Consider the following 55133-nt stretch of genomic DNA (forward strand, 5'->3'; position numbering starts at 1 on the left):
GCAGCAGCGCACCCACCAGGACCAGCACCGATGAGGTGAACGCCCAGTCCGAATACCGGGCCAAGCCGATGTCGATCTGCTCGGAATTCATGTGACTCTCTCTCCTGCGGGCTGCGCCGACGTCGCATCGGGAAGGAGGCGCTGTGTCAGCCGCTCGAACTCATCACCCCAGCCGGAGTTGTCGGTACGCGCCAGCCCGCCCAGCTCGACGGTTACCGTACCCGGACGTGCGGGGCTGATCCGAATCCAGACGCGGCGCCGGCGCACCACCAGCGACACGAGCAGGCCGGCCATCATGGTCAGCGCGAACACCAGCACCCACACCTGGGCCGGGTCGTGGGACACCTGCACGTTGATGAACGGCACGGCGCCGTCGAACCGCACCACGGTGCCGTCGTCGAGGCGCGTCGACTCCCCCGCCCCGAGGTTGACCCGGGCCTTCTTGGTCAGCCGGCCCTGTTCGATCAGCCGCGGGTCGAGCGTGAACAGCGACTGCGGCCGGCCGGTGTCCAGGCCGGTGTCGCCGCGGTAGATGTCGACGGCGACGGCGGGGTCGTTGAGCGCGGGGAAGCTCGACGACAGCAGCGTGCCGTGCAGCTGTTCGGTCGGCGCGAACAGGCCCTGGATGGCGAGCTGGTTGTCGCGGCGTTCGTCGGCGTCGGGATAGGTGCCGCCGGGTGGATCGAACCGGTGCACGCCCGACGACAGCAGCGTCATCTGGTCGTCCGGGCGCCACTGCAGCGTCTGGGTGCGCGTCTGCCCGTCGGGAAAGGTCACGGTGAAGGTCGGTGCGTAACCGTGGCCCTGCAGATAGATCCGGTCGCCGCCGACCCGCAGAGGATGGTTGACCTTCAGGTGGTAGGGCCGCCAGGTACCGGAATCGAGGTCGGTGCCCGCTTGGTACTCGATATCGGCGGCGAACGACGTCGCCTGCCCCGTCAGCAGATAATCGGCTTGGAAGTCGTTGACCCGCAGGCAGATCGGATGCAGAGATGTGCCGTCGACGGTGTTGCCCGCGCGGAACGAGTCGAACGCCGCGGGTGACGCCGAGCAGAATCCCGGTCCGCCGTCGGCTATCACGATGACGTTGCCCTCGTAGCCGAACAACTTGCCGGCCGCCACCGCCACGAGCAGGCCGAGCAGCGAGAAGTGGAAGACGATATTGCCGAACTCCCGCAGATAGCCCTTCTCCGCGGAGATCTCGGTGATGTCGTCGTCGCGGCGAGTAGCCGTGCGCCACCCGCGCAGCCGCTCGGTGACCGTCGCCGCGAGCGCTTCGGGCTGGGCCGCCGTCTCGATGCGGTGGTGTTTGGGCAGCCGGCTCAGATTCCGCGGCGCCGCCACGGGGGTCGCCCGCATGCTGCGGAAGTGTTCGAGCAGCCGCGGGGTCAGGCAGCCGACGAGCGAGATGAACAGCAGGACATAGATCGCGGTGAACCAGAAGCTGGAGAACACGTCGAAGGCCTGCAGGCGGTCCAGCCACGGCCCGATCGTCGGATGTTCGGCGATGTACTGGTCGACCTTGGACTCGTTGAGGCTGCGCTGGGGCAGCAGCGCGCCGGGGATCGCCGCGAGCGCCAGCAGGAACAGCAGCACCAGCGCGGTACCCATCGACGTCAGCGTCCGCCAGGTGTTGCGTAACAGCGCGATTGCTTTCTGCGCGATCCCGCTCATATCGGCAACGTCACGTCGGACACGAACGCGTCGCGCACCCAGGACACGAAGTCGTTCCACACACCGGTCACCAGCGCGGTACCGACCAGGATCAGCAGTACGCCGCCGACGATCTGGATGGTGCGGGTGTGCCGTCGCAGCCACGCCAGCCCCTGCACGGCGCGCGCCGACCCGAACGCCAACAGCACGAACGGGAGGCCCAGGCCCAGGCAGTAGGCGATGACGAGCGCGACGCCGCGGGCGACGTTGCTGCCGTCGATCGCCGAGGCCACCGCGATTACCCCGGTCAGCGTCGGCCCGAGGCACGGCGTCCACCCGAGCGCGAACACCGCGCCCAGCAGCGGGGCGCCGCCGAGCGTGGAGATCTGCCGCGGGGTGAACCGCGCCTCGCGCTGCAGGGCGGGGATCAACCCGACGAACACCAGCCCCATCACGATCGTCACCACGCCGCCGATGCGCTGCAGCAGAAGCTGATTGGTGATCAGCGACGTGGTCATGCCGAGTACCGCGACCGTGCCCAGCACGAACACGACCGTGAACCCGGCGACGAACAAGGCGGCGGCGCCCGCCACCCGCAGCCGCGTCGTCTTCGCCGAGACCGACGTTTTGGCGGATTCTGGCCGCAATTTTCCGCCAGAACGTCGGTTTCGGCCAGCCAGGACGGGGGTGTCCTCCGCGTCGACCCCGACGACCGCGGCCAGATACGACAGGTAGCCCGGCACCAGCGGCACCACGCATGGCGAGGCGAATGACACCAGTCCGGCCAGCGCGCTGACCAGCAACGCCAGCAGCACCGGGCCACCCGCGATCAACTGATCGATCTGGTCGAGGCTCACGTCCTCGGCTCCGCTTCGCGCGCAAGGCGTTCCACGACCGGCTGCAGATCCTCGGCGAGAAGTTCGCGCAGGAACACCGCGGCGACCCGGTGCTGCCGGTCCAGCACCACCGTCGACGGGATGACCGTCGTCGGGTACCGGCCGCCGAATGCGATCATGGTCCGCATCGCCGGGTCGTAGATCGAGGGGAAGGTGATTTTCCGGTCGACGATGAAGTCGACCGCGGCGTCACGATTGTTGTCCCGGACGTCGATGCCGAGGAATGCCACACCGAGGTGACGCGTGTTGTCGTAAACCCGCTGCAGCTGGGTGATTTCGGTACGGCACGGTCCGCACCACTGCCCCCACACGTTGAGCACCACTACCTTGCCCGCGAAGTCGTCGAGGGAAATGGTCTTCGCCGGGTCCATCAGGTCGGGACCGCTCAGCGGGCCGGGGCGGCCGCGCTCCTGCGGCGGGTCGTAGAAAATGTCGGTCTGCCCGCCGGGCGCGACGAACTCGAAAGTGCCGCCCTGAGCGACCGCGTCGTCGCCGGTGGAGCAGCCGGCGAGCGCGACGACCGCCGCGCACGCCAGAAGCAACCGCAGCTTCACTGCCCGGCCAACTCCGCGTAGCTCCAGCCGACGTAGGTGTCGCCGTGAAAGTAGAACGAGGTGAGCGAAGCCAGGTTGCACAGCCGGCGGGTCGGAAAGTGGTGCAGCGCATGACCGGTCATCGACCGGCGCAATGTCTCGACGGGAAGTTGGTGGCTCACGCACACCGCCTCGTGGCCCGCCGCCTTGGCCCTGGCGCGATGCACCGCGGCGGTCATCCGCTCGGCGATCTCGCGGTACGGCTCCCCCCAGGACGGTGTTCGCGGATTACGCAGGTGCCACCAGTTGCGGGGGTCGCGCAGCGCGCCGTCGCCCGGCGAGACCCGTTGCCCCTGGAAGATATTCAGTGACTCGATCAACCCGTCGTCGGTGTCGACCGACAGGCCCAGGCCCGCCGCGATGGGACCCGCGGTCTCTTGTGCCCGCTCCAACGGCGAGGCCACCACATAGACGATGTCGCGCGACGACAGCCAGTCCGCGACCGCCTGCGCCTGCGCCCGGCCCCGCTCGGAGAGGTGATAGTCCGGCAGGCGGCCGTACAGGATCTTGTCGGGGTTGTGCACCTCGCCGTGCCGCATCACGTGCACCACGGTCTTCACGACCTCGGTGCTCGTCATGCCGGTTGCTCGGCTTCCGCCGCGGCACGCGTGGCGCCTGGCAGGGCGGCGGCGATGCGGTCGAACGCGTCGTCGTCCAAAGCTGTTGAGACAAACCAGGTCTCAAAAGCACTCGGTGGCGGGTACACGCCGGCGTCGAGCAATGCGTGGAAGAACGCCGGGAAGCGCCATGTCTCAGACGCTCGCGCCGACGCGAAATCGGTCACCGACTCGTCGGTGAAGAACACACTGAACATGTTGCCGGCGCGGGGAATCCGGTGCGCCACGCCGGCTTCGGTCAACGCCCGGCCCAGCAGCTCGGTCAAGCGGTCGGCGTTGGCGTCGAGTTGGGCGTAGGTGGCATCGTCCGCGGCGCGCAGCGTAGCAAGGCCCGCCGCCATCGCGACCGGGTTTCCCGACAGCGTGCCCGCCTGATACACCGGCCCCAACGGGGCCAGCCGATCCATCACCTCGGCCCGGCCGCCGAACGCGGCGGCCGGCAATCCACCGCTCATCACCTTGCCGAAGGTGAACAGGTCGGCGTCGACGGGATCGATGCCGTACCAGCCCGACCGGCTGACCCGGAACCCCGTCATGACCTCGTCGACGATCAGCAGCGCGCCATGTTCGGCGGTGATCCGGCGCAGCGCGGCGTTGAAGCCGGGCAGCGGCGGGACGGTACCCATGTTGCCGGGGCTGGCCTCGGTGATCACGCAGGCGATTTCGTCGCCGAACCGGCCGAAGATCTCCTCCACCGCAGCGACGTTGTTGTACGGCAGCACGATCGTGTCGGCGGCCGCGGCGCCGGTCACCCCGGGTGACGACGGCAGCCCGAGCGTGGCGACGCCGGAGCCCGCGTCGGCCAACAGCGCGTCGCTGTGGCCGTGGTAGCAGCCGGAGAACTTCACGATCTTGGCCCGGCCCGTGTAGCCGCGGGCCAACCGGATCGCGCTCATCGTGGACTCGGTGCCGGAGTTCACCAGCCGTAACCGTTCGACCGGCGCGACCCGGCCGACGATTTCTGCGGCCAGTTCCGACTCCGAGGGGGTGGGGGCGCCGAACGAGAGGCCGTCGGACACCACCCGCTGCACCGCCGCGACCACGTCAGGATGCGCATGGCCGAGGATCATCGGCCCCCATGAGCAGACCAGGTCGACGTAGCGGTTGCCGTCGGCGTCGGTCAGCCAGCAGCCGCTGGCCGAGGTGATGAACCGCGGGGTGCCACCCACCGAGGTGAATGCCCGCACCGGCGAGTTGACGCCGCCGGGGATGAGGGCGCACGCGTCGGCGAAGAGTTTCGCGGAGACGTCGGTGCTCGACATGGCCACCAGTGTCCCAGCAGGCTCGAAACCGTCAACTACAGGGTGTAGTGGCTCAACCGGGAGTCAGCGCGAACGTGGGGTGATCGGCATCGGAGGGCAGCTGCTTCCAGTAGGCCTCGACGACGTTGCCCGCCAGCGGCCGGTAGGCGGCGATGATCGGCCCGCGCTGGCCCACCGGCACCTCCGTGGCCACGTACGTCACGTCGCCGAGCTTGACGTGCGGATCGGCGCGGACGTTCTTCACCCACTCGGCCTCGCCTCGGGTGGACACCAGATACTTGACGCCGTCGACCTCGGGGACCACCACCGGGATCTGTTGCGGCTGCTTGCTGACGCGCTTGGTCACCGTCAGGGTCTGGCTGTTGCCGACTCCGGTCGCCATCGCGAACTTGTTGAAGATTTTGCGCACGAACCACGGAGGCTTGAGGTAGGCCATGGCCTCGAGTTTGATGGTCGACATGCAGCTACCGCAATGGCTGGCCCGATTCAACCGGCACGTCACCAATCCGATCCAGCGGCTGTGGGCGGGTTGGGCGCCGACGTTCGGCATCCTCGAACACGTCGGCCGCAAATCGGGCAAGCCGTATCGCACCCCGTTGACGGTCTTCTCCACCGACGACGGCGTGGCCATCCTGCTGACGTACGGGCCCGACCGCGACTGGCTGAAGAACGTCACCGCCGCGGACGGCGCGCGGATGAAGCGCTACGGCAGGACCGTCGAGCTGCGCGATCCCCGTGTGATGCCCAAAGCCGAGGCGGCACCGTCGGTGACGGGTTTGTGGCGGCCGATCTTCGCCCGCTTGCCGTTCGAACAAGCCGTGCTGCTGACGCGGGTGTAGCTGCTCGACTACGTCGACGTCTCGTCCGACAATTCGAACTCGCTCAGGATCTCGTCGATGAAGCCGCCGGCTTCGAGCGCGGCGGATTCGACGTCGCCCGCCGCGATCGCCTCGACCAGGCGGCTGTGATCCATCACGGCCGTGGCAGGTTCGTCGGCTGCGGTCGCGACACTGGCCATCACCACCTCGGTGAGGCCGCGGTACAGCTCGATCAGCACGACGTTGTGCGAACTGCGCACCACCGCGACATGGAATTCGGTGTCCGCGCGGGCGAAGGCCTCGGGATCGTCGGACGGGGCGATCTGGTCCCGACGTTTCAGCAGTGCCCGTAGGTCGTCGAGGTCCGCAGAGGTTCGGGCCCGGGCGGCCAGACGGGCACCCTCCACTTCAAGGCAGGGCCTCACCTGCAGCACTTCCCGCAACTCGGTTCCGCAGAGTCGACGCAGAGCACCCGATACCTCGCTGGTCGCCCGGACGTACGTGCCGTCACCTTGGCGGACCTCCAACAAGCCGCTGTGCGCCAACGCCCGTACCGCCTCCCGCACGGTGTTGCGCCCGACGCCGAGCGCTGCTGCGAGCTCCGGCTCGGTGGGAATGCGGGAGTTCACCGGCCATGCGCCCGACGCCACGGATGCTCGCAGCTGCTCAATGGCCTGGTCGACCAGACCGGTCCTGCGGGTCGTAGCGAGCGTCACACATTCTCCGTTTCATCCGATCATAGGATGTATGAGACTCTACTAGATGTGACTTCCAGCGGCCTCGGCAACGCCGTCGACATCGTCAGGCGGGACGCCGACGCCGTCGACCGCCTCGAGTCAGACCGGACGCCGCTGTTGGCCGGGCGGTTCCTGCTCGTCGTCGCGGTTGTGCTCACCGCACTCAATTTGCGGCCCGCGATCACCAGCATCGGACCGTTGCTGGGACCGATGCGCACATCGCTGGACGCGTCGGCCACCTGGGCAGGCGTGCTGACCACGCTGCCGGGGCTGTGCTTCGCGGGTGCTGGGCTGGCCGCGCCGGCGCTGGCCCGACGGTTCGGCTTGGGGCCGGGAATCGCGGGGGCCCTGGTGACGCTGATCGTCGGGCTCGTCGTCCGGCCGCTGGACGGGCCGTTCGTGGTGATCGGCGGAACACTCGTCGCCACGGCGGGCATCGCCCTCATCAACGTGCTGATCCCGGTGGTGATCAAGGACGCGTTCCCCGCCCAGATCGGCGTGATGACGGGTATCTACACCGCCGCGCTTCAAGGCGGCGGCGCGCTGGGGGCGGCGGTCGCGCCGATGCTCGAGCAGGTGCTTGGCGGGTGGCGGCAGGCGCTGGGCGGCTGGGCGTTGCTCGCCGCGCTGGCGTTGGCCGCCTGGCTGCTCGGGGGCAGGGATCTCGGTAGGGCCGACATCGGCGCCGCCGTCGAACCACGAGATCGCCCCATGATGCGCAGCGGGTTGGCCTGGATGGTGACGTTGTTCTTCGGTTGTCAGGCCTGCCTGGCGTACATCGCGATGGGATGGCTGCCCGAAGTTCTGATCGACAGTGGCCTGACGTCGACGCATGCCGGCCTGCTCAGCGGGCTGGTCTCACTCATCGGGGTGCCGATCGCGCTGTTCGGCTCGCCGCTGGCGGCGCGGTCGAGGAGTCAGGCCCCGTGGGTCCTTGCCCTGGGCGTGACGGGAATGACCGGCGTAGTGGGCCTGATGCTCGCACCGGCCGCGGCGCCCCTGTTGTGGAGTGCGCTGTTCGGAATTGGGTTGGGGGCCTTCTCACTTGCGTTGACCATCATCGCGCTACGAGCACGAAACTCCGCAGATACCGCCCGGCTGTCCGGCATGGCGCAGGGCATCGGCTATCTGCTGGCCGGGATCGGTCCCTTTCTGTTCGGCCTACTACATGACGCGACGGGCGGCTGGACCGTGCCGTGGGCGTTGGTGCTGGCCGTCTACGTCATCCAGATCGGTGCCGGGATGGTGGCGGGCCGCAACCGCTACGTCTGAGAAGACGCGTGCTTTGCCCGCGGCCGCACACGGGCCCGGTCCTCCTTTTTGACCCAATTGCACGGCGACTGGTCTTTATTTTTTTCTCGGGTATGGTCGCGCATTGATGCGGGCCAGTGAAAGGAGAAGTTGTGGCTGGAAAGTCTCAAAGTAAGGAACTCAAAAAGCCTACGATGACTCTCAAGGAACGCCGCGCGGCCAAGCGGGAAAAGACCACCGAGGAGACCATCCCACGCCGCAAGCGGGCAAGCCGCTAATAAAACCGAGCGCGCCGCTGCGTCTGCAGTATCGCGTTTTAGCGATCCGGCCGCGACATTCGCATTTTCGCGTTCCGCAATTTGCACGACACCTCTTCAACAAACTGCCGAAGAAAACGGCGCATGCGCGAAATTGTGGAAAGGCGAAAAGCCAGGGTACGGGTCGAGTGATCAACCATTAAAAGGTGTGGGATTTGAAGGATGAAACAGTGTGTTCTGAAGACAATCAGAAGTTGGCGTGCGGATGACCGCGACGAGCGTTGACCACTCAGACAAGGGGGCGGGGTTGCGGGGCGTGCCCGCAGTGGTGGCGAAGGCGGAGTCTACGAAGACCGGCTGGCCTTCGGGTGCCGCGGGTACGAAGCGAGTGCTGGTACGACTGCTGGACGACCTGGCTGATGTGTCACCGCCGACGCATCGAAGCACTGCATATCGCAACGGCTACACGGCGGGCATTCGATTCGCACGTATCTGTGTACTGGATGAGATCGCCTTGGCGTCAGGGACTCTCGTGAAATCATCGCAGACCCGCGGGCGTCGGCCAGATCGGGAACGCGTACGTGCCGGTGTGGCCCTCAGCACGATAGCCGCGCGACTGTCGCGGGATGCCGTGCCGGACGCCGACGACGGCGCTGCGGGCCGCCAGGACGCCATTTCGCTTGCGTTGCAGCTGGTTTCCGAGTGCGAGCGACAAATAGGTCAGGAGACCGGCGGCGTCTAGGTGAGCGCTTCCCACGAGTAGTGAGGTTGTGTTGGCGGTTCAGGGATCCGGCGAAGCGCCGGTGACAATTTTCGGCCGGCTTCCGGGCCTTGCGGAAGCGATTGGTGCGGCATGCCGAAGCCACGGCTTTGTGGTGCGTCACGGCCGTCCACCGTGCGAACGGGCGTCGAGTTCTCGCTGGGCTGGCGCTGTTCCCGGCTATGCCTCGGAGACGGACACCGACGACCAGTCTCTCGAGTCAGCGATCCTCATCCTCGATGCAGGCGCCGTCGAATCGTTGTTCGGCGAAGGCCATTCCCGCCCAACGCGCAGACGCCTGAGGGCGTGCGAGAACGACTGCTGCCAGTTGGGGCTCGCGGCGGTCGCCACCCGGGGCGCACGCCAAGTCCTGGTGATCTGCGACGTGCGTCGGTTGTCGTTCGGCCAGAGAATGCGCGCCCGCCGGTGGGTTCGAAATCTCGCGCACCGGATCGGCTACGAAAGCTCCATCAACGGACTCGGTGAGCTTGCCACGGCGTTGGCCGAGATCGGCACCGACGAGGACGTGCCTCTCGTCGCGTCTGCCGCGGTCGATTGGCACCGTCGGGGACAACCCAGTAGCACCGCAAGACCGGACCGCCTGCCCATCTCCGCTGCCGACCGACACGCCTCGACTGCACTGCGCGACGTCAGTCGCGCGGCCGCACACGGGCCCGGATCGGCCCCTTCGCGACGGTGGTGAACGGCACCTCGCACTCGAACGTGCCATCGACCGAGCGGATCTCCATCGCGCGCACGATCGTGGCCAACGCCAGCGTCGTCTCCAGTCGAGCGAAATGCTCGCCGATGCACGGTCGGCCGCCGCCGAGGAAAGGCAGAAACTGCCACCGGCCGCGGTTCTTGACGTTTTCGGCACTGAACCGGTCGGGGTCGAACTTCATCGGGTCGGGCCACAGCGTCGGATCATGGTGCAGCCCATAAAGTCCCACGGCCACCAGCGTCCCAGCTTCGACGCGGTAGCCATCGACGACGATGTCGCGGGTCGCCAGTCGGGCCACGCCCGCTGCGGGAGGGCACAACCGCAGCGCCTCGTGCAGCACCTGCACGGTGTAGCCGAGCCGGGGCACATCCTCGGGCGTCAGCTGCCGATCGCCGATGGCGGCGGCTTCCGTGGCGACGCGAGCCTGGATGTCGGGATGGTGTCCGAGTACCCACAGCGAGTAGGTCAGCGCGGTCGACGTGGTGTCGTGCCCGGCGAGCATGAAGATCAGCAGGTCGTTCGAGATGTCGTCATCGGAGATCGGCGAGCCGGTCTGCGGATCCCTCGCCGCCATCAACGCCCGCACGAGCGGGGCGTCGCGCGTCGGGTCGGTGCGACATGCGTGCACCATCTCGTCGGTGATCTCCTTCATCTCGGCGACTGCCCTGCGGGTCCGCCGGCGCGCCGGCGTCGGCAGCCAGCGGGGCGCGCGCACCGGCCGCAGCGCACGGTCCGCGGTGTAGGACGACGCGACGTGCATGCACCGGGCGATGGTGTCGGCGCGCTCGTTGAGGTCGACGCCGAGCACCGATCGGCCCAACGACTGCATGGCCACCCGGCGGCACTCGACGTCGAGGTCGACATCACCGCCGTCACGCCAGCGGTCGACGAAAGCTTGTGCCGCTCCTGACATCTGGCCGCCGAAGTTGCGGACGTTGTACTTGGTGAACACCGGCTGCAGCGCACGTTTGCGCGGGCGCCACAGATCGTTCGGCAGTACGAACAGGCTGTCGCCAGCCATGTTGCGGACTTCGTCGTGATAGATGCATCGCTCCGATGAGGCATCAGAGCGTCCCAGCACGTCGCGCATGCCGTTCGGTGACATCACCGCCACGATCGGCGGATACAACCTCTTGGGCCCGAACTGGATGCGCGTGACCGGACCGCCGGCGTCGCGAATCACTTCCTGTCCGGTATCGAGCCGACGCACCAGTTTCAGCAGCTGCCACAGCGGCAGCGGATTCTTCGGCACCAGCGGCAACGCCCGGACGTCGAGCGTGCTCATGTCGCCGACCAGGTCAGTGGTGCGCCTTCGCCTTTCGTCATCACGGTGCCGGGCATGACGCGGATGCGGTAGGGACTCAGCCGCAGCGCCGCGAACGCATCGGAGGTCGGCCCCTCCTGCCACATCGGGATGATCCTCGGGTCGTAGCCGACGGGCTCGGGACCGTTCGCGAACTTGTCCCACACCGCGGTCCGCGTCTCGTCGTCGATGTACCACTCGACCAGGCACTCGGCGCTGCAGGTGTCGTGGTTGGTGGTCCAGTAGCTCACCGAGACCTCGGGGTGCACGGCGAGATGGTTCTTCTTGATGGGAGTCGGCACGGTGGCGATCCAGCCGAGCAGGTCGGTGCCGTCCCACTCCCATATCGGGTGCAGTATGCGCGTGCGGGGCCGACCGTTGGCGTCGACGGTGGCCACCGAGGCCCACACGATCGAATGCGCCATCTCGACGAAGACGGGCGCGATCTGTTCGAGAGGGGTCACGGTTGCCTAGCGTAGGCACATACCGCTAGCCGCCGAGTAGGTCGAGCAGCTGAACTCCGACGCGCGCCGCTATCGGTTACCGGTGCCCTCGGAGCCTTGGCCGCTCGAAGATTCCTCGCTGAATTTCGGGTTGCCCTCGTCATCGATCCAGTCGTTGACGGCGGTACCCGCTACCGCGCCGCCGCTGCCCGGCATCTTGGTGGTCGGCCGGTCCTCCTCGTACGCCTTGTGCATCTCTTTGGCTTTGTCGCGATGCTCGTCGGTGACGTCGGGCTTCTCCGTCGGCGGCGGCGTTTCCTGCTCGCTGGTGACCTGGTGGTGTTCGTCGGTTTCCGGTTCGGCTTTTCGCTGCTCCTCGGTGAGCCGTTCGTCGTCCTGTTGCTTGTCGTCGGTGCTCATGGGATAGATCTGCCCGAACGTGTGATCCACCAAACAGAGAGGGGCTAAGCAGTCGGCACGGTGCGTAGCGCCGCCGGCAAACTGGGGAGGAAGTGCTGGCGGGCGAAGGCTCGGATCTCGTCGGCGGACTCCAACGGCTGCGAGCTCGGCAGCAGTAGCACCATCGCCGCGTACCGCAAGATGCTGTCGGCCAGTTCCTCGATTGCCTGCTCGCCGATCCGCTCGGCGAACCCGGCTCCGAAGATGATCCGCAACGCCGCGGCCATCCGGGCGATCGCGGCCTCGTAGTGTGTGCGGGCGAGTTCGAGCAGCAGTGCCGGCTCATCGGTCAGCATCCGGTACAGCACTCGGTGCCGGCGGAACTTCAGGATCGAGAGGGTGAAGGCCTCGACGTAGTGATTCGACTGGGGCCCAACTCGTTTGACCTCGTCGGCGATGTCGGCGAACAGCGCGATGTTCTCGCGCTCGATCACCGCGGCGACGAGTTCGTCGCGGTTGGCGAATCGCCGGTAGATGGTGGTCCGGCTGACTCCGGCGCGACGGGCGACATCGTCGAGCGCGACCCGGCGCACGCCGTGCCGCTCGAACTCGATGACGGCGGCGTCGAGGATGGCTTCCGTCGCGGGCGACGAATGAGGCCCCGTCGCGGGCGACGAATCAGGCCCCGTCGCGGGGTCAGGCCCTGGCATAGCCCTTTTGCGCATAGCTGTTGTAGCGCACGGACATTGGCAGACGGTCCCACACCCAGTTGACCGGCCGCGACCGCCACACCGCCGCGAAGCGCTGGTAGCGCCGCTCCTGGCGGTCACTCCAGGGCAGTTCGAGCAGTGCGCGGGCGCGTGGCGGGAGGCCGCCGGTGGTCAGGAACGCCGCCAAGGGGTTGAACACCGGCGCGATCAGCCGCCACGCCCATCGGGGAACGCCTTTGGGGCAGGGGAAACCCCTTGTCACGTAGCCGACTCCGTACCGTGCGGTCTGGTGAGCGACGACGATCTCGTCGAGCATGCGGTCCCAGTAGCGCTCGAATTCGTCGTAGGTGGCAGGCATCGGCCGGTCGCTCACGCCATAGCGGCGGTACCACGTCTTCGACTCGAGGTAGATCTGTTCCTTCTCCTCGCGGCTCAACCGCTTGACGAAGGTGTCGGCGAAGTACAGCACCTGATCGACGAATGTCGCGTGTGCCCAGAAGTAGGTGTCCGGATCCAACGCGTGATAGCGCTTACCGTCCGGCATGTCACCCTTGATCTCGGTGTGGAAGTCGCGCACCCGGCTGCCGGGATGGTCGTCGTCGGAGCCGTAGACCGTGTTGAAGATCGGCGGCAGCGACCGTTTCACCCGGGCCGCGGTGTCGTCGAAGAACACCGAATGGTCGAGCACGCCCTGGCCGAGCTCGGCGAGCATGTTCTGCAGCACCGCAGGCCGCGGACCGATCAGGTACATCCGGTTGTCCCCGAAGTAGCGCCACACCAGCGACTGCGGCCCCAGCGGCAGCGCGTCATCGATGCGGTCGTTCTTTTCCACCAACTCGGTCATACGGCACAGTGTTACAAATTCTGCACTTTGTACCAAGCGGGTGTGAGCGGCCTCTCACTTCCGGCGAGCGAACCTCACCGAGAGAGAAGCCATGGTTGCAAATCGGCCGCGGCGGCGACCAGGAATGCTATTTCGGCGCCGATGTGCGGCGGCGACGGAGGTGTGCCACCGCCAGCACGGCCAGCACGCCCGCGACGGTCGCCAACACCAGCGCCAGCCCGAGCAGCGGCGCGCTGTACTCCACCGACGTCGTTTGGGGCTCGCCTTCGAGCACCGGCGCCACCACGACCGTGGTGGCGGCCGCCAACCAGCTCAGCACGCTGCCGACCGCTGCGGCGACGGCCAGCAGCAGGGCCAGCGTTGCCCGGACGGTCATGCCGGTGGGATGCGCTCTTCGATCAGCTGGGTCAACGCCTGCCGCAGCCGCTGCGGCTTGCGTGCCCACGCCTGCGCGGTGCGGTCATTGGTCATCTTCAGCCCGATGCCGGTGCGGCCACGCGGAACGCCGGTGAGCTCGCCGAGCGCCCGTGCCGCCTGCCACTTCGGCGTCTCGCTGCCGGTCGCTTCGGGGTAGATCCGCACGATCTCGTCGGTGCGGATGCGTTCGGTGCCCTGCCGCAGGAACTCCGGCGTCAACTCGACCGAGGTGTGCACGCGCGCGGCCTTGACCTGAATCCCGAGGAAGCCGCTGACGAGCACGAGGAATATCCCGGGCATCAGCAACTGGAAGCCGTAGCCTGCGGAGGCCTGGATCAACCCCATGGCAATCGCCGCCGCCGGCCCTGCCGACACCCACCACCAGCTGGCTCCCTGCTCGTAGAACAGCACCTGGGGCGGAGCCCCGTTGTCGGTCACGTCGCTTCCCCTTGCTTCGCCGCACCCGGCCGGGTGACGAGGATAGCGCCCGCGATCAACGGCAGGATCGCAAGCAGTGTCACGATGTGCACGATGCCCCGTGCCGAAAGCAGCACGACGAGCACGACAATCGTCAACGAGAGCGCGACGCCCGCCCTGCGGAACCGCGGGTCACCGGTGCGGATCCGACCGGCGAGGAAGGCCATGCCGGCGCCGGCGGCGACCGTGAGCATCCCCGCACCGCGGAACAGCGGCGGCAGATCCACCGAAGCGGCGATCAACCCGCCGACCATCAACATCACCGAGGCGACGACCCAGCACCAGAAGGCTGCGGTGACGACGCGGGTTCGCGGCGCAGGAGCGGTCATGGTCGGGCCAGCCTAACCCGTCACCGAGTGAAGTAATCGGTGGCGTCTTTGCGGTGCAATAGATATGCGCCGCCGAGTATCAGCACCGACCCGAGGATGGCGGTGACGGCGTAGGCGACCGCGGCGGCGGCCGGACGATCGGCGTTGAACAGGCTGCTCGCCACATAGACGACCACCGCCAAGCCGGCGCCGGTCAAGACTGTGCGGGCCCACCGGTAGCCGTGCCGCATCAGGATCTGGAAGGTCAGCACGACGGCCGCGAGGATCACCACGAACGTCACCGAGACCACCAGGACCGGGATCGGTAGGGCCCGAGCGCGATCGGTGACCAGTAGGTCGACGACATGCCCGACGACCATCAGCGCAAGTGCGGCCACCCAGAGCCAGAAGCCGGTGTCGACGTCCTCCGGTCGGGCGCCGGGCGTGACGGGCTGATCCGGGCTCACGCCAGCCAACCGGCGACGTCGGCCGCCCAGTAGGTCACCACGATGTCGGCGCCGGCCCGCCGGATGCCCGTCAGGGTCTCCAGCGCGACCGTCTGCAGATCGATCCAACCGTTGGCGGCCGCGGCGCTGATCATCGAATACTCGCCGGACACCTGATAAGCGGCCACCGGCACGGGCGAGAGGTCCGCGGCCGCACGCACGATATCGAGGTAGCCCATCGCGGGCTTGACCATCACGATGTCGGCGCCCTCGTCGATGTCGAGTTCGACCTCGTGCAGCGCCTCCCGGGCGTTGCCCGGATTCTGTTGATAGGTACGGCGATCCCCGCGCAGGCTCGACCCCACCGCGTCCCGGAACGGGCCGTAGAAACCGGAAGCGAACTTCGCGGCGTAGGCCAGGATCACCGTGTCGGTGTGCCCTGCGGCGTCCAGGCCGTCCCGGATCGCGGCGACCTGTCCGTCCATCATGCCGCTCGGCCCGACGACGTGTGCTCCCGAATCAGCTTGTGCCACAGCGAGTTCCACGTATCGCCTGTTGGTCAGGTCATTATCAACCCGGCCCGCGGCGTCGAGCACTCCGCAGTGGCCGTGGTCGGTGAATTCGTCGAGGCAGGTGTCGGCCATCAGCACCGTGTCGTCGCCGAGGTCCTTGGCAAGATCGCGCAGCGCGACGTTGAGGATGCCGTCCTCGGCCACCCCCACGGACCCGGTGGGATCCTTGTCCTCGTCGCGCGGCACGCCGAACAGCATCACACCGCCCACGCCCGCCGCGACGGCGTCGGCGGCGGCGCGACGCAGCGAGTCGCGCGTGTGCTGCACGACGCCGGGCATGGAGTGAATTTCGCGCGGTTCCGAGATACCGTCGGCGACGAACATCGGCAGCACCAGTTGTCGCGGCTCCAAAGTGGTTTCGGCGACGAGTCGCCGAATCGCCGGCGTGGCACGCAGTCTGCGAGGCCGATGCCTAGGAAAGGCCACTACTGGCTCCTCGCGGTCAGCGACGCCGGCTCTTCTTACGCGGCGGCGGCAGTGCACCCTCGGCGCGCAACCGGGCGGCGTGTTCGGCGAGCGCCTCCACCAGCGGGCCGACGGCGGCGACTTCGGGCTGCACATCCACCCGCAGGCCGAATTCGGCTGCGGTCTCGGCGGTTTTGGGCCCGATGCACGCGACGATGGTCCGCGCGTGCGGTTTGCCCGCGATGCCGACCAGGTTGCGAACCGTCGAGCTCGAGGTGAAGCAGACCGCGTCGAAGCCACCGGTCTTGATCATTTCGCGGGTGTGCGCGGGTGGCGGTGCCGCGCGAACCGTGCGGTACGCCGTGACATCCTCGATCTCCCAACCACGTTCGCGCAGGCCCTCGGCCAGCGTCTCGGTGGCGATGTCGGCACGCGGCAGCAGCACGCGGTTAACCGGATCGAAAACGTCGTCATACGGCGGGAATTCGTCGAGCAAGCCGAGCGACGACTGCTCACCGGCGGGCACCAGTTCGGGGTTGATGCCGAACGCCCGCACCCGGTCGGCGGTGGCCTGGCCGACGCAGGCGATCTTCACCCCCGAGAAGGCCCGCGCGTCGAGACCGAACTCGTTGAACTTCTCCCACACCGCGCGGACCGCATTGGTGGAGGTGAACACCACCCACTGGAATCGGCCGTCGACCAGACCCTTGACCGCACGCTCCATCTGCGCGGGGCTGCGCGGCGGTTCCACCGCGATGGTGGGCACCTCGATGGGAAGCGCCCCGTGACCCTCCAGCTTGTCGCTCATCTCGCCGGCCTGGTCCTTGGTGCGCGGCACCAGCACGGTCCAGCCGTACAGTGCGCGGCTCTCCCACCAGTTCAGCTTGGCGCGGTTGGCCACCGTCTTGCCGATGGTCACGACCAGCGGACCGGCCAACGGGCCGGCCGGCTCGATGCCCGCCGGCTTGTCCAGCACCGCCTTGTCGAGCAGCCCGGCCAACGTCGTCTCGACCGAACGCTGCTGGCACGTCGTGCCGCCGGCCGTCACCACCACCGGCGTGGTGGAGGTCAGCCCGTACTCGATCAGCGTGCGCGCCGCATCGGCCAGGTGGGTCGCCGTGGCGTGCAGGATCAGCGGCCCCGGAGCGGCGGCCAACGCCGCCCAGTCGACGTGCGGGTCGCGGACGTCGGCCACGGTGTGGGCCGATCCCAGCGGCAGGCCCGCGTACGTGGGCACCGCGGTGGTGTCCGGTAGGCCCGGCACGATCTCGAAGTTCAGATGCGACTTCGCCAGCGCCGACACCTCGCTGATCACCGCGTCCACCGACAGTGGATCCCCGGCGACCAGCCGCACCACGTCGACGCCCGTGCGGGCCTCGGCGATCAGGGTCTTGGCCACCTCGGCCGGATCGCCGACGGCCGATCGAATGTCGGGTCCGCCCGGGATGGTCGACGCGTCGTTGCCCGCGGTGTCGCCGTCGGCCTGCGCTTCCGTCGCGGGCTCGGGGCCCGACGGGGGCGGCAGCTCGCTACCCACCAGGGCCAGCACCGCCTCCGGCACGTCGGGATCGGTGAACACCAGGGCGGCGTTGCCGAGCACGGTGCGGGCCCGCGTCGTCAGCAGTCCGGGGTCACCGGGACCCGAACCGACGAACGTGATGCGGCCCGGCTTCGGCTTGCGCCCCCGCCCGCTGGTCTGGCCTGTCATCTCAGTCACTCATCTCTCTGCTCTTCGCTCAACGCTCATCGCAGCTCAACTGCTTCAGTTGGCGTCCGCCATGAGCTCGCGCGCCCCGAGGTCGAACAGCTCCTCGGCCACCGAGAGCCCCAACTCCCGGGCCCGGTCGGGAGTGCCGACACCGGACGCGCGGATCACGTCGGATCCGTTCAGCGCCGCCACGCAGCCGCGTAGCGACACCTCTTCGAAGACGTTGCCGTCCTCATCGATGGACTCGACCACCTCCGCGATCGCGCCCACCGGTGCGGAACAACCCGCCTCCAGTCGGGCGAGCAGGGCCCGTTCAGCGGTGACTGCCGCGCGCGTGTCGGCGTCGTCCAACTCCGCCAGCAGCGCGGCAAGCTCGGTGTCGTCTGCGCGGCACTCGACCGCGAGCGCACCTTGAGCCGGCGCTGGCAACATCTGCACCGGCTCGAGCGTCTCGGTGACATCGGCCAGTCGCCCGATGCGAGCCAGTCCCGCCCGTGCGACTACGATGCCGTCGAGATCACCGTTGCTAACCCTGTTCAACCTGGTATCCAGGTTGCCTCTTAGGGGGCGGATTTCCAAACCGAGACCCAGTGCTCTAAGCTGCGCGGCCCGTCGCGGGCTCGACGTGCCGACCACCGAACCCGCAGGCAACTCGCCGAGCACCATGCCGTCACGGGCGACCAGCGCATCCCGCGGGTCTTCGCGCGGAGGAACTGCGGCGATGACGAAGCGCGGGTCATGCGCGGTCGGTAGATCTTTGTAGGAGTGCACCGCGGCGTCCACCCGGCCGTCGTGGATGGCCTCCCGCAGGGCGGCGGTGAACACCCCGACGCCGATGTCGGCGATGGGGCCCTGGTTGCGGTCGCCCTCGGTGGAGATGGTGACCAGTTCTGCGGCGTGCCCGTTGGCGATGAGCGCATCTCTGATCGCGCCGGCCTGGGTCATCGCCAGCAGACTGGCCCGGGTGCCTATCCGAATTGCGGTCAAGCGCTACTCGGCCTTGTCGAGATCTGGTGCGATCAAAGGCATTTCGGGTCCAGCGACGGCATCGACGGCCTGCTGGTCGAGCTCGAACAGCTCGCGCAGGGCTTCGGCGTAGCTGTCGCCGCCGGGCGCGCTGGCCAGCTGTTTGACCCGCACCGTCGGGGCGTGCAGAAGTTTGTCGACCACCCGGCGCACGGTCTTGGCGACCTCGTCGCGGTGGGTCGCGTCCAGCCCCGGCAGCCGGTTGTCCAGCCGGAGCAGTTCGGCCTCGACCACGTCGGCGGCGCGCTGGCGCAACGCGGTGACGGTCGGGGTGACCTCGGCCATTCGCTGGCCGGCCAGATAGTTGGCGACCTCGGCGGCGACGATTGCGCGGGCGGCTTCGGCGTCGGAGGCGGCGGCGCGGGCCGACGGCTCACGTTGGATGCGCTCCATGTCGACGACGTAGACGCCGGGCAGCCCCGCCACCGCGGGATCGACGTCGCGTGGCATGCCGAGATCGCAGATCACCAGCTGCTTGAGTTCTTGCCCGTGCGCCAGGCCACGGTGCACGTCGGCCAGGGAGACCACGGGCCGCACCGCGCCGGTGCAGCTGATGACCACGTCGGCGTCGGTGAGCAGCGGCGGCAGATGGTCGAACGGGAAGGCATGGGCCTCGACGCCCAGGTCGCGGATGTTCGCGGCGAGCCGCTTGGCCCTCGGCAGGCTCCGGTTCACGATGTGGATGCGATCGAGGCCGGCGCGTGTCAGGTGCTTGGCGGCCAGCGAGCCCATCGCGCCCGCGCCGATCACCACCGCGGTGCGGCCCGCCAGCGAGCCGAGCTTGTTCTCGGCCATGCCGAGCGCCACCGACACCACCGAGGCGCCGGCGGCGTCGATCCCGGTCTCCGTGTGCACCCGCTTGCCGACCGACAACGCCCGCTGCGACAGTTCGTGCAGCGTGCGGCCCACGGTGTGGTTGGCTTCGGCGGTCGCATAGGCGCGCCGCACCTGGCCGAGCACCTGCTGTTCTCCGATGACGGCGGAGTCCAGCCCGGACGCGACGGCGAACAGGTGCTCGACGGCGGCTTCGGCGTATCGCACGTAGGCGTATTTGGTGAGGTCGCCCAGGCCCATACCGGAGTGCTCGGAGAGCACCTGGCCGATGACCGACAACCCGCCGTGGAACGCCTCGACGACGGCGTAGACCTCGACCCGGTTGCAGGTGGACAGCACCATCGCCTCGGTGACGAGGGAGGACTGCAGCACCTTGTCGACGATCTTTGCCTGATCGGATTCATCGGTGCTCAGTTGTTCGAGCACCGACACCGGCGCGCTGCGGTGCGAAACCCCGAAAAGCAGCACGCTCACGGCTTAATCACCACGTCATCCACGGTAGCCGGTGAACAGTTAGGCGACCAAATTCGCGCGGGGAAGCCGCAGTCACTGCGCCAGGTCGGCACGCAGCCGGGGCTCGTCGACCTCCCAGTAACTGTGCTCGGCGCCGTCGAGCAGCACCACCGGCAAACGATCACCGAACTCCGCGCGCAGCGCGGGCTCGCCGGCCGCGGCTGCCGCGTCGACGTCGGTGATGACCAGCGCGAAGCCCAGTTCGTCGGCGAGCCCGGCGAGCTGGTCGGCGACCCGTCGGCAGATCGTGCAGCCGTCACGCGTCAGCAACTCCACCTGCCGGTCCACTCGACAAGTATCGCGCCAACGTGACTTAGGGTTGATTGCGTGTCCGAGTCCGGTCGCGTCGAAGGCGAGCAGTTGGCGGGACCAGCCTCTGCCGCCAATCAGCAGCGCGCCGGTGAGGCGAGCGCCGAGCAGGCCGTCACCGGTCTGGTTCTCGAGGCGCCCACGACCCCGTCGCCGCCGCCGCCCGACCTGACCGCGGCGGCGTTCTTCGACGTCGACAACACGCTGGTGCAGGGCTCATCGCTGATTCACTTCGCCCGCGGGCTGGCCGCCCGCAAGTACTTCACCTACGGCGACGTCGCGAAGTTCCTCTACGCGCAGGCCAAGTTCCAGCTGACCGGCCGCGAGAACAGCGACGACGTCGCCGCCGGGCGTCGCAAGGCGCTGGCGTTCATCGAGGGCAGGTCGACGGCCGAGCTGATGGCCGTCGGCGAGGAGATCTACGACGAGATCATCGCCGACAAGATCTGGCCGGGCACCCGTGCGCTGGCGCAGATGCATCTCGACGCCGGCCAGCAGGTGTGGCTCGTCACCGCGACGCCGTACGAACTGGCCGCGACGATCGCCAAGCGGCTGGGCCTGACCGGGGCGTTGGGCACCGTCGCGGAGTCCGTCGACGGGGTGTTCACCGGACGCCTGGTCGGCGACATCCTGCACGGCACCGGCAAGGCCCATGCGGTGCGATCGCTGGCCATCCGCGAAGGGCTCAACCTGCGTCGTTGCACGGCCTACTCGGACAGCTTCAACGACGTGCCGATGCTGTCGCTGGTCGGCACCGCGGTGGCGATCAACCCCGACGCGGACCTGCGCGATGTCGCCCGTGAGCGAGGCTGGGAAATCCGCGATTTCCGCACCGCCCGCAAGGCCGCGCGCATCGGCGTGCCTTCGGCGCTCGCCCTGGGCGCGGCGGGTGGGGCGTTGGCGGCCGTCGTGTCCCGTCGCCAGGACGGCCGCTGACGACCCGCTGATAGGCTCGCGCCGCTGACTCCGACCAGAAGAGACCGTGTATGGCTATCGCTGAGAACATCATCGGCACTCACTACCGCTACCCCGATTACTTCGAGGTCGACCGGGAGAAGATCCGAGAGTTCGCCCGCGCGGTCAAAGACGAGCACCCGGCCCACTTCAGCGAAGAGGCCGCCAAGGAATGCGGTTATGACTCGTTGATTGCGCCGTTGACGTTCCTCGCGGTCGCCGGTCGCCGTGTCCAGCTCGAGATCTTCAACCAGTTCGACGTGCCGATCAACATGGAGCGGGTGCTGCACCGCGACCAGAAGATCACCTTCCACCGCCCGATCGTGGCCGGCGACAAACTGTTCTTCGACTCCTACCTCGACTCGGTGACCGAATCACACGGGGCGGTCGTCACCGAAGTTCGCGGCGAGGTCACCGACGCCGACGGGAACCCGGTCCTGACGAGCATCGTCACCGTGATGGGCGAGGCGCAGTCCGACACCGAGGCCGACGAGGTGAGCGAGCGCATCGCCGCCGCCCGCGATCAGGCGATCGCGAAAATGATTGCCAAGCAAAGCACTTCGAACGGCTAGCAACTTTCGTCGCGGAGCAACGCTCAGCCGAGGAACATGTTGCGGCGCTGCGCGAGCAGTTGGTACAGCGTCTGCTGGATGGTCTCGCGCACCTGGTCGGTGAGCTCGAACGTGATCATCGGGTCGTCGGCGGCCGTCTCGTCGTACTCGGCCGTCTCGATCGGCTCGCCGAACTGGATGTGCCACTTCGACGGCAGCGGGACCATCCCCGCGGCGCCCGCGAGCGGGAAGAACGGCGTGATCGGGAAGTACGGCAGGCCCAACAGCCGGGCCAGCAGCTTGACGTCGCCGATCATCGGATAGATCTCCTCGGAGCCGACGATCGAGCACGGCACGATGGGCGCCTTGGTGCGCAGCGCGGCCGAGACGAAGCCCCCGCGACCGAAGCGCTGCAGCTTGTAGCGGTCCTTGAAGTGCTTGCCCAGGCCCTTGTAGCCCTCCGGGAAAACCGCGGTCAGCTCGCCGGCGGCCAGCAGGCGGTGCGCATCGGCGGTGCAGGCCATCGTGTGGCCGGCCTTGCGCGCGGCCTGACCGACCATCGGCAGGTCGAAGACCATGTCGGCGGCCAGCAGGCGCAGGTCCCGGTGCGCCGGGTGGTGGTCGTGCACCGCCACCGAGGCCATCAACCCGTCGAACGGCAGGACCCCGGCGTGGTTGGCGACCACCAGCGCGGCACCGGTCTCGGGCAGATGCTCGACACCGCTGACCTCGACGCGGAACCACGACTTGAAGAACACTCTCAGCAAAGGCAAAAAGATTGCGTTGTTGAGATGTGCGTCGAATCCGAATTCGTCGACGAGGTAATCGCCCATCATCCGCTTGCGGACGAATTCGGCGACTGCGGCTATCCGCTTGGCGAGTTCGGTGGGCGTCTCGTCGGCGGTCGGGGCACCGGCGGCGCCTGCCCTGCGGTCGTCGATCTCACGGACGACGGCGGCGATGTCCTCGGCGGAGGCGCGGCCGAGCGGATCCGAGGCCTGCGAGGGATGTCGGCGGGAGCCCTGCGTGCGCGCGGCGTTGCGCCGTTGTGCCGCCGCACGGCCCGAATTCGCGTGCAGCGGAATGACTTTCGCCTTGGACTCGCCCGCCACTGTCGTTACCTTCTCCCCACCCGATCAGTTGATGAGCCTAGCGCCCCCACCGTTGCGCCGCAGCAACGGCGCGGCTCTCCATTGAGCGTACCCACCGCGGGTCGACGATCGGAGTCAATCCGCGGCCCCGGACGTAATCGTCGAAGGCTTCCACGGTGGTCCACTTGGGGTTGTAGCCGAGTTCGTTTCGCATTCGCGATGTGTCCATGACTCGGCCATAACTCAGGTAGTCCAATTGCTCGCGATCGAGTTCAGTGTAGCGAGTCGCGCGCCTCAGCGAATCCACCGCCCACAGCGCCGATCGAGGCACGGGAAGCGGGATCCGGCCGGCCCGCCGGATCGCCTGGCTCATCATGATGATGCCGGACGCCCCGATGTTGTAGGTGCCCGACTTGCCCGCCATCGTCGCCCGTTCGAGCGCCCCGAGCGCGTCCTGCTCGTGCAGCAGCTGCAACCGGGCGTCGTGCCCGACGACGGTCGGCACCAGCGGACCTGCGAGGTAGCGCGACAGCGCGGTGTCCATCGCCGGACCGATCATGTTGGCCAGCCGCAGGATGGTGACCGCGATGTCAGGCCGGCGCCGCCCCAGCCCACGCGCGTAACCCTCGATGTCGATGCTGTCGCGGGCGAAACCTTCCCCCGGCGGGCGTCGAGCGCTGGTGTCCTCGGTGAACAGCACCGGGTCGCGTGCGCTCGAGCCGTACACCTCCGACGTGGACTTGAGCACGACGCGCTGCACCGACGGCGCCTTCTGACAGGCCGCGAACAGCTGGATCGCGCCCATCACGTTGAGCTCCTTGAGCGCCGCGCGCCCACCGGAGCGCGGCGCATAGGACGCCGCGGCCGCGTGCACCACGGTGTCGACGTCGCCGTTGCGAATGACCTTCGCGATGAACGGGTTCCGGATGTCGGCGCGGACGAACTCTGCGCGGCCCATCCGCCGCAGCAGGTCCTTGCTCGGCGCGATCGCGTCGACGGCGATCACGTGATTGATCAACGGGTTCTGCGCCAGCCGGGCCGTCAGATATCCGCCGAGGAACCGGCACGCCCCGGTGACCAGGACGATCTTGGGATAGTGCACGGCGTCGCGCGAGTCAGACCCGTTGGCGTGCCCAGTGGAACGACCCTCGGAGTCCATGACCGGTCAGCCTAACGACCGCGCGCGGAGATTACTTGCCGAGTTTTCTGCGCTGGACCCGGGTGCGACGAAGCAGCTTGCGGTGCTTCTTCTTCGACATGCGCTTGCGCCGCTTCTTGATGACTGAACCCATGAACTCCGCTACCTGTGACTACTTGCCGAACAAGCATTGTTGACTGACCCGGCCACTTTACCGGGCTGCGCAGGCAACCGCGAAACGCGCCTGACCGCGGGTGCGGGCACGCGCGCGGAAATCAGCCTGCGTCGAAGTACGAGCTCTCCAGCATGTCGTGAACAGCCTTGGCGTGCACGCGGAACGAACGGCCGACGCGGACGGCGGGCAGTTCCCCGTTGTGGACCAGCCGGTAGACCGTCATCTTGCTGACCCGCATCAGGCTCGCCACTTCGGCGACGGTGAGAAATTGAGCTCGTGGCTGTTGACCGTCGGATCCGGCGTCCCGAGCCGACTTTCCACTGGCCGAATCCCGCGCGGATGGCCCGTTCATAGACGTCATCGCAACCCAATCATTCAGGCACGGGCAGTCCCAGCGGCTTCCCCACCGCTGGCACCGACCCGTGCTTACACCAGGAGAATAGCGTGGCAGATGGTGTTACTGCGACGGGTGTGGGTAATTAAACGAATTACTCCGATGTAATTCCGAGCTGCTCAGAGCGCCTTTTCGCGGCCTCGACCGCTTCGGCGACCGCCGCCCGCAAACCACTGCGTTCGAGTTCCCGCAGACCAGCCGCGGTGGTTCCCCCGGGCGAGGTAACGGTCGCGCGCAGTTGCGCGGGCGTGGTGTCCATCGCGATTCCCGACGACGGCCCCGCCGCTCCGCCGGCCGAGGCGGCCCGGTCGAGGCGGTCCAGCAGCATCGCAGCCGATCCCGCCATCGTGTGCGCGACCAGGTCGGTGGCCACCGCGCGGGACAATCCCGCGGCGACGCCCGCGTCGATGAGCGCCTCGACCATCAGGAAGAAGTAGGCCGGCCCGGAACCCGAGAGCGCGGTTACCGCGTCGAGTTGGGACTCGGGCACTGTCAGCACTCCACCGACCGCGTCGAAGATTCCCGAGACCTCCTTCATCTGCTCCGCGGTGGCGAACCGGCCGGCCGAGAGCGCACTGACTCCCCCGCCGACGACGATCGGGGCGTTGGGCATGACGCGGATCACCGGCGCCCCGGCCGGCAGCTTGTTCTCGTAGTAGGCGGTGGTGACGCCGGCGGCGACCGTCACGAAAACCTGTTCGGTCGTATCGCTTTCGGCATGGGACGCCGCATCGACGATCTCCTCGACGAGCCCCTCCACGTCGGCGGGCTTGACGGCCACGATGACGTAGCCGGCGTTGTCCACCGCGTTGGACACCGTCGTCACCAACACCGAATACGTCTCGGCGAGGTGTTTCGCCCGGGCCGGATCCTTCTCCGCCACCACCAGGTCCTTGACCTGTCGCCCGGCGCGCAGCAGCCCGGACAGGAGTGCCTCACCGATACTTCCCCCGCCGACGATCGCGATTCTGGCCATGCCGGAAAGCATTGCAGACGAGCGGGCAGGGACGCGTTCGGCCACCCGCAGCCGAACGCTCAGCCGAGTTGTTCGACACGCTTTAGGGCTGCGGCACCATCGCGAGTTGTCGGCTCTGCACCACGATTCGGCCCTCACAGTCGACGACGATGTGGTCCTCGTCGAACCAGTCCTGGCCGATCTCCACCGTCGTGCAGAGCACCCGCAGCCAGCCGTCGGCGGGCAGGGTGCGCAGATACGCGGTCAACTGGACCGTCGGCGCCCAGCCGAACCGGTTCACACCGAAGGTCACCGGCGCCGACACGTCGCCGCACAGCAGCGCGAACAGCACATCCGGAGCAACGCCCTTGGGCCGCACCCAGTACTCGATGACCGGTGGTCCGCCGTCAGATCGCGGCTGCATCGTGGTCAACGAGGGCCGGATGTCGCAGCCGTGTGCGAGGTGCACGATGTCCGCCATCGGATGTCCTTCACCGATCGGCTCCAGACCGGGCGGCGGCTCGGGTTGCATCAGCGGAATCACGGGATTGACCGACAGCAGCGGCGCCACGTGATGCTCCGGGTCGCCGAGCGTGATCGAGGCCCGCACGGCCGTTCGCTCGCCCTGGTTGAGTTCGACGTCGATCAGGCTGATGCGACGTCCGCGCTTGCGGACCGTGGTGACGAGTTGCATCGGGCCGGGGTCCGGCGCCCACAGGAAGTTTCCGGACACCGCGATCGGCTGAACGTCCCCTCCTGCGTGCTCCGTTCGCGCCGCATTTGCGCACAGCGCCAGCATCGCGCCGCCGTGCACCTTCGGCCCGATCGTCCAATGTTCGTTCAGCTCACCGTGATACACGCCGTCACCGGCGTCGGTGAGCGCCATGGCGTCGGTGAACAGGGTGGAGCCGGTCATCTGGTGGTCCTTCGCGAGCTGAGGTCAGCGCAACAGGTGCGCGCGGGCGAACTGCAACGACTCCACCAGCAACGCCTCGCGTTCGGCGGCGGTCCGTGCGCCCGACGTGGTCACCTCAAGGATCACATGCCCGGTGAAGTCGCTCGCGGCCAGCATCTCGCAGACCTCCACCGTCGGCTGCGTGCCGCGGCCCGGCACCAGATGTTCGTCGGTCGAGGCGCCGCTGCCGTCGCACAAGTGCAGGTGCACCAGCCCGTCTCCCATCCGACGGGCCATCTCGATCGCATCGGAGCCCGCGGTCGCGGTGTGCGACAGGTCCAGCGTGTAGTGGGCGTGGTTGCCGTCGAGCGGATCGTAGGACGGTGCGAAGGCCGAGATGCCCGGCCCCGGCCTGCCGCCACGTTTGCGCATCCGCTCGATCGAGGTCTGGCCCGCGCCGAAGAACCGGTCGGCCCGAAACGGGAACATGTTCTCGACGGCGACCAGCACGTCGCTGGACGCCTCGAGCTCGGCAACCTGCTCAGCGAAGCCTTCGGCGTAGCGGCGCTGCCACCGGAACGGCGGATGTACGACGACGGTCTGGGCGCCCAACTGCTCTGCCGCGCGCACACTGCGTTCGAGTTTCGGGATCGGGTTGGCACCCCACACACGCTGCGAGATGAGCAGGCACGGCGCATGCACCGACAGCACGGGCATGTTGTATTTCTCGGACAGCCCCGCGACGGCTTCCACATCCTGGCTGACCGTTTCGGCCCACACCATCAGCTCGACGCCGTCGTAGCCCAGCCGGGCCGCGTACTCGAAGGCCGCCTCGGTTCTCAGCGGGTAGACCGAGGCCGTCGACAGACCGACCTTGATGGCTGGGCGCACGAGTTATTGGGCGCCTCAGCCCGCCTGCATCAGTGCCAGCGGTCCGAACGTGACCATCGCCCCGACTGCGACGGCGATCAGCGTGCTGCCGATGTCCTCGGTCTTACGCACCACACGCACTCCGACCACCAGGCCGAGAATCACCAACACGCCGAGCACCAGCGCGATGATGCTGTTCCACTTCCACAGCTGATCGAACGCGATGAACAGGCCCGCCCCGAAAGCGACCGCGATCACGCACTGGGCGACGACCCACGCGCCGCGCAGGAACGCCGACATCGGTCCCGAGGGCGCGACGTCGGCATCGTCCTCGAGGTCGATGTCCTCCGGACCCAGGTCGTTGTCGCGCCGAACTTCCTCGTCGGCGACGCCCGGACCGCCGAACAGCGCACTGTCGCTATCCCGGGAACGCAGGTACGACGGCAGGTCCTCGCGGTCGTCGCCCTCCGGTTCGACGAGGTCGACGGCGGCTTCGGCGGCGTCCTCCTCGTCGGCCTTGGGATCGGACCAGTCGAGCGGATCCGGGCTCATCTGCTCGGCGCCCACTCCGGTGTCGGTTCCCGCTCCCGCCCCGCTGCGCCCGCCCAGACCGAACCGGCGCCGAGCGAAGTGCGAGCGGCGCGGCGGGGCGAAGAAGTCCAGGTCTTCGTCGGTTTCGCGTTGCTCGACGTGGGTCTGGTAGTCGGCGACCGCGTCGGCGTACTCGTCCTGCTCGTCGGCGGTCTCCGCTTCGGTCTCGACGTCGTCGGCGGCTGGCTGCACCTCGTCGACGTGGTCAACGGCGCCGTTGCTGGCCGCGGCCTCGGCGGCGGGTTCGGGATCGGCGGCCTCGAGGGGTTCGGGCTCGGCTTCGACTGCTTCGGCTTCGGCGGCTGCGACGACTTCTTCCTCGGCCTCGGCTGGGGCGTCGACCACCGCGGCGGCCGACCGCCCGGTCGCGGGTGCGTCGTCGTCATCGCGGACGATCGGGATTTCGCCGGTCAGTTCGGCGACGGTGATCGAGTCGGTGTCCCCGCGGCGACGGCGGCGCCGACCGCCGATAGGCGGCGCACCGATCGTGCCGTTGCGCGCCAGCAACTCCGCGACCGAGATGGGTCGCGTGTTGCTGTGGTCGTCTTCTGGTCCTGTCATGGTGTATTGCCTTCGGCCTTCGTCACCTATCGTCCAGCATTGCGCAAAAACGTCTGTACTGAGGCCGGATTGTCAGCGCCGCCGACGGTCGTGGGATCGTCGGCACCGACGAGGCCGCTGCCGTCGGCTTCGCTGTCGAGTCTCCGCAGAATCAGCCCTTCCCGCAACGCCCAGGGGCAGATGTCCACGGTCTCGACGGCCAGGGCGTTCATGCTCGCCTCAGCGACCAACGCGCCGGCCACGATCTGTGGCGCCCGTTCGGCACTCACCCCTTCCAATTCCGCTCGGTCGGCCGCGGTCATCCTAGAGATGAATGCTATGAGCTGCCTTAACCCGGTGGCCGTCAGCGTCCGTTTGACCCGCGGACCCGCTCCGGACGGCGCCGCGCCCGTCAACCGGGCCAGCGAGCGGAACGTCTTCGACGTCGCAACAGCCAGGTCCGGGGTGCCGGCTTTGAGCAGCTCGGCACCGGCGTCGGCCACTTCGGTGGCCAGCCAGTCGCGCAGCATCGCGACCCGCCGGCGGCCCGGGGGGTCGTCGGGCAGCCATTCGCGGGTGAGCCGGCCCGCGCCGAGCGGGAGCGACAGCGCCACCTCCGGCTCCTCGTCGACGCCGTTGGACAGCTCGAGCGACCCGCCGCCGATGTCGATGTTGATGATGCGTCCGGCGCTCCACCCGTACCAGCGCCGCACGGCCAGAAACGTCAACCTCGACTCGTCGACACCGGCGAGCACGCGCAGCGACACCCCCGTCTCGGCGAGCACCCGGGCGAGCAACTCCTCGGAGTTCTTGGCGTCGCGCACCGCCGAGGTGGCGAACGCCATCAGCTCCGAGCAACCGGAACTGGTGGCGATCTTGGCGAACTCGTCGATGGTGCCGATCAGTTTGTCCGCGCCCTTGCGGGTCAGCTTGCCGGAGCTGTCGATCGCCTCGGCGAGCCGCAGCGAGGCCTTGGTGGAACTCATCGGTGTCGGATGGCCGCCACGCCGTGCGTCCACCACCAAGAGGTGAACGGTATTGCTGCCCACGTCGAGCACGCCTAATCGCACACCTTCAACTTAATCGGTCTACCGTTGATTACCGTGAGCGCATCGCATCCTGGCGAGGTCGAACTCGATTTCGCCCGTGAGTGGGTCGAGTTCTACGACCCGGACAATCCCGAGCATCTGATCGCTGCCGATCTGACGTGGCTGTGCTCCCGCTGGACGTGTGTGTTCGGCACACCGGCCTGCCAGGGCACGGTCGAGGGTCGTCCGGATGACGGCTGCTGTTCGCACGGCGCGTTCCTGTCCGACAAGGACGACATCGCCCGCCTGGACGACGCGGTCAAGACGCTGACCGACGAGGACTGGCAGTTCCGTGAGAAGGGGCTCGGCAAGAAGGGCTACCTGGAGATGGACGAGTACGACGACAAGCCCAACCTGCGTACCCGAAAGTACAAGGGCGCCTGCATCTTCCTCAACCGGCCCGGCTTTGCCGGTGGCATCGGCTGCGCACTGCACAGCAAGGCGCTCAAGCTGGGTGTCGAACCGTTGACGATGAAGCCCGACGTGTGCTGGCAGCTGCCGATCCGGCGCACGCAGGAGTGGGTGGAGCGGCCCGACGGGACGGAAGTCCTCAAGACCTGGATCACCGAGTACGACCGTCGCGGCTGGGGCGAAGGCGGTGAGGATCTGCACTGGTACTGCACCGGCGATCCGAACGCGCACGTCGGCAGCAAGCAGGTGTGGGAGTCCTACGGGCCCGAGCTGACCGAGCTGCTGGGCGAGAAGGCGTATGCGGAGCTCGCGGCGATGTGCAAGCGGCGCAGCGGTTTAGGGCTGATCGCCGTGCACCCCGCCACCCGCCTGGCCGGATGAACCTGTTCCTGTTCCGGCTGATCCCGCCGCGAGCGGATTTCGCCCAGACCATGACACCCGCCGAGCAGCAGGCCATGGCGGCGCATCAGGAGTACTGGCAGCAACTGCTGGCCGACGGTCGCGTCGTCGTCTACGGCCCGGTCGCCGACCCCGAAGGTGTCTGGGGGATGGGCGTGCTACGCGCCACCGATCGCGCCGAGGTGCTCGCGATCGCCGAGCGCGACCCGTCGGTCACCGCCGGTGTCAACACATTCGACGTGTTCGAGATCATGGGCGGCACGACGGGTTGACGGGTGATTTCAGCCCTCGAGCTTGTAACCGAGGCCGCGGACGGTAACCAGGTGCACCGGGTTCGCAGGATCCGCCTCGATCTTCGACCGAAGCCGCTTGACGTGCACGTCAAGGGTTTTGGTGTCGCCCACATAGTCGGCGCCCCACACCCGGTCGATCAGCTGGCCGCGGGTCAGCACCCGGCCGCTGTTGCGCATCAGATACTCTAGCAGATCGAACTCCTTGAGCGGCAACGTGATCGGCTCACCGTTCACCGACACCACGTGGCGCTCGACGTCCATCCGGACGGGTCCGGCCTCCAGCACGCTGTCGCTGAGTCCGACGTCGTCGTTGTCGGCGCCGCGCCGCAGCACCGCACGGATACGAGCGATCAGCTCACGCGCCGAGTACGGCTTGGTGACATAGTCGTCGGCGCCGAGTTCCAGCCCGACCACCTTGTCGATCTCGCTGTCGCGAGCGGTCACCATGATCACCGGAACGCTTGAGCGCGAACGCAATTGCTTGCACACGTCCGTCCCGCTCATCCCGGGCAGCATCAAGTCGAGCAGCACGATGTCGGCGCCGGCGCGTTCGAACTCGGCGAGGGCGGTCGGCCCGTCGGTGACGACGGTGGCCTCGAACCCCTCCTTGCGAAGCAGAAAGGCCAGGGGATCGGCCAAGGACTCCTCGTCCTCCACGATCAGCACACTGGTCATTGGTCTCGCTGGTCCTCTCGTTCGTCCGATTCATGATCGGGGTAGGCCGGAATCGACAGCGTGAACGTCGATCCCGTACCCGGCTGACTCCACAGCCGGATGCTTCCGTTGTGGTTGGCCGCGACGTGCTTGACGATCGCCAACCCCAACCCGGTGCCGCCGGTGGCCCGGGAGCGCGCCTTGTCGACGCGGAAGAACCGCTCGAACACCCGCTCCTGGTCCTCGCGGGCGATGCCGATACCGCGGTCGGTGACCGCGATCTCGATGTCGGCTCCGCGCCGCCTGCGGCTGATCGAGACCGACGACCCGTGCGGCGAGTAGGCGATCGCGTTGGACACCAGGTTCGCGATCGCGGTCACCAGCAGCGACTGGTCGCCCAGTGCGCGGAAACCGGTCGGTGCGTCGGTGGTGATCCTGATGTCGGCGTTGTCGGCGGGCACCTTGTGCCGGGACAACGCCTCGGCTACCACGGTGTCGACGTCGACGGCGTCGAGGACCGGCAGGGCCTCGGCACCCTGCAGCCGGGACAGCTCGATCAACTCGCCGACCATGTTGGCCAGCCGGTTGGACTCGGCCACCATCTTCTCGGCGAACCGACGCACGGTGGCGGGGTCGTCGGCCGACGCGAGCAGCGCCTCGGCCAGCACGCCCATCGCACCGACCGGGGTCTTGAGTTCGTGGCTGACGTTGGCCACGAAGTCGCGGCGGGTGGCTTCCATCCGGGCGTGCTCGGACTGGTCGTCGACGTAGACGACCGCGAACCGGCGATCCTGTTCGGTCAGCAACCGGACGTGGCCACGCACCGAGAGCCCGGACCGGCCGGGGTTGACCCGCTTGTGCGCCGCGAGGTCGACTTCGGTGGGTTCGCCGGTGGTCAGCGTGCGCTCGGCGGCGCGCCAGGCCCGCTCGTCGAGCAGCCGGTCGGAGACCAGGCCCAGCTCACGGGCCCGGTCGTTGGCGTACACGACGTCACGGAAGTGGTCGACCACCACGATTCCCGTGGGTGACCGCGACGCGATGTGGGAGAGCATCTGCGAGACGGTGATGCCGGCCTGCGCGCTGGCCCGACGCTGCCGATGTTCCCTCAGGCGGGGCGCCAACCCCGCTCCAAGTGCCACACCGGTCACCAGAGCGAGCAGTGCGACCACCGCTGCGAGCAGCAGTGCCGAAACGACACTCACGCGGAAATCGTACGCATCCGGTGAACGTCATCCCAGCAGCGTGCGGCCGAATCGGGACAAGTCACACAAGGAAAGAAGGAAATTCGGGCCCCGGCCTTCCCCTGTTAACCCGTTGTTCGCCGTCGTCGCCCTATTTCGCGCCTTGGGATGCGACGGCGGCGGCGCCCGCGGCCGCGGCTTCGGGATCCAGGTACGTGCCGCCGATGACGGTCGGCTTGAGATCGGAGTCCAGGTCGTACCGCAGCGGGATGCCGGTCGGGATGTTGAGCCCGACGACGTCCTCGTCGGACATGCCGTCGAGGTACTTGACCAGCGCACGCAGCGAGTTGCCGTGCGCGGCGATCAGCACGGTCTTACCCGCGCGCAGGTCCGGTTCGATGGTCTCGGTGTAGTACGGCACGAACCGCTCGACCACGTCCTTGAGGCACTCGGTGCGCGGCGGACCGCCGGGCACGTCGGCGTAGCGCGGGTCGCCGTCCTGGCTGTAGGTGCTGCCGGGCTCGATCGGCGGCGGCGGGGTGTCGTAGCTGCGTCGCCACGCCATGAACTGCTCCTCGCCGAACTTCTCCTTGGTCTCGGCCTTGTTCAGCCCTTGCAGCGCGCCGTAATGCCGCTCGTTGAGCCGCCAGTCGCGGTGCACCGGAATCCAGTGCCGATCGGCCTTGTCCAAGGCCAGGTTGGCGGTGGTGATCGCGCGGCGCAGCAACGAGGTGTAGAGCACGTCGGGTTGGCGGTCGAGCTCCTTGATCAACTCGCCTGCCCGCACTGCTTCGGCGCGACCCTTCTCCGTCAGATCGACGTCGACCCACCCGGTGAACAGGTTCTTCTCGTTCCAGTCGCTCTCGCCGTGGCGAAGCAGGATCAGCGTGCAGTCACCCATGCCGGAATCTTCTCACGACGGACGGATCGACCTCTGCCCGTACCGAAACCGACGAAAAGGCGGTATCCGGTCGGAAAAACCCGCCAAAACGTAGGTTTGGGCGAGGATGAGGGCGAAGAGTCAGTCGTCGTCTTCGATCAGGTGGGCGAACGCCTGCAGGTTCTTCAACGACTCGCCGCGCGACACCCGCCACTCCCATTCTTTCTGGATAGACGATCGAAAGCCCAACTCCAGCAACGTGTTGAAGTCATTGTCGACGGCTTCGAGCACCTGGCCGAGCACGCGGTCGACCTCCTCGGAAGTGACCGATTCCAACGACATCCGGCCGACGAGATAGATGTCGCCGACGTTGTCGAGTGTGTAGGCCACCCCGTAGAGCCGGCGGTTGCGCTTGAGCAGGAACCGGTACACGCCCTCGTGGTTCTCGTCGGGTTTGCGGCAGACGAACGCCTCGATCCGCACCGAATGTTCGCCGATGGACAGGATCGTGTTGGTCTTCAACCGTCGCTCGCCGGGCAGTTCGACGATGATGCCGGGCAACCCGCCGTGCGCGCCTTCGTGCCGCGTGCAGACCAGGCCGTTCTCCTTGCACGCTTCCTCGATGACCTTCGCCGCGTCGGTGCTCATGCCCGCACCCCCCGGCGGCGGCTGAACCGCCGTCCGGTGCGGCGCGCGCCGCCGTCGCGTGACCGCTGCCGCGCCCGGTAATCGCCGATCGCACGCCCGTAGCTGGCCAGCAGCGCATCGACGGTGCGTGACCACGAGAACGTGGCGGCGTGGGCGATCGCGGCGGGCCTCATGGCGTCGGCCCGTTGCAGCAGATCGCCGATGGCGTGCGCCCAGTCGCCGTCGTCGTGGCCGTCGACCAGGGTCCCGGTGACGCCGTCGCGCACCGCGACCGGCAGCCCACCGACCGCCGCGGCCACCACCGGCGTGCCGCACGCCTGCGCTTCTACGGCGACCAGTCCAAAGGACTCCGAATAGCTGGGCACCGCCACCAGATCCGCGGCGCGGTACACGTTGACCAGCTGTTCGCGCGACTGCGGCGGCAGGAATGTCACCCGATCCGAAATACCCAGATCGTCGGCCAGCCGAACCAGCCCGTCGGGCGCCTGCAGTCCGCTGCCGGATGGCCCGCCCGCGATCACCACGCGCACGCCCGGCAGCTTGGCGACGGCGCGCAATGCGACGTCGGGCGCCTTCAGCGGCTGGATGCGGCCCACGAATGCGACGATCGGTTCGTCGGCGGCCAGTCCCAGCGCGGCGCGCGCGGCTTTCCGATCCCCCGGCGTGAACACCTCCAGATCGACGCCAGGGTGTACGACGTCGATCCGTGCCGGGTCCGCATTGTGCAGCGAAATCAGTTCCTGGGCTTCATGTTCGGTGTTGACGATCAATCGGTCCGCTTCGTCGACGACCTGCTGCTCACCGACCGCGCGCAGCGGCGGTTCGGGCGAGTCGCCGTCGGCCAGCGCGGCGTTCTTGACCGCGGCCAGTGTGTGCGCGGTGTGCACCAGCGGGACGGCCCAGCGGTCGCGGGCCAGCCAGCCGACCTGACCGGACAACCAATAGTGCGAGTGCACGATGTCGTAGTAGCCGGGTTCGTGCGTCGCCTCGGCGCGCAGCACCCCCGCGGTGAAGGCGCACAACTGCGTGGGCAGGTCGTACTTGTCCAGCCCCTCGAACGGCCCGGCCACCACGTTGCGCACCAGCACACCGGGCGCCACCCGCACGGTCGGCGGGTCAGACGACGAGGTCGCGCGGGTGAAGATCTCGACCGCCACACCGCGGCGAGCCATCTGCAGCGCACTCTGCAGCACGTAGACGTTCATGCCGCCGGCATCGCCGGTGCCGGGCTGGGCCAGTGGCGAGGTGTGCACCGACAGCACGGCTACGCGTCGGGGCAGTTCCGTTGCTGGGCGCACACAGTCATGTCTACACCGCGCCCGCGAAGGCCCCGTCACGCAGTGGCTTCTTGGGCCAGCAAGAGTGCCGACGAAATTTGGACCTCAGGAGCGGGGTCGAGTCACAGGAACGACCCTCAGTAGCCGCTCGAGGCCGTTGTAATCGGCGGGGTTGGTGGTGAAAAGTGGCAGACCTTCGACGATGCCTGTCGCGGCGATCATCAGATCGGCGAATCGTCGGCGCGGTTTGCGGCCGACTGCCACTACCGCCGCGCACACGCGCCCGTAGACGCGTGCTGCTTCGGCGTCGAACGGAATGGGATCGAATTCACTTTCCGCCCTTTGGAGTAGATCGAGCCGGCGGGCGCGCTCCTCGTGCGGGTCGTAGCTACTTTGTTCTTCGGCGCCGCGTACTTCATGCGGTCCGGCCGACAGTTCTGCCAACGTGATCGCGCTGATCGCCATCTGCGTGGGCAACTCGGCCGGGTCGATGTGCGCGCGCAGAATGAGAATGTTCGTGTCAAGCAGGCCGGCTGCAGGTACGTCATCTGTCATAGGGACTGCTCGGCGCGTGATCGAGCGCAGCATCCTGGTCAGCGCGGAAAGCTTCGACGTCGATCGCCGGAGCGATCCGCGACGTGGCGGCGAACTGCTCTCGGGTGACGAACCTACGCCGGCGACGCAGTGGGATCAGTTCGGCGATTCGGTGACCATCGCGAGTGACCGTGAAAGACCGGCCATCCTGGACGGCATCCATGATCTCCTTGGACCGATTGCGCAGGTCCCGCTGAGTGATCTCGGGGTTAGCGGCCATAACAGCAGAATACAGGCCTGTGGCATGGCGTGCTACAGAGTGCTATTCGGTCGAATCTGTGTGTCCCTCAGGCGGTCGCCCTGGTCGACGGCGCTGCGCCCGGCGCATGGCGCCGATCGGGTCGGCGTACAGGCCGCCGAGCGACACCACACCCGCACCGGCCTCCTGAACCCGGTTCCCGAAGACGGTCAGCCGGATCTCGCGTGCGGGCATCACCGAGCGCTGCGCGAACGCGGCTTCCACGACGCTCATGCCCTCGGGATATTCGGTGAAAGCCTGGCCGCCGACGATCAGGTCGTCAGGATTGAGCATGTCGCGCAGCAGCGCGACGGCCTCCCCCAGCACCCGCGCACGTTCGGCCAGCAGTTGCTGCGCGGGCCGGCCGCCCTGCCGGGCGAGCTTGAACAGCGCCGGCATCGTCGATGCGGGCCCCTCGGCGGGGAGAATGCGCGCCTTGCGGGCGGCGATCAGCACCGCTTCGTCGCTGACCGTGGACTCCAGTTGCCCTGTGCCGCCGAGTAGTTCGGAGTGGGCGGGCAGCGCGGCGATGGTGCCGGGTCCGCTGGCCGGTGAGTGCACCCGGCCGCCGATCGACAACGCGTAGCCGACGGTCTCGCGGGCGTAGACGTACAGGCTCGTCGACGTGTCCGACGGTTGCCTGCGCCCCCCGAGCAGCAGTTCGGCGCCCGCCATCGCGTCCACGTGCGAGGCGACCGACACCGGCAGGCCGAGCGCCTCGGCGAGTACCGGCCCGACCGGCGCCTCGGACCAGCCGAGCCGCGGATGGTCGAGGTAACCGGTCGCGCTGTCGACCACGCCGCCGGCCGCGACACCCACCCACAGCGGGCGGCGCCGATGCCAGCGGCCGAGGTAGCGGCGGGCGCTGTCGGCCAGCGACGCCAGCGCGGCAGCCTGCGGAGCCCGCGGCGTAGGTGTCTCGACGACGTCGAGGGTGCGACCGAAGAGGTCGGCGGCCACGATGCTAAGGCTGCGGGCGCCGATGTGGATCCCCAGCGTGAGGAACGGTTCGTGATTGACCTCCACGGGCACGCGGGGTCGGCCGATCGCGCCGGAAACCGCGAGGTCGGCGCGTTCGCGCAGCACACCGGCCTCGAGCAGCGCGGTGACCTGACGGTTGACGGTCGCGATGCTCAGGCCGGTGACCTGAGCGATGGCGTCACGGGCGATGGGCCCGCGCAGTCGGGCCGCACCGAACACCGACGCGGCGGCCGCGTCGGCCACCTTCAGTGCCGGCGCGACGACGTGCCGGCGGGCCAACAGCGCGCGCTTGGCGTGCTGGGCACTGCGAACCGACGGCTTCGCGGGAAGAGTGGTGGTGACGGTAGTGCGCATCTGCTTGTCCTTATGGGAAGTCGGCCGGTGGGTTCTGGGGCCACACCTGAGGACTCAGCAGGACAGGAATTGTCTCCGGATCAGTCAGGCGCGGCGAAGTGCGCGACAACAACACGCACGGCGCGAACAGGCCTGATGGGACAGCACACGACGAACTTAGCACGCCAACTAAAGTTGAGCAGATGACGACTCCCCGGACCGACAGCCGAGTCGCGGTGGTCACCGGCGCCAGCGCCGGCATCGGTGCAGCAACCGCGAGAACCCTTGCCGCCCAAGGTTTTCACGTGGTCTGCGTGGCCCGTCGCCAGCAGCCGATCGAGGCCCTCGCTGCCGAGATCGGTGGCACCGCGATCGTGGCGGACGTCACTTCGACCGAGGCCGTGTCGGCGCTGGCAGAAGCGCTGGACGGCTTACCCGGGCCGGTTTCGGTGCTGGTCAACAACGCCGGCGGCGCCCGAGGACTGGACCCGGTAGCCGAAGCCGACGTCGAGCACTGGCGCTGGATGTGGGAGTCCAACGTGCTCGGCACACTGCTGGTGACCCGCGCGCTGTTGCCGAAGCTGATCGCCTCCGGCGACGGGCTGATCGTCACCGTCACCTCGATCGCCGCGGTGGAGATCTACGACAACGGCGGCGGGTACACCTCCGCCAAGCATGCGCAGGGCGTGCTGCACCGGACGTTGCGCAGCGAGCTGCTCGGAAAACCCGTGCGGCTCACCGAAGTTGCGCCCGGCATGGTGAAGACCGACTTCTCGCTGAACCGGTTCGAGGGCGACGAGGAACGCGCCGCCAAGGTCTACGAGGGCGTCACCCCGCTGCTGGCCGAAGACGTCGCCGAGATCATCGGGTTCGTCGCCAGCCGACCGTCACACGTCGACCTGGATCTGGTCGTGGTCCGGCCGCGCGATCAGGTCAGCGGCGCCAGCGGATCGCGGTTCAACCGCCAGACTTGACGCTCGAGTGCCCACGCGGCCGGGCGGCCGGGGCGGCCCACCGAAACTGACCGGAAAATACCTAAGGTGAGTGGGCAGGCGACAGCGACCCGGCGGAGCTTGCGGAGCCGGGTGTCGTTGCGGGACTTGTAGTTGGTGGTTAGGCGGCGGGTTCGAGAGTGACCTGGTAGCCCATGGCGGTGAGTTGGGCGATGTGGTTGCGGAGCTTGCGTTCGATGGCGATGCGGTTGGTGTGATAGTCAGGGCCGAGATCGCGGAAGCGGGCGAGCGGGTTGGCGAGTAGGTGCCAGATGACGACCAGGATGGAGCGGGCGACCGCGACCAGGGCTTTGAGCTTGCCGCGGCGTTTGGCGAGGCGCCGGTAGCGTTCGCCGAGGAAGGTATCGGTCTTGGCCGCCGCGGCGGCGGCCTCCCCGAGCGCACCCTTCAGATACGGGTTGCCCTTGCCGGTCTTGCTGGCGCGGGTCACCGGCCCGGACTGGATGGTGCGCGGGCACAGCTTGGCCCACGACACCAGGTGCTCTGGTGTTGGGAACCGGCTCATGTCGGTGCCGATCTCGGCCAGGATGTCTTGCGCGTTGGCGACGCTGATACCCGGGATCTCGTCAAGGCGATCGACGGTGCGCAGGGCGCGTTCGGCCTGGATCGCGGAGTCGGCCTCGATGGTGGGATCGACCCGGATCGGGTTGGTGCCGCCGCCGCTGGCAGAGCCGGGATCGGCATCGCTATCGGCACCCGCGCGGGCGCCGGGCCCCTCGTCGCTGCCGGTGTGCTCGATGGCGTGAGTGCCTTCGGGTAGCTCGTTGATGAGTTCCTCGATGCGCATGGTGAGGGTGTGGATCTGGGTGTCCAGTGCGTCGATCTGGCTCAGCAGCATGCGTGCCAACTCGGCGTGATGTTCATCGAAACGCCCGTCGAGCGCAGTGATCAGCTCTGACCGTTTGGACCTCATCTTTCCGCGGGCCAGCTCGGCCAGTCGATACGGGTCGTGCTCGCCGGCGATGAGGGCCTCGACCATGTCCCGCGTCGACAGCGTGATCATCGTGGAGGCCACCGACGAAATTTTGATCAGTGCGTCCTCGAGCAGCTTTTCCAGCCGCTGCCAGTAGCGGGTGCGGTCGCGGGTCAGATCCTCGCGCATCCGGGTGTAGTCGCGTAGCCGCCTGATCTCGGGCGGCGGCACGAACGACGGCCGCAGCAGGCCCTTTCGGTCAGCTTGGCCAGCCAGACCGCGTCGAGTTTGTCGGTCTTGGGTCGGCCCGGCACGTTCTTCACATCGCGGGCGTTGACCAGCTGCACCGACAGCCCGGCCGCTTCCAGCAGGTAGTACCAGATCCGCCAGTAGTCGCTGGTGGACTCCACGGTGACCTTCTCGATGCCCAGGTCGGTCAGCTGATCGCCCAGCTCAGTAATGGCGCCGGTGCGCGCGGGCAGGTCCCATACCCGACTGAACCGCCGCCCCGTCTTGCCGGGTAGGCGCACGCACACCTTGCCTGTCGCCTTGGCCACATCGATGGCCGCGACCCGTTCGATAACCAGTTCATGCTCGGCGTCGGGAATCTCCACCGGCCCCGCCACCCTGCCGCTGGCTTCTGCTTGCGTTTGCGCCGTGCTGCCACTTCGCTTGCCCTCCAATCGAACCCATCCCAGAACATCGGGTGGATCGCCCGGGGGCCTCGGTCAAGGAAACCGAAATTCTGACCGGCGTGCTCAAGGCAACAGTACGTGACCCTGCAAGGTCGGGCCCCGGCGCCAAGCTGCACAACGGGCTACAAGCCCAGAGTCTCGTCGGCGTCGACGAGGCGACCCGACCCCATTTTCACGCCTACGAGGCGTCCCACAATGAAAAAGGAAGCTGCACACAGATCGCGAAATAGCGAAAAAGTGCGATCTGCTCGCAGTCTCGGCGAGGTAGGTGAGGCTCGGCGAGGTAGGTGAGGCTCGAGTGGCGAGGTGGGTGAGGCTCGTTTGGCGCGACGGCTCAGCGGCCGGGGCGGCCGTTGACCGGTTGCGGCGCACCCGACGGCGTCGCGGGCGCGGTGTTCGGCAAGTCCGGTGCGTTCGCGTCCGACAGCGCCGACATCGCCTTCCACTCATCCCACGGCACCACCCAGTCCCAGATGTCGCCGTCGGCGTAGGACAGCTCGATGCGGGTGCCGGTGACCTCGACCGGATCACCGTAGACAGCGGTGCGGAAGTACTGCTCGGCGTCGCCCTCGGACAGGTTGATGCAGCCGTTGGTGACGTTGCTGCTGCCCTGCGAACCCAGGCTGGCCGGGTTGGCGTGGATGAACTCGCCGTTGTTGGAGATACGCACGGCCCACCGCTCGTGGATGTTGGCGTAGCCAGCCGCCGGGTTGGTCATCCAGAAGTCCTCGTACTTCTCGGTGACGACGTGGATGCCGCTGCGGGTGACGTTGCGGTCCAGGTCGCCCTCGCCGTAGCTGCACGGGAAGTCCATGATCACCGCGCCGTTGGCGTCGAGGACCTGGATGCGGTGCGACGACGCCTCGGCCTTGACGACCTGGCGACGGCCGATCTCGAAGCTCAGCGTCGCGTCCTGCGCGCCGTAGGCGTCGTCGCCGAACGGCACGCCGTAGAGCTTGGCGTCGACGTGCACCTTGGTGCCCGCCGGGTAGTACTCGCGGGTGCGCCAGTGCACGCGGGACCCGCCGACCTCATCGGGCAGCCACGCCCAGCTGCCCTCGACCGGCGGCTCTGTGGTGACCTTGAGCGCCTTCTCCACCGTCGCCTTGTCGCTGATCGAGGCGTCGAACTGGATGATGATCGGGGCGGCCACCCCGACGACCTGACCGTCGGCGAGCTGGAACTGCCCGCTGACCTGCGTGCTGGGGTTGATCGTGGAGAACGAACCGTCGACCTGCACCGCCTTGCCGTCGCGGCCGACGACCGAGCCTTTCCAGGTGTACTCGGCGCCGTAGCCGAGCGGTTCGGTGACCGTGAACTCGGTGCGGTCGCGGTTGAGTACGCCCGCGACGGCCTTGCCCTCGGGGTTGGTCAGGGCGATCCGCTGGAACCAGCCGTTGCTGACCTCGACGCCAGCGGGCTCGGTCGGCGAGATGTCGGTGGCGTCGTTGGCCGGCTTGAAGTTCAGCGTGGGCGCTTCGGGGGCCTCCTGCGCGGACGGTTCGTCGCTCTCCGCCATGCACGCGGCCAGCGCCCCCGGCGCGACGACACCGACCGCCAGTGCGGTCAGGGCGCGCCGCCGGTTGAACGACGGCAGGGGTTCCCCGGTACTCACGTGAACCCAGCGTACCTACAGCGAACAGCCGATCAGATCAGGCTCGGCTGTGAGTTCGATCCCGAAACTCGTTCGAACGCCGTCACGTACCGTCCTGGCCAGCGCCAGCACATCGGCGGTGGTGGCGCCGCCGCGGTTGGTGAGCGCCAGCGCGTGCTTGGTCGACAGCCGCACGGAGACACCCTCGCCCGGATACCCCTTGCCGAAGCCGGCGTGCTCCACGAGCCAACCCGCGGCGAGCTTGACACCGTCGGGCGCCGGGTAGTTGGGCACCGGCCCGTCCTGCTCGGCGCGGATCCGCTCGAACTCAGCGGGCGTGACGACGGGGTTGGTGAAGAACGAACCGACGCTCCAGGTGTCGTGATCCAAGCTTTCCGAGCCGGTGTCGATGACCATGCCCTTGCTCGAGCGCAGTGCCAGCACCGCCTCGCGCACCGCCAGCGGATCGACGCGCGCCCCTTGTTCCACGCCCAGCGTGGTGGCCAGTTCGCGGTAGCGCAGCGGTGCGCTGCGCCCGTCGGGGTCCAGGGCGAACTCCACTTCGAGCACGATCGCGTCGTGCGCGCGTTTGAGGACGCTGGTGCGGTAGCCGAACCGCAGCGCGTCCGGGGTGACCCAACGTTCTGTCCCGGTGCGACGGTCCAGCAGCCGCACCCGCCGGATGCTGTCGGCCACCTCCGCGCCGTACGCGCCGACGTTCTGCACCGGTGTCGCGCCGGCGGACCCCGGGATGCCGGACAAGCACTCCAGCCCGCCCAGCCCGTGCGCCAGCGAGGTGACCACGACGTCGTCCCACACAGCACCGGCCTCGGCGCGGACCAGGTTGCCCTCGACGGTGATCTCGGTGTTCGCGAGGTAGATGACGGACAGGTCGGTCAGCTGGTCACAGATCACCACGTTCGAGCCGCCCGCCAGCACCAGCGCGTCGTCATCCGGGCCGAGGTCGCGAACCACATCGACCACCTTCTGGGTGGTGTCGCATGTGATCAACCGCCGCGCAACGGGTCCGACGCGCAGGGTGGTCAGCGGCGCGAGTGGCACCGCCTCCTCGACGGAGGCCCCACCGGCTTGCGAACTGACCACGGCCGGTAACGGTAGCGTGACCAGCTATGCCGCGTTCATTCGACATGGCCGCCGAGTACGGCGGCAGCGTCGAACAGGTCTACCGGGCTTTCAGCGACGAACGCTACTGGTTGGCGCGGCTGACCGATTCCGGTGCCGACGACTACTCGCTGGACGCGATGGTCGTCGACGAGCACGACGGCCTCTACATCAAAACGACTCAAACGCTGCGGGCAAACCGGTTGCCCGGTGTGGTGACCCAATTCCATCGCGGCGACCTGAGCTTCGTGCGCGAAGAGACCTGGAGCCCGGTCCGCGACGGTGAGGCCGGCGCGACGGTCAAGGGGTCGATTCCGGGCGCACCCGCCGGTTTGACGGGCACCGCGGTCCTGGCGCCGGCCGGCCCCGGTTCGCGGCTGGAGTTCACCGTCGAGGTCGAGGTTCGGGTGCCGCTCGTCGGCGGCAAGATCGAGAGTTTCATCGGCAGTCAACTGGTGGATCTGCTGATCGCCGAGCAGCGCTTCACGACGGTGTGGATCGCCGAGAACGCCTGACGCTCGAGACGGCGTGGGTCGCGGCGTTACCATCGTCGCTCCTTAGACTCGGGTCATGAGCGGGCCCATCGGTCAGCTGACACGGGGCACCACCGGCTACAACCGGTTGCGTCGCAGCGACCGCTGGCTCGTCCACGCGCCGCGCGTCCGCGCATCGCTGCTCGCCGCCCCCGACCCGCTGGTCATCGACCTCGGCTATGGCGCGCTGCCGGTCACGACCCTGGAACTTGCGGCACGGCTGCGCCTGGTGCGCAACGACATTCGCGTGATCGGACTGGAGATCGACCCCGAGCGGGTACGCGCGGCGCGTACCAAGGGAACCGACACGGTCGAATTCGGCCTCGGCGGTTTCGAATTGGCGGGTATGCGACCGGTGCTGCTGCGGGCCTTCAACGTGCTGCGCCAATACCCGGTCGAAGCCGTCGCGCAGGCCTGGTCGACGATGCAGCGGCAACTGGCGCCCGGCGGGCTCATCGTCGACGGCACCTGCGACGAGCTGGGCAGGCGCTGCTGCTGGGTGCTGCTCGACGCCGACGACCCGATCAGCCTGACCCTGGCGTGTGACCCGTTCGCGATCGATCGGCCCTCTGACCTCGCCGAGCGGCTGCCCAAAGTGCTGATCCACCACAACGTCGACGGTCAACCCGTACACGCGCTGCTGACGGCCGCCGACCGGGCGTGGGCCAGCGTCGCGGGTCACGGGGTGTTCGGCCCGCGGGTGCGGTGGCGTGCGATGCTGGAGATGTTGCGGGACAACGGCTTTCCCGTCACCCCGGCCCGCCGCCGGATGCGCGACGGGGTGTTGACGGTGCCATGGTCGACGGTCGCACCGGCCTGAGGCACCGGGATCGACGCCGCAAACCGTAGGCTGGGGCCATGCGGATTGCCCTCGCGCAGATCCTCAGCGGCACCGAGCCTTCGGAGAACCTCGCGCTGGTCGACGAGTACACCCGTCGCGCCGCCGACGCCGGCGCCCGGATGGTGCTGTTCCCGGAGGCGACGATGTGCCGATTCGGGGTGCCACTCGCCCCGGTCGCCGAACCGCTGGACGGACCGTGGGCGTCGGAGGTGCGGGCGATCGCCGAGCGGGCGGGAATCGTCGTCGTGGCGGGCATGTTCGTGCCGTCGGGCGACGGGCGTGTCCTCAACACATTGATCGCCACCGGGCCGGCCTCCGACGGCCACGTAGATGCGCACTACGAGAAGATCCACCTCTACGACGCATTCGGCTTCCAGGAGTCCAAGACCGTCGCGCCCGGGCGCGACCCGGTGGTGATCGACGTCGACGGCGTCCGCGTCGGCCTGACGCTGTGTTACGACGTCCGTTTTCCCGAGTTGTACGTCGAGCTGGCCAGACGGGGCGCGCAGTTGATCACCGTGCATGCGTCGTGGGGCAGTGGGCCGGGCAAGCTCGAGCAGTGGACGCTGCTGGCGCGGGCCCGCGCTGTCGACACGACCGGCTACGTCGCGGCGGTCGACCAGGGCTGTCCGGACGCCGAGACCGCTGCCGTCGGCCCGACCGGTGTCGGAGGCAGCCTGATCGCCTCCCCGACCGGTGAGGTGGTGACGGCCGCCGGCGCCGACCCGCAGTTGCTGGTGGTCGACATCGACCTGGACGTGGGGCGCAAGGTCCGTGAGACGATCGCGGTGATGCGCAACCGCGCAGACTTCACCCGCCTCGATAAGGCAGAATCGCGGTCGTGACCGACCCCTGGGCTCGTCCGAATCAACCGCCGCCACCGCCGCCGGGGCCGCCACAAGGTCCGCCAGGGCCGCCACAGGGACCGCCGGGACCGCCACAAGGACCGCCGGACCCGCAGGAGCGCCCGTTGTCAGGGTCGAAGGTCAAGGACCTGTTCCGCGATCCGCTGTCGATCACGCTGGTCGTCATCATCGTGATCGCGCTGACGCTGGCCGGCCTGCTCGCCGGTGAGCTCTACGCCCGCAACCGCGCGAACAACGTCGTCGCCGGGGTCACGTCGTGCGTCGTCGAGGACGACGCCACCGCGTCGTTCGGCGTCATGCCGCCCTTCCTGATCCAGCACATGTCAGGCCACTACACGAATATCCACATCGAGACCGCCGGCAACCAGATCCGCGACGCCAAAGGCATGACGGTCGAGCTGTCGATCCAGGATGTCCGCCTCGAGGACACGGCCACCTCGAGCGGATCGATCGGCTCGCTGGTCGCGGACATCACGTGGTCCTCGGAGGGCATTCGGCAGACCATCACCGACTCGATTCCCCTGATCGGCTCATTCGTCACCGGCGTCACGACCAACCCGTCCGACGGCACCATCGAGTTGGAGGGCGCGCTGGGCACCATCACGGCCAAACCCACGGTGGCCGACGGCGGCATCTCGCTGCAGGTGCTCGAGCTGACCGGCCTCGGCTTCACGCTGCCCCGCGAAACCGTCCAGCCGGCGCTGGATGCGTTCACCTCGGAGCTGACCAAGAATTATCCGTTGGGCATCAAGGCCGACTCGGTCGATGTCACCGAAGACGGTGTGGTGAGCCGGTTCTCGACGCAGGATGCCGACATCCCCAAGGACGAACAGGACCCCTGTTTCGCGGCGCTGTGACCGTCAGTCGGTGACTGAGCCCCACCGGAAACTGTTGACGTATCTGCCCATGTCCATGGCCAGCTGCAGATTCGCACCGGAGGGATGCCCGCTGCCGAAGTCAGGGGTGAACTCGCGGTACGGGCCGATCGCGGACGCCACCAGCGCGTAGTCATCCTTCACCGCGACCATCACGATCAGCCGAAGGTGACTGAAGCTGCTGTTCGCGTCCTGCGGATAGTCGTCGGCGACGACGCCGTAGCCCAGCCGGTAGCCGACCATCGCGTTCGGGATCTCGTAATCCGTTGTGGCCTCGGGGTAGTACTCGCCGATCAGCTCCTCGGCGATCTGCTTGGGCGTCCGATTGCCGGCGGGCACGCCGAACAACTCCAGTGTGCCGGTGTCTCCGCCGGTGAACTCGAGGACGACACCGTCGGGGTCGAACTTCACCTCGTATGCGCTACCGGGGCCGGGATACTGAACCGAGAACTCTTCGCCGTCGGAGAAGAACCGAGGGTTGGATTCGACCGGCACGCCGATCGGTGGCCGCCCGCAGTCCGGCGGGCAGACGATCTTGGCAACCTCCGGAGTGCTCAGCACCGCCGCGGTGACACCCGCGACGATCGCGACAGCGCCGCCGACAGCGAGTGAGCCCAGCACCCGCGGCAGACCCGCCCGGCCGGCGCGGCCGGTGCGGCCGGTGCGGTCCGGATCCACCGCGGCCCGTTGTCCGATGCGCAGCGCAGACAATGCGAGCACGACGATCGCGGCGTGTACGGCCAAGTGCAGCCCGTCGGGCACCGGCGCGAACTCCACCACCCCGATGATCGCGTAAATAACAAGCGTCACAGTCACACTCGCGATGATCGACCGCACCCGGCCCGTCCACAGCGCGATCCCGACCAGGCCGCCGAGCGCGGCGGCCGTCAGCGGCAGTGCAAGGCCTTGGATGCCGGCCTGCACCAGAAGCGAAGCAACCGATCGGTCATCGGCAGTCACGCCTGTCGCAAACTGCGGGAGCAGGCGGACCAGCGTCGCCGCGGACGTGAACACGACAGCGCTCAACGCGCCGACGGCGTAGCCGTCCAGCGGCCTCATCGGACGCTGCAGCCGCACGAGCACCGGCGGAATCAACATGAGAACGGCGCTGCCCAGCGGTATCCCGATGCTCAAGAACACCCTGTAAAGATCCGGTCCGCTCGCGGCGAGCGCGACATCCTGAGATTCGGCGAGCATCGTTCCCGTCGCCAACGCCCAGCCGATGCCGAGCACCGCGGCCAGCGCCGCGGTCGACGCCAGCAGCGGGGTCGGCACGTCGTCGCGCACATCCGCCGAATGGAGGTAGACGACGAACACCAGCGCCACGCCGACCGCGGCGACGGCGATCATCGGCGCCTGCCATCGCAACAGCGCGAACCCGACCAGCACCGCCGACAGCATCGCCAGTGCCACTGCGAGCGGCACCCGCGAACGTGGCTCCAGATGGGGAAACAGGGTACCGGTCAACGGGTCTCGCCATCCAATGCGGCGGGCTGCCGAGGCCTTCGTCACCGCGATGCCTGCTGCAAGTCGAGAAGGTTGCGGGCGAGATTGAAAGTGTCCGGTGTACCCAGACCAGTCACCAGGTCATAGCCCGGCAGGGCCATGTCGACAGCGTTGCCGCCTCGACGCACGTCGTGGAAGCCGGGCCGGATCGACCCCGCGGCCACCCGGTAGAGCAACGGATTGAGATTCCCCAGCGGTCGTCCACCGTTCGCCACCAGGTACTGGTTCATCAACACGGCCAGCGCCGCCCAGATCGGGGCCGATTGCGAAGTGCCCCCGCCGATCACCGCGCGCTGACCGAAGATGAACCGCACGCCGGTGAACGGGTCGGCGACCGCCGAGATGTCAGGGACCAGGCGCCGCCGCTCGGTGTCGCGCTCCACCGACAACCGGTTCTGCCACGACGGGCGGGCGAACAACGTCGAGACCCCGCCGCTACTGCCTTGCGTGAGCGGAGAATCCACCCACGCGTCTTCGCCCAGCCACTGTCCGCGCGTGCCGGTCGACAGCGTGGTGCCGCCGACCGACGTCATCGTGGGTAACGACGCGACCGCGTCGACGCCGACGTCGTCCGGGCCCGGCGGAGCCGACCACCGTTCGCCGCCTTTGCATTCCAGCCCCGCCGTGTCCCCGCTGGCGTCGAACGCCGAGGTGCCGCGCCGCTGCGCGGCAACCAACGCCGCCTCCACCGGCGCGAGATCGGCTGCGCTGACGAACGCCTCGCATCCCCATCCGATCGACAGGCTCCACACCGCGCCGGGATAGTCGCGGTCCACGGACTCGAACAGCTTGCCGAGCTTCTCGTACGCACCGTCGCCCTCCACCGTCGGCCTGGCGTTGACGACGACCAGCCGCGCATCGGGTGCGATGGCATGCGCCACTTGCAGATCCATCGCGGTCTCACCGTGCATCTCGGTGGGCTTGCCACCGACGATCTCGGGGGTGAACCGAGGCAGGCCGGAGGTGTCGGCGAACAGATCGAGGTCCTCCTGCGCGGCGCTGTCGAACGTGAAGAGCACGATCGTCGCGCCCTCACCGGTGAACACGGCATCGATGAGTGGCGTGGCGTTGTACGCCGACCGCAACCCCGTCGGCGTCAATCCACCCGGGGGCACGTCCATCGGAAAGAAGCCGGGGGCTTTGGTGTGGTACGGGGTGTAGCTCATGATCCGGCCGACCGCCGTGACGTCGCCGCGCAACACCGACGGCACGGCGGGTTGCGCGGGCGATGCGTAGAACAACTTCCCCTTCGGGGCGCGGTAGTCGCGCACCGGCACTCCCAATGCCCGCCCGAGATCCGCGGCGGCGCCCTCGACGATCGCCCATCGGTCGCCCGGCCGCCATCGCACCGACAGGGTGCGGGCCTCGCTCCAGTCGATCAGGGCATCGGGTCGGCCTGTCCCATCCAGCGTGACAGTGATCTGGGCGTCAGCGGCGCCGGATGGACCCAGATCGGTCGAGCTGGCCAGCAGCGCTGCGTAGGGACCGGCGATCAGCGCCGGGGCGCGCGACGAACACGCCCCTGAAGCGGCGAGCAGCAGCGCGGTTGCGAGAAGCGCCGAAACGCGCCGCTTACTGGCCGTGGGGACCGCGATGCCGACCGGGTGTCGGGCCGGGAGCCGGGGGCGCATGGACGCTGGGCGAGAAGGGGTTCGGCTGTCCCGGATCGATGCGGGGAGCCTTCTCTGTGGGCGTCGCGGGGGCGGGCGGCGGCGCGGTCGTCGTCGTGGTGGTCGTCGTGGTGGTCGAGGTCTCGGGCGCCTGCTCCTCTTCCTGCCCGCAGGCGGCGGTGAACGCACCCGTCGCGAGCACGGCGGCCAAACAGGCGACGGCCGGAACTCGACGAAGCAAACCGTTACGAATGATCATGATCGGATCCTATCCGGGGGTTCACGTGCGCAAGCATATTGAGAACACATCCGCGTGAAGACGTCCGTCAGCCTATAGCAAATTAGCCAGTGGCGCGTAAATTACCGCTTGCGGTCGGTCCCCGGCAGCCCGTCGAGGACCGCCCTGGTGCCGGAGAGGCCCAGGCGGCTGGCACCGGCGTCGAGCATCGCGATCGCGTCGGCGGCCGTCCGGATTCCGCCGCTGGCCTTGACCTGGAGCCCCACGCCGGCCATCAGTTCCACGGCCCGCACCGACGCGCCGCCGGCGGGATGGAACCCGGTTGAGGTCTTGACGAAATCGGCTCCCGCGTCCGCCGCGGCCCGGCACGTCGTCAGCAACGTTTGTGCATCCCCAAGCAGAAGCAGCGCGGCCGATTCGACGATCACCTTCAGCCGCGCGCGGTCACCGATCGCCGACCGCACCGCGCCGACGTCGGCGCGCACCGCCTCGAAGTCACCGTGGAGCGCAGCGCCGACGTCGATCACCATGTCGATCTCGCCGGCGCCGTCGTCGAAGGCGAGCCGCGCCTCCTCGGCCTTGATCGCCGATCGATGCTTGCCGGACGGAAACCCCACGACCGCGCAGACCACCTGCGCTGACGACGCGGCCCGGCTGGCGACTCGCGTCATCGACGGAGACACACAAATCGCGTACGTCCCGAGGGCTGCGGCCTCCTCGGCAAGCGCGACGACGTCGGCCTCGGTGGCCTCCGGTTTGAGCAGCGTGTGGTCGACCCGCGCGGCGACCTCGTCCCGGCGGTAGGCCCCGGCCACTAGAACGGTTCTTCGGTGCCGCCCGGGTTGCAGCCGGCCCGCACCATGTCCTCGTAGGGAACCTCGGGTCGCCATGGCTCGAGGTTCCAACTGGTCTTGCCTGGGCTGTAGCGTTCGGCGAATTCCCAGTGGCAGATGAACTGCGGCTTCATCCCGGGGATGTCCGCGTCCGGCGAAAGGGCCAGCACCTGGGCCCACGCCGCTTCGCCCTGCCCGGGCGTGGCCGGTCCGGATGCCTGGCGGGCGGCCGCGGTCGGATACACCCGCAGGCTGGACAGATCACCCCACTTCGCCCATTCGACATGGTCGACATACGGGGGCGCGGGCGGCACGGGGTTGGCCGAGGCCAGCGGAGCGGTGAGCGTGGGCGCTAGGAGGCCGGCAGCCACTGCGGCCGCCCGGAAGCTGACCGCGACGACGCGGCGCACTACCGCGACTTCCCCTGGATCTCCAGGAGTTTGGGCCGCACGTCGACCAGATAGACACCGGCCGCGACGGCGGCGATGGCGGGGCCCAGTACCGAGCCGGGGCCGAACACCAGCGCCAACAAGCTGGCGACCCCGAGGATCACCAGCCAGACCGGCTTGGTCAGTTTGTCGATGGCCGTGTAGGCGTCCGGCCGCTGGATCGCTGCGTGGACGAACGCGTACACGGTCGTCACGAGCACGGCGATCCACAAAATGAGAAGGACGTAACCCACCAAGCCTTGGAGCTGCACGCTGTCAAGACTAAGCGGGTTACGTCCCCTCGGTCGACTTTGGGCCGTCAGACCCGCCGCCGAGTGCTACTTCTGGGTGACCTTCTTGGCCGCAGCCTTCTTCGCCGGAGCCTTCTTGGCCGGGGTCTTCTTCGCCGGAGCCTTCTTGGCCGGGGCCTTCTTGGCGGCGCTCTTCGCCGGCGCGGCACCCTTTTCGGCCTTCTTCGGCAGCTCGACGCCGACCAGCTTGGCGGCGCGCTCACCCACGGCGCGGGTCTGAGCGGCCACGTTGCCCAGTGCCCCCTGCGTCAGCTCGACGGCCTGGTCGGTGTAGCCCTCGACACGGCCGGCGGCCTCGCTGAGGCCGGGCTGGGTGCGAAGTCGCTCGATGGCGGCCTCGCCACGCTCGATGAGCCGGTTGTACGTGCTCTGCGCGGCGTCGGCGTAGTTCTCGGCGAACTTGCGCAGTTCCTCGGCGCTCAGCCGCTCGCGCAGCTCGCCGAACTGTGTCGGCAGGTCTTCCTGCAGCCGGTCGATCCGCGCACGGGTCTCCTCCACGCGGCTGCGGGAGTCGGTGCGGGCGTCGTCGGCGCGCTCACGGAGCGTCGCGACGATCTCGTTGACCCGCTCGAGTGCCAGATCGGCCGCGCCGACGGCCGCCAGCAGCGGGGCCTTCAGGTCGTCAACGGTCGGCTGGTTCTTGGCCGGGGTGTTCTTTGCCATGGTGCTCTTTCCTTTCGAGGTACGTCGTTGGTGTTGTCGTGTGGTCAGTTGAAGAAGTCTCTAGTCAGTCGCCGACTCCTCTTCTGTTCCGTTGCCCGTCGCGGCAACTTCGGCCTCGTTCTGCTGACGAAACGATGTGTAAATGTCGAGCAGCACCTGCTTCTGCCGCTCGGTGATCGCGGTGTCGTTGACGATGGCGTCGCGGACCTCGCTCGTCTCACTGGGCTCGAGAATCCCGGCCCTCACATACAGCACCTCCGCGGACACTCGCAGCGCCTTGGCGATCTGATTGAGCACATCCGCGGAGGGTTTGCGCAATCCCCGCTCGATCTGGCTGAGGTAGGGATTGCTGACACCGGCCTTCTCGGCCAGCTGTCGTACGGATACCTGAGCGGCCTCACGTTGCGTGCGGATGAACGTGCCGATGTCCTGTGCGGCAGTCTGGGCAGCGTTGGACACGACGACGGCAAGCTTGTCATCCTGCGACATACGTGGCCCCCTCGTGCAACGGGTATCCAAAAAGCGACACCATTACCGTACGACGAGGTGCTAACTTTTGCAAGCACTAGTTAGCGCAGGTCAGAATAGTAGTTGGGCTATCGAATAGATGAGAAGCCCCGCCAACGAACCCACCACGGTGCCGTTGATCCGGATGAATTGCAAGTCACGCCCGACATGAAGTTCGATGCGTCTACTGGCCTCTTCGGCGTCCCACCGCTCGATGGTTTCGGTGATGATCGCGGTGATCTCGACGCCGTACTGGGCGACCAGGTGCTGGGCCGCGCGAATGATCCAATTGTCGACCTTGTCGCGCAGATCGGCGTCGTCGCGCAGGGACTCCCCGATGTGGATGACGGAGTCCGCGATCCGGGTACGCAGGGCTGAGGACGGGTCGTCCACCGACTCGAGGATGATGCGCTTGGCCGCCGTCCACGCGGTCTCGGCGGCCCGCGCGACCTCGTCGCGGCCCATGATCTGTTCCTTGACGTTCTCGGCGCGCTGGATCGTGGCGTCGTCGTGCTGCAGATCGTCGGCGAATTCGAACAGGAACCGGGTGGCCGAGCGGCGCAGTTCGTGGTCGGGATTGCGCCGCACCTTGTCGGTGAAGTCCATCAGCTCGCGGTGGATGCGGTCGCCGACGAGGTGGTCCACCCAGCGCGGCGACCAGGTCGGCGAATCGCGTTCGATCACCCGCTCGATGACGGGCCCGGCATTCAGCGACCACTGGAACGCGCGGTCGGCGAGCAACTGCAGCAGGGCTTCCTGACGACGTTCCTCGAGCAGCGTCGCCAGGACGCGACCGACGGGCGGACCCCACTGCGGCTCGGCGAGACGCTTGACGATCATCCGGTCGAGCACGTGCTGCACGTCCTCGTCGCGCAGCATCTCCACGAGGACCCGCAGCACGGTGGCGGTCTCGGCCGCGACCCGCTCGGCGTGCGCGCGATCGGAGAGCCACTTTCCGAGCCGGCCCGCCACCTCGGCGTCGCGCAGTTTCGTCGAGACGACTTCCGGGGAAAGGAAGTTCTCCCGGACGAACGTGCCGAGGCCCTCGCCGAGCTGGTCCTTCTTGCGTTTGATGATCGCGGTGTGCGGGATCGGGATGCCCAGCGGGTGCTTGAACAGCGCAGTCACCGCGAACCAGTCCGCCAGCGCGCCGACCATGCCGGCCTCGGCGGCGGCGCGCACGTACCCCACCCAGCCGGGTGCGCCCATCGACTGCGCCCACGTGCAGAGCAGGAAGATGATCGTGGCCCCGACGAGGAAGCTCAGCGCGACGACCTTCATCCGCCGCAGCCCCCGGCGCCGCTCGGCGTCCGCGGTAGCGTCGGCCCCGGCTAACGTCTCGGCGAAGCTGGCCCGCGGCGCGGGCGGAGCCGCCACGGCGCGTCCGCCGGCGCCCGGTCTGTGTGCCACCCCTCCATCATCCGCTACGACGCGGGCGGCGCTGCCGACCGACAACCCGCGGTTTCAAGATCGGCCGTACTATCGGGGGGACAACGAACGGATCACGGGGAAAGTGGCACAGCAGACCGAAGCGATCGCGGTCAAGACGGACGGCCGCAAGCGGCGATGGCACCAGCACAAAGTGGAACGCCGCAACGAGCTGGTGGATGGCACGCTGGAGGCTATCCGGCGCCGCGGCAGCAACGTCAGCATGGACGAGATCGCCGCGGAGATCGGCGTCTCGAAGACGGTGCTGTACCGCTATTTCGTCGACAAGAACGACCTCACCACCGCGGTGATGATGCGATTCGCGCAGACCACGCTGATCCCGAACATGGCCGCCGCGCTGTCGTCGAACCTGGACGGTTTCGCGCTGACCCGCGAGATCATCCGCGTGTACGTCGAAACTGTGGCCGCCGAGCCGGAGCCCTACCGGTTCGTGATGGCGAACAACTCGGCGAGCAAGAACCAAGCGGTCGCGACATCCGAGAACATCATCGCGCGCATGCTGGCGGTCATGCTGCGGCGCCGGATGGTGGAGGTGGACATGGAGACCGGCGGCATCGAGCCGTGGGCCTACCACACGGTCGGCGGTGTGCAGCTGGCCACGCACTCGTGGATGTCGAACCCGCGGATGAGTTCGGACGAACTGATCGACTACCTCACCATGCTGTCGTGGAATGCGTTGTGCGGCATCGTCGAAGTGGGCGGATCGCTGGAGCGATTCCGCAAGCAGCCACACCCGTCGCCGGTGCTGCCGCCTCCGCGGACCAACCAGTGACGTCCACTTCCGAGATCGCCGAGGCGCTGAGGTTCCGTGCAGGCGACAAGGTGGCCGACATCGACCCCGAGGGCACGCCGGGCTTCCGCGGGTCGAAAAGCGATGGGGCCGCGGCACAGTCCGATCGCAGCGCCCGGCTGGCCGAGCTGCAGGAGATGCTCTACGCGAACTGGAAGGCCGCCGAGGACTCCCGCTCGGTGCTGCTGGTGCTACAGGGCATGGACGCCGCGGGGAAGGGCGGAATCGTCAAACACGTTGTCGGCGCAGTGAATCCGATGGGGGTACGCTACACCGCGTTCGGCAAGCCGACACCGGAAGAACTCGAGCACGACTTCCTGTGGCGCATCCGGCGGGCACTGCCACCGCCCGGACACATCGGCGTGTTCGACCGGTCGCACTACGAGGACGTCCTCATCGTGCGGGTGCACAACCTGGTGCCGCCCGAAGTGTGGGGACCGCGATACGACGAGATCAACGCGTTCGAGCGTGAACTCGTCGACGGCGGAACGACTCTGGTGAAAGTCGCGATGTTCATCTCGCTCGAGGAGCAGAAGAAGCAGTTGCTCGAGCGGCTCGACGACCCGACGAAATACTGGAAGTACAACCCCGGCGATGTCGACGAACGCAGCAAGTGGCCCCAGTATCAGGAGGCCTACCAGGCGGTGCTCGATCGTACGTCGACGGATTACGCGCCGTGGCACGTGGTGCCGTGCAACCGTAGGTGGTACAGCCGCCTCGCCGTCACCGAGTTGCTGATTCGGGCTCTCGAAAGTTTCGACTTGTCTTATCCGGCGGCGGATTTCGACATCGCGGCGGAGCGCAAGCGGCTCCTGTCCTCCTAGCCTCCGCCGAGTGCACGCTCCAGGTACGGAAAACCACAAAAGCCGTACGCGGGCCGTGCTCTCGGCGACAGGACAGAAAATTGGTGCGCTCGGGGCGCCCCGCGAGGCCCGA

65 protein-coding genes and 1 pseudogene (1 of these 66 running past the window's edge) are annotated in these 55133 nt (G+C 68.0%); 13 read left to right on the forward strand and 53 right to left on the reverse strand.

Going from position 1 to position 55133, the window contains the following annotated elements:
- The 7 genes in view from ccsB to G6N18_RS13305 are tightly spaced (at most 52 nt apart) and all read right to left on the reverse strand, a layout consistent with a single transcriptional unit that may run on beyond the window.
- Positions 1-91 carry the 5' end (the start) of a c-type cytochrome biogenesis protein CcsB gene (gene ccsB / locus G6N18_RS13275; protein WP_083006080.1) on the reverse strand. The gene continues 878 nt to the left of window position 1, outside the view, so 91 of the gene's 969 nt are visible here — the first part of the coding sequence; its start codon is at positions 89-91; the stop codon falls past the left edge of the window.
- On the reverse strand, positions 88-1674 hold the full coding sequence (resB, locus tag G6N18_RS13280) for a cytochrome c biogenesis protein ResB (RefSeq protein WP_083006081.1): 1587 nt from the start codon (positions 1672-1674) through the stop codon (positions 88-90). The genes ccsB and resB overlap by 4 nt, the downstream gene beginning before the upstream one ends.
- Positions 1671-2510, reverse strand: a complete 840-nt coding sequence (locus G6N18_RS13285; protein WP_083006083.1) for a cytochrome c biogenesis CcdA family protein — start codon at positions 2508-2510, stop codon at positions 1671-1673. The genes resB and G6N18_RS13285 overlap by 4 nt, the downstream gene beginning before the upstream one ends.
- Positions 2507-3103 (reverse strand): TlpA disulfide reductase family protein, encoded by a 597-nt coding sequence (locus G6N18_RS13290; RefSeq protein WP_109749563.1) that lies wholly within the window; start codon positions 3101-3103, stop codon positions 2507-2509. Before G6N18_RS13290 ends, G6N18_RS13285 begins: the two co-directional genes overlap by 4 nt.
- Positions 3100-3720 carry a histidine phosphatase family protein gene (locus G6N18_RS13295; protein WP_067224031.1) on the reverse strand — a complete coding sequence of 207 codons (621 nt, stop codon included), beginning with the start codon at positions 3718-3720 and terminating at the stop codon, positions 3100-3102. The genes G6N18_RS13290 and G6N18_RS13295 overlap by 4 nt, the downstream gene beginning before the upstream one ends.
- Positions 3717-5021 carry a glutamate-1-semialdehyde 2,1-aminomutase gene (hemL, locus tag G6N18_RS13300; RefSeq protein WP_083006085.1) on the reverse strand — a complete coding sequence of 435 codons (1305 nt, stop codon included), beginning with the start codon at positions 5019-5021 and terminating at the stop codon, positions 3717-3719. The genes G6N18_RS13295 and hemL overlap by 4 nt, the downstream gene beginning before the upstream one ends.
- A 52-nt stretch (positions 5022-5073) precedes the next feature.
- Positions 5074-5457 carry a nitroreductase/quinone reductase family protein gene (locus G6N18_RS13305; protein ID WP_083006127.1) on the reverse strand — a complete coding sequence of 128 codons (384 nt, stop codon included), beginning with the start codon at positions 5455-5457 and terminating at the stop codon, positions 5074-5076.
- Positions 5458-5479: 22 nt separating this feature from the next.
- On the opposite strand from G6N18_RS13305, the gene G6N18_RS13310 reads away from it, so the two are divergent.
- Positions 5480-5860: a nitroreductase family deazaflavin-dependent oxidoreductase gene (locus G6N18_RS13310; protein WP_083006087.1), complete on the forward strand. Its 381-nt coding sequence runs from the start codon at positions 5480-5482 to the stop codon at positions 5858-5860.
- Positions 5861-5868: 8 nt separating this feature from the next.
- Here G6N18_RS13310 and G6N18_RS13315 read toward each other — a convergent pair whose 3' ends face one another.
- Positions 5869-6555 carry a FadR/GntR family transcriptional regulator gene (locus tag G6N18_RS13315; RefSeq protein WP_083006089.1) on the reverse strand — a complete coding sequence of 229 codons (687 nt, stop codon included), beginning with the start codon at positions 6553-6555 and terminating at the stop codon, positions 5869-5871.
- A gap of 135 nt (positions 6556-6690) precedes the next feature.
- Between G6N18_RS13315 and G6N18_RS13320 the strand changes: the two genes are divergently transcribed.
- A complete protein-coding gene (locus tag G6N18_RS13320) occupies positions 6691-7848 on the forward strand; it encodes an MFS transporter (RefSeq protein ID WP_067224281.1) in 1158 nt (385 codons plus the stop codon).
- Positions 7849-8622: 774 nt separating this feature from the next.
- On the opposite strand, the gene G6N18_RS13325 is transcribed toward G6N18_RS13320, so the two are convergent.
- The 16 genes from G6N18_RS13325 to G6N18_RS13400 form a co-directional block, all read right to left on the reverse strand.
- Positions 8623-8841: a hypothetical protein gene (locus tag G6N18_RS13325; protein ID WP_133052480.1), complete on the reverse strand. Its 219-nt coding sequence runs from the start codon at positions 8839-8841 to the stop codon at positions 8623-8625.
- 223 nt (positions 8842-9064) lie between these two features.
- Positions 9065-9406, reverse strand: a complete 342-nt coding sequence (locus G6N18_RS13330; protein ID WP_067224017.1) for a hypothetical protein — start codon at positions 9404-9406, stop codon at positions 9065-9067.
- 88 nt (positions 9407-9494) lie between these two features.
- Positions 9495-10850: a cytochrome P450 gene (locus G6N18_RS13335; RefSeq protein WP_083006093.1), complete on the reverse strand. Its 1356-nt coding sequence runs from the start codon at positions 10848-10850 to the stop codon at positions 9495-9497.
- Complete coding sequence (locus G6N18_RS13340) at positions 10847-11332, reverse strand: pyridoxamine 5'-phosphate oxidase family protein (RefSeq protein ID WP_067224010.1); 486 nt, start codon at positions 11330-11332, stop codon at positions 10847-10849. Before G6N18_RS13340 ends, G6N18_RS13335 begins: the two co-directional genes overlap by 4 nt.
- Before the next feature lie 69 nt (positions 11333-11401).
- Positions 11402-11731 carry a hypothetical protein gene (locus tag G6N18_RS13345; RefSeq protein ID WP_083006128.1) on the reverse strand — a complete coding sequence of 110 codons (330 nt, stop codon included), beginning with the start codon at positions 11729-11731 and terminating at the stop codon, positions 11402-11404.
- A gap of 44 nt (positions 11732-11775) precedes the next feature.
- Complete coding sequence (locus G6N18_RS13350; protein ID WP_083006095.1) at positions 11776-12420, reverse strand: TetR/AcrR family transcriptional regulator; 645 nt, start codon at positions 12418-12420, stop codon at positions 11776-11778.
- A complete protein-coding gene (locus tag G6N18_RS13355) occupies positions 12407-13264 on the reverse strand; it encodes an oxygenase MpaB family protein (RefSeq protein ID WP_083006097.1) in 858 nt (285 codons plus the stop codon). Before G6N18_RS13355 ends, G6N18_RS13350 begins: the two co-directional genes overlap by 14 nt.
- Positions 13265-13391: 127 nt before the next feature.
- On the reverse strand, positions 13392-13640 hold the full coding sequence (locus G6N18_RS13360) for a hypothetical protein (RefSeq protein ID WP_067224001.1): 249 nt from the start codon (positions 13638-13640) through the stop codon (positions 13392-13394).
- A complete protein-coding gene (locus G6N18_RS13365) occupies positions 13637-14119 on the reverse strand; it encodes a transport-regulating membrane protein Mce1N (protein WP_067223998.1) in 483 nt (160 codons plus the stop codon). Before G6N18_RS13365 ends, G6N18_RS13360 begins: the two co-directional genes overlap by 4 nt.
- Positions 14116-14487, reverse strand: coding sequence for a hypothetical protein (locus tag G6N18_RS13370; RefSeq protein WP_067223995.1), 372 nt, complete (start codon positions 14485-14487; stop codon positions 14116-14118). Before G6N18_RS13370 ends, G6N18_RS13365 begins: the two co-directional genes overlap by 4 nt.
- Before the next feature lie 20 nt (positions 14488-14507).
- Complete coding sequence (locus G6N18_RS13375) at positions 14508-14942, reverse strand: hypothetical protein (protein WP_276060846.1); 435 nt, start codon at positions 14940-14942, stop codon at positions 14508-14510.
- Positions 14930-15910: a porphobilinogen synthase gene (hemB, locus tag G6N18_RS13380; RefSeq protein ID WP_083006099.1), complete on the reverse strand. Its 981-nt coding sequence runs from the start codon at positions 15908-15910 to the stop codon at positions 14930-14932. The genes G6N18_RS13375 and hemB overlap by 13 nt, the downstream gene beginning before the upstream one ends.
- A gap of 16 nt (positions 15911-15926) precedes the next feature.
- The gene (locus tag G6N18_RS13385) at positions 15927-17597 is read right to left on the reverse strand and encodes a bifunctional uroporphyrinogen-III C-methyltransferase/uroporphyrinogen-III synthase (protein ID WP_083006101.1); all 1671 of its coding nucleotides are present in this window, start codon (positions 17595-17597) and stop codon (positions 15927-15929) included.
- A 54-nt stretch (positions 17598-17651) separates the two neighbouring features.
- Positions 17652-18584 (reverse strand): hydroxymethylbilane synthase, encoded by a 933-nt coding sequence (hemC, locus tag G6N18_RS13390; protein WP_083006103.1) that lies wholly within the window; start codon positions 18582-18584, stop codon positions 17652-17654.
- A 3-nt stretch (positions 18585-18587) separates the two neighbouring features.
- Positions 18588-19931: a glutamyl-tRNA reductase gene (locus G6N18_RS13395; protein ID WP_083006105.1), complete on the reverse strand. Its 1344-nt coding sequence runs from the start codon at positions 19929-19931 to the stop codon at positions 18588-18590.
- 72 nt (positions 19932-20003) lie between these two features.
- Entirely contained in the window at positions 20004-20258 is a 255-nt protein-coding gene (locus G6N18_RS13400) for a glutaredoxin family protein (protein ID WP_083006107.1), read from the reverse strand.
- Positions 20259-20297: 39 nt separating this feature from the next.
- Between G6N18_RS13400 and G6N18_RS13405 the strand changes: the two genes are divergently transcribed.
- Entirely contained in the window at positions 20298-21215 is a 918-nt protein-coding gene (locus tag G6N18_RS13405) for an HAD family hydrolase (protein ID WP_083006109.1), read from the forward strand.
- Positions 21216-21265: 50 nt separating this feature from the next.
- Positions 21266-21805 carry an FAS1-like dehydratase domain-containing protein gene (locus G6N18_RS13410; protein WP_067223975.1) on the forward strand — a complete coding sequence of 180 codons (540 nt, stop codon included), beginning with the start codon at positions 21266-21268 and terminating at the stop codon, positions 21803-21805.
- 23 nt (positions 21806-21828) lie between these two features.
- Here G6N18_RS13410 and G6N18_RS13415 read toward each other — a convergent pair whose 3' ends face one another.
- From G6N18_RS13415 to G6N18_RS13455, 9 genes are all read right to left on the reverse strand, one after another.
- On the reverse strand, positions 21829-22896 hold the full coding sequence (locus G6N18_RS13415; protein WP_067223972.1) for a lysophospholipid acyltransferase family protein: 1068 nt from the start codon (positions 22894-22896) through the stop codon (positions 21829-21831).
- Between the two features lie 37 nt (positions 22897-22933).
- Positions 22934-24034, reverse strand: a complete 1101-nt coding sequence (locus G6N18_RS13420; RefSeq protein WP_067223967.1) for an SDR family oxidoreductase — start codon at positions 24032-24034, stop codon at positions 22934-22936.
- 31 nt (positions 24035-24065) lie between these two features.
- Complete coding sequence (locus tag G6N18_RS13425; protein ID WP_003402602.1) at positions 24066-24167, reverse strand: 30S ribosomal protein bS22; 102 nt, start codon at positions 24165-24167, stop codon at positions 24066-24068.
- 121 nt (positions 24168-24288) lie between these two features.
- Complete coding sequence (locus tag G6N18_RS13430) at positions 24289-24549, reverse strand: helix-turn-helix domain-containing protein (RefSeq protein WP_067223964.1); 261 nt, start codon at positions 24547-24549, stop codon at positions 24289-24291.
- A gap of 127 nt (positions 24550-24676) precedes the next feature.
- Complete coding sequence (gene proC, locus G6N18_RS13435) at positions 24677-25558, reverse strand: pyrroline-5-carboxylate reductase (protein ID WP_109749565.1); 882 nt, start codon at positions 25556-25558, stop codon at positions 24677-24679.
- Between the two features lie 82 nt (positions 25559-25640).
- Complete coding sequence (locus G6N18_RS13440; RefSeq protein WP_083006111.1) at positions 25641-26453, reverse strand: thioesterase family protein; 813 nt, start codon at positions 26451-26453, stop codon at positions 25641-25643.
- Between the two features lie 24 nt (positions 26454-26477).
- Complete coding sequence (locus G6N18_RS13445) at positions 26478-27323, reverse strand: sugar phosphate isomerase/epimerase family protein (protein WP_067223953.1); 846 nt, start codon at positions 27321-27323, stop codon at positions 26478-26480.
- Positions 27324-27338: 15 nt separating this feature from the next.
- Complete coding sequence (locus tag G6N18_RS13450; RefSeq protein WP_083006113.1) at positions 27339-28454, reverse strand: Rv0497 family membrane protein; 1116 nt, start codon at positions 28452-28454, stop codon at positions 27339-27341.
- Between the two features lie 26 nt (positions 28455-28480).
- The gene (locus tag G6N18_RS13455; protein WP_067223946.1) at positions 28481-29503 is read right to left on the reverse strand and encodes a Ppx/GppA family phosphatase; all 1023 of its coding nucleotides are present in this window, start codon (positions 29501-29503) and stop codon (positions 28481-28483) included.
- 33 nt (positions 29504-29536) lie between these two features.
- Between G6N18_RS13455 and G6N18_RS13460 the strand changes: the two genes are divergently transcribed.
- The gene (locus G6N18_RS13460; protein WP_067223944.1) at positions 29537-30313 is read left to right on the forward strand and encodes a DUF3109 family protein; all 777 of its coding nucleotides are present in this window, start codon (positions 29537-29539) and stop codon (positions 30311-30313) included.
- A complete protein-coding gene (locus G6N18_RS13465; RefSeq protein ID WP_172800336.1) occupies positions 30310-30603 on the forward strand; it encodes a YciI family protein in 294 nt (97 codons plus the stop codon). The genes G6N18_RS13460 and G6N18_RS13465 overlap by 4 nt, the downstream gene beginning before the upstream one ends.
- A 9-nt stretch (positions 30604-30612) precedes the next feature.
- Here G6N18_RS13465 and regX read toward each other — a convergent pair whose 3' ends face one another.
- The 8 genes from regX to G6N18_RS13505 all read right to left on the reverse strand — a co-directional run bounded on the left by regX (position 30613) and on the right by G6N18_RS13505 (position 37431).
- Positions 30613-31299 carry a two-component sensory transduction protein RegX gene (regX, locus tag G6N18_RS13470; RefSeq protein WP_067223938.1) on the reverse strand — a complete coding sequence of 229 codons (687 nt, stop codon included), beginning with the start codon at positions 31297-31299 and terminating at the stop codon, positions 30613-30615.
- Positions 31296-32480: a sensor histidine kinase gene (locus G6N18_RS13475; protein ID WP_083006115.1), complete on the reverse strand. Its 1185-nt coding sequence runs from the start codon at positions 32478-32480 to the stop codon at positions 31296-31298. Before G6N18_RS13475 ends, regX begins: the two co-directional genes overlap by 4 nt.
- 130 nt (positions 32481-32610) lie before the next feature.
- On the reverse strand, positions 32611-33360 hold the full coding sequence (locus tag G6N18_RS13480; RefSeq protein ID WP_067223932.1) for a phosphoglyceromutase: 750 nt from the start codon (positions 33358-33360) through the stop codon (positions 32611-32613).
- A 120-nt stretch (positions 33361-33480) separates the two neighbouring features.
- Complete coding sequence (locus G6N18_RS13485; RefSeq protein WP_067223929.1) at positions 33481-33987, reverse strand: type III secretion system chaperone family protein; 507 nt, start codon at positions 33985-33987, stop codon at positions 33481-33483.
- On the reverse strand, positions 33984-35324 hold the full coding sequence (gene mshA, locus G6N18_RS13490) for a D-inositol-3-phosphate glycosyltransferase (RefSeq protein WP_407663518.1): 1341 nt from the start codon (positions 35322-35324) through the stop codon (positions 33984-33986). The genes G6N18_RS13485 and mshA overlap by 4 nt, the downstream gene beginning before the upstream one ends.
- Before the next feature lie 45 nt (positions 35325-35369).
- Positions 35370-35852, reverse strand: a complete 483-nt coding sequence (locus tag G6N18_RS13495; protein WP_234806242.1) for a type II toxin-antitoxin system VapC family toxin — start codon at positions 35850-35852, stop codon at positions 35370-35372.
- Positions 35809-36078 carry a type II toxin-antitoxin system Phd/YefM family antitoxin gene (locus tag G6N18_RS13500; RefSeq protein ID WP_067223919.1) on the reverse strand — a complete coding sequence of 90 codons (270 nt, stop codon included), beginning with the start codon at positions 36076-36078 and terminating at the stop codon, positions 35809-35811. The genes G6N18_RS13495 and G6N18_RS13500 overlap by 44 nt, the downstream gene beginning before the upstream one ends.
- A 42-nt stretch (positions 36079-36120) precedes the next feature.
- The gene (locus G6N18_RS13505; protein ID WP_083006121.1) at positions 36121-37431 is read right to left on the reverse strand and encodes an ROK family protein; all 1311 of its coding nucleotides are present in this window, start codon (positions 37429-37431) and stop codon (positions 36121-36123) included.
- 182 nt (positions 37432-37613) lie between these two features.
- Between G6N18_RS13505 and G6N18_RS13510 the strand changes: the two genes are divergently transcribed.
- The gene (locus G6N18_RS13510) at positions 37614-38384 is read left to right on the forward strand and encodes an SDR family oxidoreductase (protein ID WP_083006123.1); all 771 of its coding nucleotides are present in this window, start codon (positions 37614-37616) and stop codon (positions 38382-38384) included.
- Between the two features lie 139 nt (positions 38385-38523).
- Here G6N18_RS13510 and G6N18_RS13515 read toward each other — a convergent pair.
- The 3 genes and pseudogenes from G6N18_RS13515 to G6N18_RS13525 all read right to left on the reverse strand — a co-directional run bounded on the left by G6N18_RS13515 (position 38524) and on the right by G6N18_RS13525 (position 42729).
- A pseudogene (locus G6N18_RS13515) lies at positions 38524-39962 on the reverse strand (IS110 family RNA-guided transposase).
- Between the two features lie 403 nt (positions 39963-40365).
- Complete coding sequence (locus G6N18_RS13520; protein ID WP_083006778.1) at positions 40366-41646, reverse strand: L,D-transpeptidase; 1281 nt, start codon at positions 41644-41646, stop codon at positions 40366-40368.
- A 15-nt stretch (positions 41647-41661) separates the two neighbouring features.
- Positions 41662-42729 (reverse strand): UDP-N-acetylmuramate dehydrogenase, encoded by a 1068-nt coding sequence (locus tag G6N18_RS13525; RefSeq protein WP_083006776.1) that lies wholly within the window; start codon positions 42727-42729, stop codon positions 41662-41664.
- A gap of 26 nt (positions 42730-42755) precedes the next feature.
- Between G6N18_RS13525 and G6N18_RS13530 the strand changes: the two genes are divergently transcribed.
- The 4 genes from G6N18_RS13530 to G6N18_RS13545 are packed head-to-tail and all read left to right on the forward strand — an operon-like array spanning position 42756 to position 45844.
- Complete coding sequence (locus tag G6N18_RS13530; RefSeq protein WP_083006774.1) at positions 42756-43262, forward strand: DUF2505 domain-containing protein; 507 nt, start codon at positions 42756-42758, stop codon at positions 43260-43262.
- 55 nt (positions 43263-43317) lie between these two features.
- The gene (locus G6N18_RS13535; protein ID WP_067217541.1) at positions 43318-44100 is read left to right on the forward strand and encodes a class I SAM-dependent methyltransferase; all 783 of its coding nucleotides are present in this window, start codon (positions 43318-43320) and stop codon (positions 44098-44100) included.
- Positions 44101-44138: 38 nt separating this feature from the next.
- Positions 44139-44966 (forward strand): carbon-nitrogen hydrolase family protein, encoded by an 828-nt coding sequence (locus G6N18_RS13540; RefSeq protein ID WP_083006771.1) that lies wholly within the window; start codon positions 44139-44141, stop codon positions 44964-44966.
- Positions 44963-45844, forward strand: a complete 882-nt coding sequence (locus G6N18_RS13545) for an LmeA family phospholipid-binding protein (RefSeq protein WP_067218160.1) — start codon at positions 44963-44965, stop codon at positions 45842-45844. The genes G6N18_RS13540 and G6N18_RS13545 overlap by 4 nt, the downstream gene beginning before the upstream one ends.
- Before the next feature lie 3 nt (positions 45845-45847).
- Here G6N18_RS13545 and G6N18_RS13550 read toward each other — a convergent pair whose 3' ends face one another.
- From G6N18_RS13550 to G6N18_RS13590, 9 genes are all read right to left on the reverse strand, one after another.
- A complete protein-coding gene (locus G6N18_RS13550) occupies positions 45848-47329 on the reverse strand; it encodes a zinc ribbon domain-containing protein (protein ID WP_234806263.1) in 1482 nt (493 codons plus the stop codon).
- 41 nt (positions 47330-47370) lie between these two features.
- Entirely contained in the window at positions 47371-48999 is a 1629-nt protein-coding gene (locus G6N18_RS13555; RefSeq protein ID WP_083006769.1) for a S53 family peptidase, read from the reverse strand.
- Positions 48941-49237: a hypothetical protein gene (locus G6N18_RS13560; protein ID WP_082949311.1), complete on the reverse strand. Its 297-nt coding sequence runs from the start codon at positions 49235-49237 to the stop codon at positions 48941-48943. The genes G6N18_RS13555 and G6N18_RS13560 overlap by 59 nt, the downstream gene beginning before the upstream one ends.
- 101 nt (positions 49238-49338) lie before the next feature.
- Positions 49339-50031 (reverse strand): deoxyribose-phosphate aldolase, encoded by a 693-nt coding sequence (deoC, locus tag G6N18_RS13565; RefSeq protein ID WP_234806262.1) that lies wholly within the window; start codon positions 50029-50031, stop codon positions 49339-49341.
- A complete protein-coding gene (locus G6N18_RS13570) occupies positions 50031-50459 on the reverse strand; it encodes a DUF2599 domain-containing protein (protein WP_083006764.1) in 429 nt (142 codons plus the stop codon). Before G6N18_RS13570 ends, deoC begins: the two co-directional genes overlap by 1 nt.
- The gene (locus tag G6N18_RS13575; RefSeq protein ID WP_083006761.1) at positions 50459-50749 is read right to left on the reverse strand and encodes a DUF2516 family protein; all 291 of its coding nucleotides are present in this window, start codon (positions 50747-50749) and stop codon (positions 50459-50461) included. The genes G6N18_RS13570 and G6N18_RS13575 overlap by 1 nt, the downstream gene beginning before the upstream one ends.
- 66 nt (positions 50750-50815) lie before the next feature.
- Positions 50816-51451, reverse strand: a complete 636-nt coding sequence (locus tag G6N18_RS13580) for a heparin-binding hemagglutinin (protein ID WP_067220421.1) — start codon at positions 51449-51451, stop codon at positions 50816-50818.
- A gap of 60 nt (positions 51452-51511) precedes the next feature.
- Positions 51512-51940: a helix-turn-helix domain-containing protein gene (locus G6N18_RS13585; protein ID WP_067220424.1), complete on the reverse strand. Its 429-nt coding sequence runs from the start codon at positions 51938-51940 to the stop codon at positions 51512-51514.
- Positions 51941-52030: 90 nt separating this feature from the next.
- Positions 52031-53368 (reverse strand): DUF445 domain-containing protein, encoded by a 1338-nt coding sequence (locus G6N18_RS13590; RefSeq protein ID WP_179962305.1) that lies wholly within the window; start codon positions 53366-53368, stop codon positions 52031-52033.
- 103 nt (positions 53369-53471) lie between these two features.
- Here G6N18_RS13590 and G6N18_RS13595 point away from each other — a divergent pair, with 103 nt between their 5' ends.
- Together G6N18_RS13595 and G6N18_RS13600 are read left to right on the forward strand one after the other, a co-directional pair.
- A complete protein-coding gene (locus G6N18_RS13595) occupies positions 53472-54179 on the forward strand; it encodes a TetR/AcrR family transcriptional regulator (protein WP_083006759.1) in 708 nt (235 codons plus the stop codon).
- Positions 54176-55021 (forward strand): polyphosphate kinase 2 family protein, encoded by an 846-nt coding sequence (locus G6N18_RS13600; RefSeq protein ID WP_083006756.1) that lies wholly within the window; start codon positions 54176-54178, stop codon positions 55019-55021. Before G6N18_RS13595 ends, G6N18_RS13600 begins: the two co-directional genes overlap by 4 nt.
- Positions 55022-55133 lie beyond the last annotated feature (112 nt).

Origin of the sequence: Mycolicibacterium celeriflavum (assembly GCF_010731795.1) — a bacterium.
In the GTDB taxonomy this organism is placed as follows: domain Bacteria; phylum Actinomycetota; class Actinomycetes; order Mycobacteriales; family Mycobacteriaceae; genus Mycobacterium; species Mycobacterium celeriflavum.

Bases quoted from the DNA above. Each gene is read 5' to 3' on its own strand.
- G6N18_RS13440 (WP_083006111.1), bottom strand. From the start codon at position 26,453: ATGACCGGCTCCACCCTGTTCACCGACGCCATGGCGCTCACCGACGCC.
- G6N18_RS13555 (WP_083006769.1), bottom strand. From the start codon at position 48,999: ATGCGCCCCCGGCTCCCGGCCCGACACCCGGTCGGCATCGCGGTCCCC.
- G6N18_RS13495 (WP_234806242.1), bottom strand. From the start codon at position 35,852: ATGCTGCGCTCGATCACGCGCCGAGCAGTCCCTATGACAGATGACGTA.
- G6N18_RS13345 (WP_083006128.1), bottom strand. From the start codon at position 11,731: ATGAGCACCGACGACAAGCAACAGGACGACGAACGGCTCACCGAGGAG.
- proC (WP_109749565.1), bottom strand. From the start codon at position 25,558: ATGGCCAGAATCGCGATCGTCGGCGGGGGAAGTATCGGTGAGGCACTC.
- G6N18_RS13465 (WP_172800336.1), top strand. From the start codon at position 30,310: ATGAACCTGTTCCTGTTCCGGCTGATCCCGCCGCGAGCGGATTTCGCC.
- G6N18_RS13530 (WP_083006774.1), top strand. From the start codon at position 42,756: ATGCCGCGTTCATTCGACATGGCCGCCGAGTACGGCGGCAGCGTCGAA.
- G6N18_RS13585 (WP_067220424.1), bottom strand. From the start codon at position 51,940: ATGTCGCAGGATGACAAGCTTGCCGTCGTCGTGTCCAACGCTGCCCAG.
- G6N18_RS13420 (WP_067223967.1), bottom strand. From the start codon at position 24,034: ATGGACTCCGAGGGTCGTTCCACTGGGCACGCCAACGGGTCTGACTCG.
- G6N18_RS13335 (WP_083006093.1), bottom strand. From the start codon at position 10,850: ATGAGCACGCTCGACGTCCGGGCGTTGCCGCTGGTGCCGAAGAATCCG.
- G6N18_RS13535 (WP_067217541.1), top strand. From the start codon at position 43,318: ATGAGCGGGCCCATCGGTCAGCTGACACGGGGCACCACCGGCTACAAC.
- G6N18_RS13500 (WP_067223919.1), bottom strand. From the start codon at position 36,078: ATGGCCGCTAACCCCGAGATCACTCAGCGGGACCTGCGCAATCGGTCC.
- hemL (WP_083006085.1), bottom strand. From the start codon at position 5,021: ATGTCGAGCACCGACGTCTCCGCGAAACTCTTCGCCGACGCGTGCGCC.
- G6N18_RS13540 (WP_083006771.1), top strand. From the start codon at position 44,139: ATGCGGATTGCCCTCGCGCAGATCCTCAGCGGCACCGAGCCTTCGGAG.
- G6N18_RS13580 (WP_067220421.1), bottom strand. From the start codon at position 51,451: ATGGCAAAGAACACCCCGGCCAAGAACCAGCCGACCGTTGACGACCTG.
- G6N18_RS13370 (WP_067223995.1), bottom strand. From the start codon at position 14,487: ATGACCGCTCCTGCGCCGCGAACCCGCGTCGTCACCGCAGCCTTCTGG.
- G6N18_RS13350 (WP_083006095.1), bottom strand. From the start codon at position 12,420: ATGCCAGGGCCTGACCCCGCGACGGGGCCTGATTCGTCGCCCGCGACG.
- G6N18_RS13310 (WP_083006087.1), top strand. From the start codon at position 5,480: ATGCAGCTACCGCAATGGCTGGCCCGATTCAACCGGCACGTCACCAAT.
- G6N18_RS13295 (WP_067224031.1), bottom strand. From the start codon at position 3,720: ATGACGAGCACCGAGGTCGTGAAGACCGTGGTGCACGTGATGCGGCAC.
- G6N18_RS13560 (WP_082949311.1), bottom strand. From the start codon at position 49,237: ATGATCATTCGTAACGGTTTGCTTCGTCGAGTTCCGGCCGTCGCCTGT.
- G6N18_RS13305 (WP_083006127.1), bottom strand. From the start codon at position 5,457: ATGGCCTACCTCAAGCCTCCGTGGTTCGTGCGCAAAATCTTCAACAAG.
- G6N18_RS13510 (WP_083006123.1), top strand. From the start codon at position 37,614: ATGACGACTCCCCGGACCGACAGCCGAGTCGCGGTGGTCACCGGCGCC.
- G6N18_RS13355 (WP_083006097.1), bottom strand. From the start codon at position 13,264: ATGACCGAGTTGGTGGAAAAGAACGACCGCATCGATGACGCGCTGCCG.
- G6N18_RS13485 (WP_067223929.1), bottom strand. From the start codon at position 33,987: ATGAGCACCGACGCGGCGAAGGTCATCGAGGAAGCGTGCAAGGAGAAC.
- regX (WP_067223938.1), bottom strand. From the start codon at position 31,299: ATGACCAGTGTGCTGATCGTGGAGGACGAGGAGTCCTTGGCCGATCCC.
- G6N18_RS13410 (WP_067223975.1), top strand. From the start codon at position 21,266: ATGGCTATCGCTGAGAACATCATCGGCACTCACTACCGCTACCCCGAT.
- G6N18_RS13425 (WP_003402602.1), bottom strand. From the start codon at position 24,167: ATGGGTTCAGTCATCAAGAAGCGGCGCAAGCGCATGTCGAAGAAGAAG.
- G6N18_RS13385 (WP_083006101.1), bottom strand. From the start codon at position 17,597: ATGACAGGCCAGACCAGCGGGCGGGGGCGCAAGCCGAAGCCGGGCCGC.
- G6N18_RS13360 (WP_067224001.1), bottom strand. From the start codon at position 13,640: ATGACCGTCCGGGCAACGCTGGCCCTGCTGCTGGCCGTCGCCGCAGCG.
- resB (WP_083006081.1), bottom strand. From the start codon at position 1,674: ATGAGCGGGATCGCGCAGAAAGCAATCGCGCTGTTACGCAACACCTGG.
- G6N18_RS13480 (WP_067223932.1), bottom strand. From the start codon at position 33,360: ATGGGTGACTGCACGCTGATCCTGCTTCGCCACGGCGAGAGCGACTGG.
- G6N18_RS13505 (WP_083006121.1), bottom strand. From the start codon at position 37,431: ATGCGCACTACCGTCACCACCACTCTTCCCGCGAAGCCGTCGGTTCGC.
- G6N18_RS13450 (WP_083006113.1), bottom strand. From the start codon at position 28,454: ATGACAGGACCAGAAGACGACCACAGCAACACGCGACCCATCTCGGTC.
- G6N18_RS13430 (WP_067223964.1), bottom strand. From the start codon at position 24,549: ATGACGTCTATGAACGGGCCATCCGCGCGGGATTCGGCCAGTGGAAAG.